The organism is Candidatus Pelagibacter sp. HIMB1506 (genome assembly GCF_052047935.1).
Taxonomy (GTDB): Bacteria; Pseudomonadota; Alphaproteobacteria; order Pelagibacterales; family Pelagibacteraceae; genus Pelagibacter.
This window is the reverse complement of sequence record NZ_JBNAIS010000001.1, coordinates 1,439,828-1,492,500: the sequence shown is the minus strand read 5'-3', so window position 1 is coordinate 1,492,500 and position 52,673 is coordinate 1,439,828. Positions and strand designations below refer to the sequence as shown.

At 28.5% G+C, this 52,673-nt stretch carries 47 protein-coding genes, 1 rRNA gene and 1 riboswitch (1 of these 49 cut by a window edge); of the genes, 20 read left to right on the top strand and 28 right to left on the bottom strand.

The features are described from left to right. Positions 1 to 584 (bottom strand): 16S ribosomal RNA (locus ACTTA8_RS07960); it reaches 891 nt to the left of the window's first position. Between the two features lie 337 nt (positions 585 to 921). Here ACTTA8_RS07960 and ACTTA8_RS07955 point away from each other — a divergent pair. Next, positions 922 to 2,214 carry a peptidoglycan DD-metalloendopeptidase family protein gene (locus tag ACTTA8_RS07955; RefSeq protein ID WP_440655380.1) on the top strand — a complete coding sequence of 431 codons (1,293 nt, stop codon included), beginning with the start codon at positions 922 to 924 and terminating at the stop codon, positions 2,212 to 2,214. Here the strand turns inward: ACTTA8_RS07955 and ACTTA8_RS07950 are convergent. Genes ACTTA8_RS07950 through ACTTA8_RS07930 form a run of 5 tightly spaced genes read right to left on the bottom strand, consistent with a single transcriptional unit; the run spans position 2,211 to position 6,892 of the window. After that, entirely contained in the window at positions 2,211 to 2,651 is a 441-nt protein-coding gene (locus tag ACTTA8_RS07950) for a DUF4167 domain-containing protein (protein WP_440655378.1), read from the bottom strand. The genes ACTTA8_RS07955 and ACTTA8_RS07950 overlap by 4 nt on opposite strands. A gap of 11 nt (positions 2,652 to 2,662) precedes the next feature. Then, on the bottom strand, positions 2,663 to 3,505 hold the full coding sequence (gene prmC / locus ACTTA8_RS07945) for a peptide chain release factor N(5)-glutamine methyltransferase (protein WP_440655376.1): 843 nt from the start codon (positions 3,503 to 3,505) through the stop codon (positions 2,663 to 2,665). After that, a complete protein-coding gene (gene prfA / locus ACTTA8_RS07940) occupies positions 3,506 to 4,579 on the bottom strand; it encodes a peptide chain release factor 1 (protein WP_440647153.1) in 1,074 nt (357 codons plus the stop codon). Positions 4,580 to 4,581: 2 nt separating this feature from the next. Next, positions 4,582 to 5,676: a flavodoxin-dependent (E)-4-hydroxy-3-methylbut-2-enyl-diphosphate synthase gene (gene ispG, locus ACTTA8_RS07935; RefSeq protein WP_440655374.1), complete on the bottom strand. Its 1,095-nt coding sequence runs from the start codon at positions 5,674 to 5,676 to the stop codon at positions 4,582 to 4,584. Between the two features lie 4 nt (positions 5,677 to 5,680). Then, the gene (locus ACTTA8_RS07930; RefSeq protein WP_440655372.1) at positions 5,681 to 6,892 is read right to left on the bottom strand and encodes an aspartate kinase; all 1,212 of its coding nucleotides are present in this window, start codon (positions 6,890 to 6,892) and stop codon (positions 5,681 to 5,683) included. 76 nt (positions 6,893 to 6,968) lie between these two features. On the opposite strand from ACTTA8_RS07930, the gene ubiG reads away from it, so the two are divergent. Then, complete coding sequence (gene ubiG, locus ACTTA8_RS07925) at positions 6,969 to 7,691, top strand: bifunctional 2-polyprenyl-6-hydroxyphenol methylase/3-demethylubiquinol 3-O-methyltransferase UbiG (RefSeq protein WP_440655370.1); 723 nt, start codon at positions 6,969 to 6,971, stop codon at positions 7,689 to 7,691. Here ubiG and ACTTA8_RS07920 read toward each other — a convergent pair. Both ACTTA8_RS07920 and argJ read right to left on the bottom strand, forming a co-directional pair. Further along, on the bottom strand, positions 7,688 to 8,116 hold the full coding sequence (locus ACTTA8_RS07920) for a DUF1178 family protein (protein WP_440655368.1): 429 nt from the start codon (positions 8,114 to 8,116) through the stop codon (positions 7,688 to 7,690). The genes ubiG and ACTTA8_RS07920 overlap by 4 nt on opposite strands. A gap of 39 nt (positions 8,117 to 8,155) precedes the next feature. Then, positions 8,156 to 9,457: a bifunctional glutamate N-acetyltransferase/amino-acid acetyltransferase ArgJ gene (gene argJ / locus ACTTA8_RS07915; protein ID WP_440655366.1), complete on the bottom strand. Its 1,302-nt coding sequence runs from the start codon at positions 9,455 to 9,457 to the stop codon at positions 8,156 to 8,158. Positions 9,458 to 9,522: 65 nt separating this feature from the next. Here argJ and secA point away from each other — a divergent pair, with 65 nt between their 5' ends. Continuing rightward, complete coding sequence (secA, locus tag ACTTA8_RS07910; RefSeq protein ID WP_440655364.1) at positions 9,523 to 12,057, top strand: preprotein translocase subunit SecA; 2,535 nt, start codon at positions 9,523 to 9,525, stop codon at positions 12,055 to 12,057. A gap of 3 nt (positions 12,058 to 12,060) precedes the next feature. Here the strand turns inward: secA and ACTTA8_RS07905 are convergent, their stop codons facing one another. Continuing rightward, entirely contained in the window at positions 12,061 to 13,155 is a 1,095-nt protein-coding gene (locus tag ACTTA8_RS07905; protein ID WP_440655362.1) for an acetyl-CoA carboxylase carboxyltransferase subunit alpha, read from the bottom strand. Positions 13,156 to 13,259: 104 nt separating this feature from the next. Next, positions 13,260 to 13,347: riboswitch (glycine riboswitch) on the top strand. A gap of 79 nt (positions 13,348 to 13,426) precedes the next feature. Between ACTTA8_RS07905 and ACTTA8_RS07900 the strand changes: the two genes are divergently transcribed. Beyond that, entirely contained in the window at positions 13,427 to 15,601 is a 2,175-nt protein-coding gene (locus ACTTA8_RS07900; protein WP_440655360.1) for a malate synthase G, read from the top strand. On the opposite strand, the gene recR is transcribed toward ACTTA8_RS07900, so the two are convergent. The 5 genes from recR to kdsB form a co-directional block, all read right to left on the bottom strand. Beyond that, complete coding sequence (recR, locus tag ACTTA8_RS07895; RefSeq protein ID WP_440655358.1) at positions 15,576 to 16,187, bottom strand: recombination mediator RecR; 612 nt, start codon at positions 16,185 to 16,187, stop codon at positions 15,576 to 15,578. The genes ACTTA8_RS07900 and recR overlap by 26 nt on opposite strands. Before the next feature lie 3 nt (positions 16,188 to 16,190). Continuing rightward, positions 16,191 to 16,508 (bottom strand): YbaB/EbfC family nucleoid-associated protein, encoded by a 318-nt coding sequence (locus ACTTA8_RS07890; protein ID WP_440653501.1) that lies wholly within the window; start codon positions 16,506 to 16,508, stop codon positions 16,191 to 16,193. Continuing rightward, a complete protein-coding gene (gene dnaX / locus ACTTA8_RS07885; RefSeq protein ID WP_440655356.1) occupies positions 16,501 to 18,150 on the bottom strand; it encodes a DNA polymerase III subunit gamma/tau in 1,650 nt (549 codons plus the stop codon). Before dnaX ends, ACTTA8_RS07890 begins: the two co-directional genes overlap by 8 nt. Before the next feature lie 138 nt (positions 18,151 to 18,288). Beyond that, complete coding sequence (locus tag ACTTA8_RS07880) at positions 18,289 to 19,125, bottom strand: prephenate dehydratase domain-containing protein (protein WP_440655354.1); 837 nt, start codon at positions 19,123 to 19,125, stop codon at positions 18,289 to 18,291. Next, a complete protein-coding gene (gene kdsB, locus ACTTA8_RS07875) occupies positions 19,125 to 19,856 on the bottom strand; it encodes a 3-deoxy-manno-octulosonate cytidylyltransferase (RefSeq protein WP_440655353.1) in 732 nt (243 codons plus the stop codon). The genes ACTTA8_RS07880 and kdsB overlap by 1 nt, the downstream gene beginning before the upstream one ends. A 93-nt stretch (positions 19,857 to 19,949) precedes the next feature. Between kdsB and ACTTA8_RS07870 the strand changes: the two genes are divergently transcribed. After that, positions 19,950 to 20,489, top strand: a complete 540-nt coding sequence (locus ACTTA8_RS07870) for a c-type cytochrome (protein WP_440655351.1) — start codon at positions 19,950 to 19,952, stop codon at positions 20,487 to 20,489. Here ACTTA8_RS07870 and argF read toward each other — a convergent pair. Both argF and ACTTA8_RS07860 read right to left on the bottom strand, forming a co-directional pair. After that, positions 20,481 to 21,410 (bottom strand): ornithine carbamoyltransferase, encoded by a 930-nt coding sequence (argF, locus tag ACTTA8_RS07865; protein ID WP_440655349.1) that lies wholly within the window; start codon positions 21,408 to 21,410, stop codon positions 20,481 to 20,483. The genes ACTTA8_RS07870 and argF overlap by 9 nt on opposite strands. Positions 21,411 to 21,412: 2 nt before the next feature. Continuing rightward, entirely contained in the window at positions 21,413 to 22,579 is a 1,167-nt protein-coding gene (locus tag ACTTA8_RS07860) for an aspartate aminotransferase family protein (RefSeq protein ID WP_440655347.1), read from the bottom strand. A gap of 170 nt (positions 22,580 to 22,749) precedes the next feature. Here ACTTA8_RS07860 and ACTTA8_RS07855 point away from each other — a divergent pair, with 170 nt between their 5' ends. After that, the gene (locus ACTTA8_RS07855) at positions 22,750 to 23,244 is read left to right on the top strand and encodes a GcrA family cell cycle regulator (protein ID WP_440655345.1); all 495 of its coding nucleotides are present in this window, start codon (positions 22,750 to 22,752) and stop codon (positions 23,242 to 23,244) included. 3 nt (positions 23,245 to 23,247) lie between these two features. On the opposite strand, the gene ACTTA8_RS07850 is transcribed toward ACTTA8_RS07855, so the two are convergent. After that, positions 23,248 to 24,231: a complex I NDUFA9 subunit family protein gene (locus tag ACTTA8_RS07850; RefSeq protein ID WP_440655343.1), complete on the bottom strand. Its 984-nt coding sequence runs from the start codon at positions 24,229 to 24,231 to the stop codon at positions 23,248 to 23,250. A 16-nt stretch (positions 24,232 to 24,247) separates the two neighbouring features. Between ACTTA8_RS07850 and ACTTA8_RS07845 the strand changes: the two genes are divergently transcribed. Genes ACTTA8_RS07845 through ACTTA8_RS07780 form a run of 14 tightly spaced genes read left to right on the top strand, consistent with a single transcriptional unit; the run spans position 24,248 to position 36,617 of the window. Next, positions 24,248 to 24,859, top strand: a complete 612-nt coding sequence (locus tag ACTTA8_RS07845) for a ribonuclease D (RefSeq protein ID WP_440655341.1) — start codon at positions 24,248 to 24,250, stop codon at positions 24,857 to 24,859. After that, complete coding sequence (locus tag ACTTA8_RS07840) at positions 24,859 to 25,827, top strand: KpsF/GutQ family sugar-phosphate isomerase (RefSeq protein ID WP_440655339.1); 969 nt, start codon at positions 24,859 to 24,861, stop codon at positions 25,825 to 25,827. The genes ACTTA8_RS07845 and ACTTA8_RS07840 overlap by 1 nt, the downstream gene beginning before the upstream one ends. Continuing rightward, the gene (lptC, locus tag ACTTA8_RS07835) at positions 25,828 to 26,397 is read left to right on the top strand and encodes an LPS export ABC transporter periplasmic protein LptC (RefSeq protein WP_440655337.1); all 570 of its coding nucleotides are present in this window, start codon (positions 25,828 to 25,830) and stop codon (positions 26,395 to 26,397) included. It abuts the gene before it with no gap. Position 26,398: 1 nt separating this feature from the next. Further along, positions 26,399 to 27,175 carry an ATP-binding cassette domain-containing protein gene (locus ACTTA8_RS07830; RefSeq protein WP_440655336.1) on the top strand — a complete coding sequence of 259 codons (777 nt, stop codon included), beginning with the start codon at positions 26,399 to 26,401 and terminating at the stop codon, positions 27,173 to 27,175. Between the two features lie 5 nt (positions 27,176 to 27,180). Next, positions 27,181 to 28,500: a 3-phosphoshikimate 1-carboxyvinyltransferase gene (aroA, locus tag ACTTA8_RS07825; RefSeq protein WP_440655335.1), complete on the top strand. Its 1,320-nt coding sequence runs from the start codon at positions 27,181 to 27,183 to the stop codon at positions 28,498 to 28,500. Beyond that, a complete protein-coding gene (gene cmk / locus ACTTA8_RS07820; RefSeq protein ID WP_440655333.1) occupies positions 28,497 to 29,153 on the top strand; it encodes a (d)CMP kinase in 657 nt (218 codons plus the stop codon). Before aroA ends, cmk begins: the two co-directional genes overlap by 4 nt. After that, on the top strand, positions 29,153 to 30,883 hold the full coding sequence (locus ACTTA8_RS07815) for a S1 RNA-binding domain-containing protein (RefSeq protein WP_440655332.1): 1,731 nt from the start codon (positions 29,153 to 29,155) through the stop codon (positions 30,881 to 30,883). The genes cmk and ACTTA8_RS07815 overlap by 1 nt, the downstream gene beginning before the upstream one ends. Positions 30,884 to 30,899: 16 nt before the next feature. Next, the gene (locus ACTTA8_RS07810; protein WP_440655330.1) at positions 30,900 to 31,190 is read left to right on the top strand and encodes an HU family DNA-binding protein; all 291 of its coding nucleotides are present in this window, start codon (positions 30,900 to 30,902) and stop codon (positions 31,188 to 31,190) included. Continuing rightward, the gene (gene pyrF / locus ACTTA8_RS07805; RefSeq protein ID WP_440655329.1) at positions 31,180 to 31,848 is read left to right on the top strand and encodes an orotidine-5'-phosphate decarboxylase; all 669 of its coding nucleotides are present in this window, start codon (positions 31,180 to 31,182) and stop codon (positions 31,846 to 31,848) included. Before ACTTA8_RS07810 ends, pyrF begins: the two co-directional genes overlap by 11 nt. Before the next feature lie 5 nt (positions 31,849 to 31,853). Continuing rightward, positions 31,854 to 32,471 carry a phosphoribosylanthranilate isomerase gene (locus ACTTA8_RS07800; RefSeq protein WP_440655328.1) on the top strand — a complete coding sequence of 206 codons (618 nt, stop codon included), beginning with the start codon at positions 31,854 to 31,856 and terminating at the stop codon, positions 32,469 to 32,471. 7 nt (positions 32,472 to 32,478) lie between these two features. Beyond that, positions 32,479 to 33,681, top strand: a complete 1,203-nt coding sequence (gene trpB, locus ACTTA8_RS07795) for a tryptophan synthase subunit beta (RefSeq protein ID WP_440655327.1) — start codon at positions 32,479 to 32,481, stop codon at positions 33,679 to 33,681. Beyond that, complete coding sequence (gene trpA / locus ACTTA8_RS07790; RefSeq protein ID WP_440655326.1) at positions 33,665 to 34,468, top strand: tryptophan synthase subunit alpha; 804 nt, start codon at positions 33,665 to 33,667, stop codon at positions 34,466 to 34,468. The genes trpB and trpA overlap by 17 nt, the downstream gene beginning before the upstream one ends. A gap of 3 nt (positions 34,469 to 34,471) precedes the next feature. Beyond that, entirely contained in the window at positions 34,472 to 35,401 is a 930-nt protein-coding gene (locus tag ACTTA8_RS07785) for an acetyl-CoA carboxylase carboxyltransferase subunit beta (RefSeq protein WP_440655325.1), read from the top strand. Beyond that, on the top strand, positions 35,355 to 36,617 hold the full coding sequence (locus tag ACTTA8_RS07780; protein ID WP_440655324.1) for a bifunctional folylpolyglutamate synthase/dihydrofolate synthase: 1,263 nt from the start codon (positions 35,355 to 35,357) through the stop codon (positions 36,615 to 36,617). Before ACTTA8_RS07785 ends, ACTTA8_RS07780 begins: the two co-directional genes overlap by 47 nt. Here the strand turns inward: ACTTA8_RS07780 and ACTTA8_RS07775 are convergent. The 11 genes from ACTTA8_RS07775 to ACTTA8_RS07725 form a co-directional block, all read right to left on the bottom strand. Beyond that, complete coding sequence (locus ACTTA8_RS07775; protein ID WP_440655322.1) at positions 36,614 to 36,931, bottom strand: thioredoxin family protein; 318 nt, start codon at positions 36,929 to 36,931, stop codon at positions 36,614 to 36,616. The genes ACTTA8_RS07780 and ACTTA8_RS07775 overlap by 4 nt on opposite strands. 100 nt (positions 36,932 to 37,031) lie before the next feature. Next, positions 37,032 to 37,499 carry a hypothetical protein gene (locus ACTTA8_RS07770; RefSeq protein ID WP_440655320.1) on the bottom strand — a complete coding sequence of 156 codons (468 nt, stop codon included), beginning with the start codon at positions 37,497 to 37,499 and terminating at the stop codon, positions 37,032 to 37,034. A 6-nt stretch (positions 37,500 to 37,505) separates the two neighbouring features. Next, positions 37,506 to 40,697, bottom strand: coding sequence for a hypothetical protein (locus tag ACTTA8_RS07765; RefSeq protein WP_440655319.1), 3,192 nt, complete (start codon positions 40,695 to 40,697; stop codon positions 37,506 to 37,508). 4 nt (positions 40,698 to 40,701) lie between these two features. After that, positions 40,702 to 41,832: a M48 family metallopeptidase gene (locus ACTTA8_RS07760; RefSeq protein ID WP_440655318.1), complete on the bottom strand. Its 1,131-nt coding sequence runs from the start codon at positions 41,830 to 41,832 to the stop codon at positions 40,702 to 40,704. Continuing rightward, positions 41,832 to 44,111, bottom strand: coding sequence for a PDZ domain-containing protein (locus ACTTA8_RS07755; RefSeq protein ID WP_440655317.1), 2,280 nt, complete (start codon positions 44,109 to 44,111; stop codon positions 41,832 to 41,834). Before ACTTA8_RS07755 ends, ACTTA8_RS07760 begins: the two co-directional genes overlap by 1 nt. Then, positions 44,112 to 45,662, bottom strand: a complete 1,551-nt coding sequence (locus ACTTA8_RS07750; RefSeq protein ID WP_440655316.1) for an Hsp70 family protein — start codon at positions 45,660 to 45,662, stop codon at positions 44,112 to 44,114. Then, positions 45,659 to 46,276, bottom strand: coding sequence for a nucleotide exchange factor GrpE (gene grpE, locus ACTTA8_RS07745; protein WP_440655314.1), 618 nt, complete (start codon positions 46,274 to 46,276; stop codon positions 45,659 to 45,661). Before grpE ends, ACTTA8_RS07750 begins: the two co-directional genes overlap by 4 nt. Positions 46,277 to 46,289: 13 nt before the next feature. Beyond that, positions 46,290 to 49,658 (bottom strand): TM0106 family RecB-like putative nuclease, encoded by a 3,369-nt coding sequence (locus ACTTA8_RS07740; RefSeq protein ID WP_440655312.1) that lies wholly within the window; start codon positions 49,656 to 49,658, stop codon positions 46,290 to 46,292. Beyond that, entirely contained in the window at positions 49,658 to 50,713 is a 1,056-nt protein-coding gene (locus ACTTA8_RS07735; RefSeq protein WP_440655310.1) for a DNA recombination protein RmuC, read from the bottom strand. Before ACTTA8_RS07735 ends, ACTTA8_RS07740 begins: the two co-directional genes overlap by 1 nt. Before the next feature lie 18 nt (positions 50,714 to 50,731). After that, positions 50,732 to 51,124 carry a hypothetical protein gene (locus tag ACTTA8_RS07730; RefSeq protein WP_440655308.1) on the bottom strand — a complete coding sequence of 131 codons (393 nt, stop codon included), beginning with the start codon at positions 51,122 to 51,124 and terminating at the stop codon, positions 50,732 to 50,734. A 5-nt stretch (positions 51,125 to 51,129) separates the two neighbouring features. After that, positions 51,130 to 52,581 carry an exonuclease domain-containing protein gene (locus tag ACTTA8_RS07725; RefSeq protein WP_440655307.1) on the bottom strand — a complete coding sequence of 484 codons (1,452 nt, stop codon included), beginning with the start codon at positions 52,579 to 52,581 and terminating at the stop codon, positions 51,130 to 51,132. Positions 52,582 to 52,673: the final 92 nt, after the last annotated feature.

The following is a 52,673-nucleotide window of genomic DNA, read 5'->3' as shown; positions in this document are numbered from 1 at the left end:
TTAATGGCAGTTCCAGAGTTAAGCTCTGGGATTTCACCACTAACTTTTTCAACCACCTACGAACTCTTTAAGCCCAGTAATTCCGAACTACGCTAGGTCCCTTCGTATTACCGCGGCTGCTGGCACGAAGTTAGCCGGACCTTCTTATTCGGGTACAGTCATTTTCTTCCCCGACGAAAGAGCTTTACAACCCAAAGGCCTTCTTCACTCACGCGGCATCGCTGCATCAGAGTTTCCTCCATTGTGCAAGATTCCCCACTGCTGCCTCCCGTAGGAGTTTGGGCCGTGTCTCAGTCCCAATGTGGCTGATCATCCTCTCAAATCAGCTATTGATCACAGTCTTGGTAGGCCATTACCCCACCAACAAACTAATCAAGTGCAGGCTCATCCAATGGTGCATAAAGCTTTCTCCGTAAAGACTTATCCGGTATTAGCACAAGTTTCCTCGTGTTATTCCAGGCCAAAGGGTAGATACCTACATGTTACTCACCCGTCTGCCACTAAGTATTGCTACTTCGTTCGACTTGCATGTGTTAGGCGTGCCGCCAGCGTACGTTCTGAGCCATGATCAAACTCTCAAGTTTAAAAACGGCGCACACTAGCTTCCATATAAATTCTAAGAATAAAATTTATATGTGATTGAAGTGTGTACGACAAATTTTTGGTAACCTTAACCGTCCACACTTCTCTTCTTAAATTTTAACTTTTAAAATAGCTAATTGAGCAAAAAAGGCTCAATAATCCTCACTAATTTATTGTATTAACAATAATTTTATTGAGAAAGTTCAGTGCTTATAGGCTAAAAATAATGGAAATCAAGCATTTAAGAATAAATTTTAAAATAAAAACATCACATTTTAAGGGCTTTTTTTTGATTTTTATCGATAGCTAAACTAATAATTGTGTTTGCTTTAGTATAAAATGTTAAAAACCCTAATAAATAAGATTAAAAAAAACTTTGAAATTTTTGGCTTAGTTTTATTGATTCTTTTTACTGCTATCTCAACGAGTTATTTTAATTCAACAAAAAAAGTTAGTTCAAAAGTCTATAATAATTTTATTGATAACGTTTACTTTAAAAAAACACTTATTCATATAGTTGAAAATCTTGAGCCAAAATACAAAAAAGTAAAACATAAAATAAAATCTGGTGAAACATTTGATAAAATTTTAGAAAATTATCAAATATCAAAAAAAGAAATATTAGAAATAAAAAATGCTTTAAAAAAAAAAGTTAACCTTAATAAATTGAATACTAAACAAATTATTGAGTTCAGCTTAGATAAAACCAATAATCAAATTGATGAATTTACTTTTCAAATAACAAACAAACAAAAAATATTTTTAGTAAGAGATAATTCTAGCAATACTTTTGATGATAAAATTATATCAATTAAATTGAATAAAGAAATTGTATACAAAGAAAACTTAATTTTACAAAGTCTATATAAAGCTGCAACAGATGAAAAAATACCTGCAAATATTATAATTGAATTCGCTAGGATATATGGGTTTCAAGTGGATTTTCAAAGAGATGTAAGAAAAAAAGATAAATTCCAAATTATGTATGAAGTTTTCCTTAACAATAAAAATAAAATTATTGAAACAGGAGAAATACTTTTTGCTAATTTAAAATTAAGTGGTCAAGATAATAGTCTTTATTATTTTGATAAAGAAGGAAATGAAGGACATTATGATAAAAATGGTAAGAGTGTTAATAAAGCTTTAATGAAAACTCCAATTAATGGAGCAAGACTTTCATCTCCTTTTGGTATGAGAAAACATCCTATAGATGGATACAATAAAATGCATAAAGGTACCGATTTTGCTGCACCAACAGGAACACCTATAATGGCATCTGGTGACGGTGTTGTAAAAAAAGCTGGATGGTGTGGTGGAGGAGGAAACTGTGTAAAAATAAGACATAACTCAACTTATCAAACGGTATATGCTCACATGTCAAAGTTTGCTCGTGGTATTAAAGCAGGAGTAAGAGTAAAACAAGGTCAAACAATAGGTTACGTTGGTTCTACTGGTAAGTCTACAGGACCTCATTTGCATTACGAAGTAATTGTAAATGGAAAAAAAGTTAATTCTCAAAAATTAAAACTTCCTTCAGGTAAAATTTTGAAGGGTAAAGAAAGAAAACTATTTGAAACAAATAAAATTAAACTGGATGTTCTTAAATCAGAAAAAATTATAGGTTTAAATTAATTAGGCTCTGCTGGTGTTTCAGCTTGAATATCTAATTTAGAATTGTCTTTTAAATTTTTTTCAGAAACATCAACATTTTCTGATGGCTTATTTGTTTCTTTTCCACTTTCATCAGATTTCTCCTCTAAATTTCTTTCTTTTTTGAAGCTCTCTCTTTCATTTAGTATTCTCGTAAAATGATCAGCGTGCTGAAGGTAATTTTCAGAAAGAATTTTGTCACCATTTGATAAAGCTTCTCTTGCTAAATCATTGTATTTTTCGATCAATTTTGGTGCATTATGATTGTTTCTTCCTGGAGACTTTCTTTTGAAATTATCGCCATTAGAAAAATTCGAACTAAATTTCTGCCTGTCACTATTAGATTTAAAATTTCTATCATTTCTTCTAAAATTATTTCTTCTATTGTTGTTATTGCTGTTATTCCTAAATGTTACCATGATTTAAATAATTATATTTTTGTGCTGATTATGCATCTATCATTATAAGCAAGATCTTTTAGAGCACTATTTATATAAAAACCCTCTTTATTTAATAATTTAATTACTTTATTTTTTTGGTCAAAACCAATCTCTAAAATAAATTTACCATTTTTTTTAATCAGTTCAGATGATTTTTTAATAACTTTTCTGATTTCTGATAAACCATCTAATCCACCATCTAGTGCTATTTTTGGTTCAAACCTAGCAACTCCTTTATCCAAATATTTTATAATATGTTTTTTAATATAAGGAGGATTAGAAACAATTAAATCATATTTGCCTAAATTAAATTTGTCAACATTAGATTTAAATAATTTAAGTCTAGTATGAACTTTTAAACTAGTTGCATTCATAATGGCTATTTTTAAACAATTTTTGCTTATATCTACTCCTGTTCCATAAAAATCTTTTCTCTCTTTTAATATAGACAAAAGTATACATCCAGATCCTATGCCAATATCTAAAATACTAAGTTTACTTTTATTTTTTGTTAAATTTAAAATATTTTCAACAATTAGCTCAGTATCAGGACGAGGTATTAAAGTATCTTCTGTTACAAAAAATTCTGAATTCCAAAATAACTTTTTATTAGTTAAATACGAAACAGGCTTACCTTTTGATCTTCCATTAATTAGTTTTTGAAAAAAATTTAAATTTATTTCTTCTATTTTTTCCTGAGAATTAAGTATTAAGTATTTTTTATCTTTATTAATTGCTTTTGACATTAAAATTTCTGAATCCAAATAAGGATTTAAACAAAATTTATCTTTCAAAATTTGAGCACCTTGAGTTATTGCTGATTGAATATTCATTTATTTTAAATTACTTAAACTTTCTTCTTGCGCTTGTAGTGTAAGTGACTCTATCATTTCATCAAAGGCTTCGCCTTCAAGAAATTCCTCTAATTTGTGCAAAGTTAAATTTATTCTGTGATCTGTAACTCTACCCTGTGGAAAATTATAAGTTCTAATTCTTTCTGATCTATCTCCAGTACCAATTTTAGTTTTTCTATCTTGTGATCTTTCTTGGTCAATTCTTGATCTTTCAAGTTCATATAATCTTGCTCTTAAAATTTTCATTCCTTTTGCTTTATTTTTGTGCTGTGATTTTTCATCTTGTTGAGAAACTGATAAACCAGTGGGTATATGAGTTATTCTAACAGCGCTATCTGTTGTGTTAACTGATTGTCCGCCTGGACCACCTGCTCGAAAAACGTCAATTCTTAAGTCAGAGTCATTTATTTTTAAATCAACTTCCTCAGCTTCAGGTAATACAGCAACAGTGGCCGCAGATGTATGTACTCTTCCTTGTGTTTCAGTATCTGGTACTCTTTGAACTCTATGTACACCACTCTCATATTTTAATGTTGAATATATATTTGTACCTTTAATAGATGCAATTACCTCTTTTAAACCCCCAGCATCACTTCTTGAAATAGAAATAAGTTCTAATGACCACTTTTTTTTATGACTTACTTTTTCATACATTTTGAAAAGGTCTGAAGCAAATAAACTTGCCTCTAGTCCACCAGTTCCAGCTCTTATTTCTATAATTGCATTTTTTTTATCTGCTTCATCTTTTGGTAGTAGAAATAATTTTAATTTTTTTTCGTTGATCTCATGTTGAGATTTCAAATCAACAAGCTCTAACTCAGCCATATTTTTTAATTCTTTATCTGATGAGTTGTCCTCTAATATTTTCTCTAATTCTTGTTTTTCATTTTCGAACGATAAATATTTTTTAGCATTTAAAATTATTTCATTAACATCCGAATATTCTTTTGACTTTTCAGCAAATACTTTATTATCTAAACTACCTGATGATAGATCTTTTTCTAGTGTAGAATGTTTTGTGATTAATTCTTCAATAGTCTTTGTTGGTATCATTGTTAATTTTCTAATTCAGAGGCTTTTTTTTCAACCTCTGTTACGACTTTATCAACTATGTCATTAGTTAAAACTTTTTCACTTTGTACCCCAGATAAATAAAGCATATTATTACCTTTTCCACCTCCGGTTATACCAATATCAGTTAAAGCAGCCTCACCGGGTCCATTTACAACACAGCCAATTATAGATAGGGTAATTGGGGTTTTTATGTGAGATAATTTTTCCTCTAAAATTTTAACTGTATCAATCACTTGAAATGCTTGCCTTGCACAAGATGGGCAAGAAATTATTTTAACTCCTCTATTTCGTAATCCTAAAGATTTAAGGATTTCATTCCCAATCTTAACCTCTTTCACAGGATCATCTGACAAAGAAACTCTTAAGGTGTCACCTATTCCGTCTAAGAGCAATGAACCTAGTCCTATTGAAGACTTAACACTTCCTGATACGAAACTTCCTGCCTCAGTTATTCCAAGATGAAGAGGATAATCAGTAGCATTCGAAAGCTGTCTGTAAGCTGCAATCGACAAAAATACATCAGATGACTTTACGCTTAACTTGAAATTAAAAAAATCTTGATCCTCTAATATTTTAATGTTTCTTTTTGCACTCTCTACTAATGCCTCAGGGCATGGCTCTTTATACTTTTCTAGAATATCTTTTTCTAGAGAACCTGCATTAACTCCTATTCGAATTGAACAATCATTACTTTTTGCTGCACTTAAAACCTCATAGATTTTATTTTTATCGCCAATATTTCCAGGATTTATTCTTAAACACTTCGCTCCATTTTCTGCAGCTTCTATAGCCCTTTTATAATGAAAATGAATGTCTGCAATTACAGGTATTTGAACATTTTTTGTAATTTCTTTTAAGGCTTTTGAAGAGTCTTCATCTGGGCAGGAAACTCTTACCAGATCAGCACCCTCTTCATGAATTTTATTTATTTGTTTTATGGTAGCTGAAATATCTGTGGTCAAAGTATTAGTCATTGATTGAACTGATATTGGATTGTCTCCACCAACTTTAACACTACCAACTTTAATTACTTTAGTTTTTTTTCGATTTATATTTCTAAATGGTCTTACATTCATAAGTTTAATCTAGTTTAAATTCTTTATGAAGAGCGGCTATTGCTTTTTTTACATTTTTTGATGAAACTAATACTGAAATTTTAATTTCAGATGTTGATATAACTAAAATATTTATTTTTTTTGAAGCTAAAGCTTGAAACATCCTGTAAGTAATTCCAGGTGTAGTAATCATCCCAACTCCAATTATAGAAACTTTGGAAAGATTTTTATCAAAAGAAAGTTTTTTATAAGATATCGATTTATTTTGCTTAATTAATTTCTCGGTTTTTTTCAAATCATCAGATTTAATTGTAAAAGTTAAGTCAGTATCTTTTCCATTTTGAGAAATATTTTGTACAACCATATCAACGTTAATTAAATTTCTTGATAGTGGTCTAAAAACTGAAGCAGCAACACCAGGTCTATCTTTAACTCCCACAATTGTGATCTTTGCATCATTTTTAGTTGAAGATATCCCAGTAATTATTTGATCACTAAACGCTTTTTTAGAACCTGTTATTAATGTACCTGGTTTATTAACAAATGAAGACTTAACTTTAATATCAATGTTATTTAACTTTGCATCTTGAACCGATGTTGGTTGCATCACTTTTGATCCTAAAGATGCCATTTCTAGCATTTCATCATAAAATATTTTTTTAATTTTCTTTGCTTTGTTATGTTGTCTTGGATCAGTTGTATAAACACCATCAACATCTGTATAAATAACACATTCATCAGCTTTAATAAATTTTGCTAACATTATTGCAGTGGCATCAGAACCACTTCTTCCTATCGTGGTAATTCTATTTTCATTATTAATTCCTTGAAAACCTGTGATAATAGGGATCCCACCTTGTTTCACATAATTATTTAATTCTTTTGTAACTATTTTATTTATTCTTGCTCCAGAATAAGGTCCATCAGTAATTATTGGTAATTGCCAAGAAACCCATGACCTAGATTTAAAACCATCATGAGTAAGTCTTCCTGCAATTAAAGCACATGAAACCTGTTCTCCAGTTGAGACAAGTGCATCATATTCAGATCTACTAAAATTATTACTAATTTGCTTGGATTTTTTTACAAGCTCATTGGTAACTCCACTCATTGCTGACGAAATCACTAAAACTCTATTTTTTTTCTTTTTATAAGCAGCTATAATTTTGCATACTTTTTTTATCCTATCGATACTACCAACAGAAGTTCCGCCAAATTTTAGTACAACAGTTTTCATGATCAGTTGAATTAATATAATTTAATTATAAATTGATAAAGTACATCTTAATTGTTATGTCAATTAATTATATATTATGAACAGTATTAATAAAAAAGAAATAGAAAAATTTTCAAATATGGCGGCCGAATGGTGGGATCCAGAAGGAAAATTTAAACCTCTTCATAAATTTAATCCTATAAGAATAAAATATATTAAAGAAAATATAATTAAGGAATTTCAACTTAAAAATAAAAAATATCCTCTTTCTGGAATAAATGTCCTTGATATTGGATGTGGAGGTGGATTGTTATCTGAACCCATGTGTAGATTAGGCGCTAATGTTACAGCAATCGATGCTTCAAATAAAAATATTGCCATAGCAAACTTACATGCAAAAAAAAATAATCTTAAAATAAACTATATATGTTCATCGCCCGAAAAACTAAAAACTACAAAAAAATTTGATGTAATTTTGAACATGGAGATTGTTGAACATGTTGAGGATGTTGATTTTTTTTTAAAATCATGTGCAAACCTTTTAAAAAAAAATGGATTAATGTTTGTTGCAACCATAAATAAAACATTAAAATCTTATATATTTGCAATTGTCGGTGCAGAATATGTTTTAAGATGGCTTCCTATTGGCACCCATGAATGGGAAAAGTTTGTTAAGCCTGAGGAGTTAAAAAGTATACTAATCAAAAACAATCTTAATCTCAAAAAAATAGATGGAATGAACTTTAACATTCTGAAGGATGAATGGAATGTTTCAAAAGATCTATCAGTAAATTATATTGCAGAATTTAAGAAAAACTAATTTTCTTTTTCATCAATCCAAGGCATTAATTGTGTATCTATGCCCTCTTCTTTGAGCTCTTTAACGTCTTTCTGAGAGGCTTTGCCATATATCCCTTTTGTAGGTTTATTACTATTGTAATGAATTGATCTAGCTTCATATGCAAAATTATCCCCAACGTATTTAAAATTATCTTTTATAAACTTTTGATAATTTTTAATTGTTTTTTTAATTTTTTTATACCTCTTAGTATCAAATTTTTCTTCATTTTTAGCTTTTCTACTTATTAGCTGAGGAGCCATTAATGTTTTTTCAACTTTTTCAGAGTTACAGTTGTGACAGATTAAAAGTTTTTTCTTTTTTAATTTTTCATATTCTGATGAAGAAGAGAACCAACTATCAAACTTTAATTCACAGTCGTTACACAAAAGTTTGTATTTAATCATAGTATAGAATTAGTTATCAAAATTTATATTTCAATATGTTCAACTTCTATAATCAGCATTAATCTCAATATAATTTTTTGTATAGTCCATAGTAAAAGCAGTAAAGCTTTTGTTACCAGTAAACAAATCTACAGTGACATCTATATTTTCACCTTTCATATATTCCGCTACTAATTTTTCATCGTAGTTCTTATATAATTTTCCATCCTGAATTATTTGATAGTTTCCAAATTTCAAACCTAATTTATTTAAATTTATTTTTGGTCCTGCTTTTCCTATTGCCATCACTATTCGTCCCCAGTTTGGATCTTCACCTGCAATAGCTGTTTTTACCAAAGCTGAATTTGCTATTGAGAAAGCAATTGTCTTTGCATCTTGTTCACTTTTGCTTTTATTAATATTTATAGTGACAAATTTTGATGCTCCTTCTCCATCAGAAACTACTCTTTTGGCTAAATTTAACAAAACATTGTTTAATGCTCTGTCGAATTTTTTTAGTTTTATGTCATTAATACTTTTAATATTTGAATTGTTTGCTTTATTTGTTGCAAAAATACTAACCATATCATTTGTGCTTGTATCACCATCACATGAGATAGCGTTAAAAGTATTTGTAATATTTTTTTTTAATAATTTACTTAAAATATCATTCGATAAGTTGGCATCAGTAAATATGTATGCCAAGGTGGTTCCCATATTTGGAAATATCATACCTGAACCTTTGGCTACACCATAAATTTTTACCTCTTTATCTCCAATTTTACATTGTTCCATCGCAAGTTTTGGTTTTGTATCAGTGGTCATTATTCCTAAAGCTGCTTTCATCCAAAGAAATTTGTTTTGTGTATAGTTAATTTTTTTAATCAAGTTTGGAATTTGATCTATTATCTTTTCACGTGGAAAGGTTTCACCTATTGTACCTGTGCATCCAAAAATAATTTCCTTTGAAGTAATTTTTTTTGGATAATCTTCATCTTCAACTTGTTTTTTTGATAATTGCTCAGAAGTTAAATCAGCAATTTTTGCAAGACTTTCGTAACCTTGTTCGCCCGTGAAAGCATTTGCATTTCTAGTATTTACAATAAGAGAATAAATTTTTTTTGATTTTTGATTTATATTCCATTTAATATTTTCTGAGATAATTTTTGACTGTGTATAGACAGAGGCATGATTTGCACCATCTCTAAAGTAAAACATTACTAAATCATCTCTTTTAGTTTTGTATAAATCTGCACTTAGAGCTGAAATAGATAAGCCATCTATATGATCAAGGTCCTGGAAATCCATCATTCTGGTATTTTTTGATTTCGAGTTTAAAAAATTTGTTAAATTAATACCCATGATATTTAAAATAATTGTTTAATACATATATTAAACAATATATTTAAAGAATAAATCAAATAGTCATGTTTAACCCACTTAACCTAATTACAAAATTTATCAAATCTAGTAATCAAAAAGAACTAGATAGAATTGGAAAAATAGTAGAAAAAATAAATTCATACGAGGAACAATTCATAAAATTAAACGATACAGACTTTCCAAAAAAAACAGTTGAATTTAAAAATCAATTAAAAAATGGAAAAAGTTTAGACGAGATTCTACCTGAAGCATTTGCATTAGTAAGGGAAGCTGCAAAAAGAACAAGACAAGAAAGACATTTTGATGTTCAACTTATCGGGGGAGTAGTTCTCCACGAAGGTAAAATTGCTGAAATGAGAACGGGTGAGGGAAAAACACTAACTATTGCCTTAGCGGCTTATTTAAATGCGCTTTCTGAAAATGGAGTTCATATAGTAACAGTTAACGATTATTTAGCAAAAAGAGACTCGATGGAAATGGGTATAATATATAATTTTCTAGGTCTTACTTCTGGATTTATAAATAATGACCAAGATGATCTGGAAAGAAAGAAAAACTACAATTGTGACATTACTTATGCAACCAACAGTGAATTAGGATTTGATTATCTAAGAGACAACATGAAGTTTTCTCAAAAAGAGATGGTTCAAAGATCTCATGCATTTTCAATTGTAGATGAAATAGATTCCTGTTTAATTGATGAAGCAAGAACTCCACTTATAATTTCTGGAGCTGCGGAAGATAAAACTGCTCAATATCTAGCAATAGATAAACTTGTTAAAATTTTAAATAATAAAGATTTTGAAATAGATGAGAAAGAAAAAAGTATACTTTTAACAAACGAGGGTATTAATAATGTTGAAAAACTTTTTTCTAATTCAGGTATCCTAAAAAATGATAATTTTTATGACCCAGAAAACCTTCATTTAGTTCACCACGTAAATCAAGCACTTCGTGCAAACCATTTATTTGAAAAAGGAAAAGATTACATAGTAAAAGATGGAATTCTTAAAATCATAGACGAGTTGACTGGTAGAATTTTAGAGGGAAGAAGATTTGGAGATGGACTTCATCAGGCTCTTGAAGCTAAAGAAAAAATTCAGATACAAGCTGAAAATCAAACTTTAGCATCTATTACCTATCAAAATTATTTTAAACTATACAATAAAATATCAGGTTGTACCGGTACTGCAGTAACAGAGTCTGAGGAATTTTTTGAGATATATAATCTTTCAGTAGTTGTAATCCCAACAAATAAAGAAATGATCCGAAAGGACTATAATGATTTAATCTTTAGAACTGAAAAAGAAAAAAATGATGCAATAATTAATAAGATCATTGAAAAACATGAAATTGGTCAACCAATTTTAGTTTTCACATCTAGTATCAACAAGTCTGAAGTTTATTCTAAATTATTAAATGAAAAAAATATTAAACACGTAGTTTTAAATGCAAAGAACCATGAAAATGAAGCTGAAATTATTGCAAATGCAGGAAAAGAAAAATCTTTGATAATTACAACCAGTATTTCTGGTAGAGGTGTTGACATCCAGCTTGGTGGAAAAAAAGGATCAATTCCTGATGATCAGTTAAAAATAGATAAAGAAAAAATTAAATCTCTAGGTGGTTTATTTGTAATTGGTACAGAAAGAATGGAGTCTAGAAGAGTGGACAATCAGGCAAGAGGAAGAGCTGGACGACAAGGAGATGAGGGTAGTTCTGTATTTTATGTAAGTTTAGAAGATGATTTGATGAGAATTTTTGGCTCAGAATCTATGAATAATATGCTTGAAAAACTTGGTTTAAAAGATGGTGAAAGTATTGATCACCCTTGGATCAACAAAGCATTAGAAAGAGCTCAGCAGAAAGTTGAAGCCAGAAATTTTGATATCAGAAAAACACTTATCAAATTTGACAATGTTTTAAATGACCAAAGACATGTTGTGTTTTCTCAAAGAAAAAATGCAATGAATAGTGAAAATATTTTTGATTATTCCGACGAATTTTTAAAAGAAATATCAGAAGATTTGATAAAATTAAAAATTCAAAACCTATCTAATCCAAAAAGTAATGAATTTAACAATAAAGTTAGGCAAATTGTTGGGAAAAGTTTTAATGATACTGAACTTGAAAGTTTGATTTCTGCAAAAGATAATGAACTGAAAGAGCAAATATCCTCAAAATTTAATGAGACACGTAATGAAAGAATTAAAGTTCTAAACGAGCAACATGCAAAAGAAATTGAAAAAAGAATATTTTTGCAAACAATAGATTTGAATTGGAAATCACATATACAATATTTAGAACAACTTAGACAAGTGATTGGATTAAGATCTTACGGTCAAAGAGATCCTTTAGTTGAATATAAAAAAGAAGCTTTTGATTTATTTTCAAATTTATTAGAAAAACTAAAATTAGACTACGTTACAATTTTAATGAATTTAAAAGTTATAACAGAAGAAAGATCTTCCAATGAGGAAAGAGTAAATCCAAAACCACAAGCCAAAAAAATGGGAAGAAATGAACCTTGCTTCTGTGGATCAGGCAAGAAGTTTAAACATTGCCATGGAGCTTTGTAATTCTTAAAAAAGAAAAAATAAAGAAGCTAAAAATAATAAACCTACACCAATACCAAATAATAATTTTTTTGATTTGAAAATGTTATCAAAACTATTTTTCTTAATGGTCAAATTACTTAAATCTTCTACATTGCTCATAAAACCATCATTTCTTCCAATTTTTAAAAATTTATTTTTTCTTTCATTCATTATATCTTCTGACGTCATTTCTTTGTATTGATCTAAATTTGTAGAAATAGATTTTCTAACGTTATCAAGCATCAGGTCTCTATCCCTGTGAGCACCACCTAAAGGTTCTGGGATTATTTCATCAATAACTTTTAATTTTAATAAATCTTTTGCGGAAAGCTTCATTGCTTTTGCTGCATCAAGCATTTTTTTTGGATCTCTCCATAATATAGTTGCACAGCCTTCAGGAGATATAACTGAATAAATAGCATTTTCTAGCATGATAACTTTGTTAGACGATGCTAATGCAATCGCACCACCTGATCCACCTTCACCTATAATTATTGCAATAGTTGGAACCTTTAGTTCCATGCAACATTCAATTGATTTTGCTATTGCCTCAGCTTGACCTCTTTCCTCTGCACCAACACCAGGATAAGCGCCTGGCGTGTCTATAAAAGAGATAATTGGAATTTTAAATTTATTTGCTAAATTCATTAAACGAATAGTTTTTCTATAACCCTCAGGTCGCATCATCCCAAAATTTCTTTGAATTCTGCTATCCAAATCTTCACCCTTTTCTTGACCGATAACTAAAACTGACTGACCATTAAATTTTGCAAAACCAGTAAGTACAGATTTATCTTCACCATAATAACGATCTCCAGATAGAGAAATAAAATCTTCGAATAAATTATCTATGAAAAATTTAGACTTTGGTCTGTCTTCATGTCTTGCAACCATGGTGGTTTGCCACGGATCTAGGTTTGAATATATATCATTTAATTTTTGATCTAACTCAACTTGTGTTTTTGAAATTTTTTGGGTATCCACTTCTGATAATCCCTCTTGATTGTAGGGATCTTTTAATTTTTCCAATTCTGTCTCTAAATCTTTAATCTCAGTTTCAAAATTAAGATAATTTTTCATAATAAGGTTATAGCGGATGGTTAATTCATAAAAAAGGCAATAAAATGATATTTAATTTAAAGTGTAATTGTTATTAATTGACTCTTTTCTAGAAGAAGATACATATTTTGCTATCGGGAGAGACTAATAGATTTAGCACCGAAGGAGCAACCACCCCGGAAACTCTCAGGTAAAAAGGACCGATAGTTGCATAACACTCTGGAAAGAGAATTAATTCCGCCGAAGGAGCAAAACTCTCAGGCAAAAATACAGATGGGGTAATTTAGGTGATATGCAAGAAAAATATATAAATATAAATACTTTAAAAGTATCTGAAAAACTTTCTCAATTTATTAGCGACGAGCTATTAAAAGAAACAGATCTATCTGTTGATAATTTTTGGTCAGGGTTCGAGAAAACAGTCAATGAATTAGCACCTAAAAATAAAGAATTAATAAAATTTAGAGAAGACTTACAAAAACAAATAGACAATTGGCATATAAAAAATAAGGGAAATGAATTTAATTTGTCAGATTATAAAAAATTTCTAACAGAAATTGGTTATTTGAAAGAAGAAGGTGACGATTTTGAAATATCAACCCAAAATGTTGATGAGGAAATAACAAGTATTGCTGGGCCTCAACTTGTTGTACCAGTCATGAATGCGAGATACGCATTAAATGCAGCTAATGCTAGATGGATGAGCTTATACGATAGTCTGTATGGAACAGATGTAATTGAACAATCAGAAGATAGCGTATCTGAAAGATACGACCCGTTGAGAGGTGAGATGGTAATAAAATATGGAAGAGATTTTTTAGATAAATATTTTCCATTAGCAGGATTGAGTTGGCAAAAAATTACAAGTTTTGCGGTTAAGTATGGAAAATTTAAAGCTTTAAAAGGTGCTGATATATATGATTTGGTAGATGAGAATAAGTTTATTGGTCATAGGGGTGAAGCTGACAACCCGTCTGCTATAATTTTAAAAAATAACAATTTACATATAGAAATTTTAAAAGATTCAAGAGCTTTTGCGGCTCAACAAGATCATGCTGGGATTAGTGACATAATTTTAGAATCTGCGGTGTCAACTATATGCGATAACGAAGATAGTGTAGCTGCTGTAGATGCAGAAGATAAAATTGTTTGTTACAGAAATTGGCTAGGTCTAATGAAAGGTGATCTAAAATCAAAGTTTGAAAAAGAAGGAAAATTATTTGAAAGAAAACTTAATCCTAATAGAAGCTATATTTCAAAAGATGGAAAAGGTTTAAAGCTTCATGGAAGAAGTTTACTGCTAGTTAGAAATGTTGGTCACTTAATGACTAATCCATCAATAATTTTAAAAGATGGTAGTGAAGTTCCAGAAGGAATAATGGATGCATTCATTACTACAGCCGCTGCCCTTCATGATATTAAGAAAAAAACCAATTCAAGAACTGGTTCTATTTATATTGTGAAACCAAAAATGCATGGACCAGATGAAACTACATTTACTGATTTGCTTTTCTCAAAAGTTGAAGAAGTTTTAGGTTTGCCAAAATACACCTGCAAGATTGGAATAATGGATGAAGAAAGAAGAACTTCAGCTAATTTAAAAGAGTGCATTAGATCGTTAAAAAATAGAGTTTTCTTTATAAATACAGGTTTTCTAGACAGAACTGGTGATGAAATGCACACCTCTATGGAAGCTGGTCCGATGATTAAAAAAGGTGACATGAAAACTTCAAAATGGATTACAGCCTATGAAAATAACAATGTTGATATTGGTTTAAAATGTGGATTTTCTGGAAAAGCTCAAATTGGAAAAGGAATGTGGGCAATGCCTGATAAAATGAAAGATATGATGGAGCAAAAAACTGGACATTTAAAAGCAGGTGCAAATTGTGCATGGGTTCCATCTCCAACTGCTGCGGCTTTGCATTCGCTACATTATCATGAAATAAATATTTTTGATGAACAACAAAAAATTAAAAATAGAGAAGAAGCAAAGCTTGATGATCTTTTAACAATACCTACTGCTGATAGACCAAATTGGTCTGTGGATGAAATTAATAAAGAAATTTCTAACTCAGCTCAAACTTTATTAGGTTATGTGGTCAGATGGATCGACCAAGGAGTTGGGTGCTCCAAAGTACCAGATATAAATAACGTGGGTTTGATGGAAGATAGAGCTACACTTAGAATTTCATCTCAACATATTGCAAATTGGATACATCACGGAATTACAACAAAAATTCAAGTTGTAGAAATTCTTAAAGACATGGCTAAAATTGTAGATGATCAAAATAAAAATAACTCTAATTACGTAAGAATGAGTGATAACTTTGAAAATTCAATTGCATTTCAAACTGCTTGTGATTTGGTGTTTAAAGGAAAAGAACAACCATCTGGTTATACTGAACCTTTGCTGCATTTAAATAGACTTACTAAAAAGTCTAATCTGAATCAGAAACTAAGTTAGACCGATTTTTAAAAGCAGAAAATAAAGTCCCGTCGTCTAAACTTTCAATTTCACCACCAACAGGTAACCCTTGTGCAAGTTTTGTAATTTTTACATTAGAATTTTTTAGACTATCTTGAATGTAATAAGCAGTAGTTTGACCTTCAACAGTTGCACTTGTGGCCAATATAACTTCTTCAATTTTATCTCGATTAACTCTCTCAACCAACGCGTTTACAAGTAAATCTTCTTTTCTTTGACCTACTGATGAAATGGTGCCTCCCAGAATATGAAAATACCCTTGATAAATATTTGAATTTTCAATCGACCATTGGTCAGCAATATCTTCCACAACACAAATCTTTGAATATTTATTTCTTGTAGTTTCACAATTTATACATCCAGTTGAAATTGATTTAAGTGAACCACAAGAATTACATCTAGTTACATTTTTATAAACTTGAGCCAATGTATTTGCCATTGGTTTTACTAATTCATCGCGGTTATTAATAAGTTTTAAAACAATTCTTTTTGCAGATTTTGGTCCTAAACCTGGAAGCTTTGAAATTAATTTTATTAATTCCTCAATCTCGTTAATATTTTGCATCTGCTATAGTGGCCACTTAAAACCAGGTATTCCAAATCCACCTGTAGCTTTTGATATCTCTTCTGATGTTTTCGACTTTAATTGTGATTTGGCGTTATTATGTGCAGCTACAATTAAATCTTCTATTATTGATTTGTCTTCTTTCATTATTTCATCTGATAGTTTAATTGATTGCATTTCACCTTCTCCATCCAAGACGATTTTTGCTGAATTTGAGCCAGAAATACCCTCTACTCTAATCTCTTTAATTTTTTGCTGACTCTCTTTCATTTTTGCTTCAAGTTCTTTTGCTTTGTCTAATATTTTATTAAAATCAGTCATTATTTTTATCCTCCTTAATTATCGATTTAACATCTACCAGTTCTGCATCAGGAAAATTTTCCATAAAGTTTTTATAAATTTCAGTTTGTTTAGCTTTTTCAATTAATATTTTTTTTTCATTTTCTTTCTTTTCTCTAATTGAAAGATCTCCTTTTGATTTACTAAGTGTGATAATCCATCTTTCTTTTGTCCATTCAAAAAGCTTTGTGGAAAGATCTTTTACAAAATCTTTATCTAGGCTGTCATTAAATGAAATCTCAATCCTATTTTTTTCAAATTTGACCAAATTGACATTTTTCTCTAATTCAAATTTAAGTTTTAATTCTCTTTTACTTGTGCAAGTAGCAATTAATTCATCAAAAGAATTAATTTGAGTTTTAATTTCTGCTTTAACTTCAGTTTGTATTTCAGGATTCTTTTTTTCTTCTTGAGAAATATTTTTTATTTGATCAATAATTTTAGCCTCTGTTTTTATTTCAATTTTGCTAGTTGAATTTTCTTCTGTAGGTCTAGTGTCTATTTCTTTAGTTTGTTTTACAGAACTTAAGTGCATTAATCTAATCAAAAACATCTCAATTGATAAATTTTGATTTGATACAATATCTAATTCTTCTAACGACTTGATAGAAAATTGCCAAAATAAAATTAATACTTCTGGTTGGATTTGATTAGAAATGTTTTTTATTTTATTAAATTCTTCATCATTAAGAGAAAAATTTGTGCTTTCTAAAGTTAGAGAATTTATATTTTTAAAGTAGTATAACAGCTCTAAAAAATCATTTAAAAATATTTTTGGTTCAACTCCTTGATCATATATTTTTCTGTAAATTTTTATTACCTTTTCTTCTTCTCCTCTCAATATTAATTCAAATAAATCAATTAATTGTGATTTATCAAAATAACCAAAAATCTTCTGAGCAGAATTTAAATCTAGTTCTTTATCATTATCTAAACTCAATAATGCTCTATCTAATAGAGATAATGCATCTCTTACTGAGCCTTCAGATATTTTTACAATTAATTTTAGAGCGTCATCAGTAACTTTCCCGTTTTCTTTATCTTTAATTTTTTTTATAAATTCTAATAATTCTGATGATTTGATTCTTGATAAATCAAACCTTTGGCATCTGGATACTATCGTTACAGGAATTTTTTTAATATCTGTTGTTGCAAATATAAATTTTAAGTATGAGGGGGGCTCTTCTAATGTTTTTAATAAACCAGCAAAAGCTTGTTTGCTCAACATATGCACTTCGTCAATTATAAAAATTTTATATTTTGCTGATGTTGGAGCATATCTTGAAAATTCTATAAGCTCACGTATGTTATCAATTCCGGTGTGACTGGCTGCATCTATTTCCATTACATCAATATGGCTTGAACTAATTATAGACTCACAATTCTCACAGAAATTATCTTTACATAATTCATCGATACCATTTTTACAATTAAGAGCTTTTGCTACAATTCTTGCGGTTGTAGTTTTTCCAATCCCTCTAATTCCAGTAAACAAATATGCATTAGGTACTTTGTCAGCTTTTATTGAATTTATAATTGTTTCAGCAACAACTTCTTGACCAATAAGATCATCAAATATTTGAGGTCTATATTTAAGAGCTAGTACTTTTGAATTGTTATTCATAAATTTTTTAAGGAGACTAGAACCTGAATAACTGTCTCTACGACTGCTTCCGTTAAGATCTGGTCGGGTTCAAGCAGCATCCACCTCTAGCCTCCAAATCTATTATAGCAGTTAAAATTTCTAATCTACAAGAAAAGATTATTGTTTTTTTTGTCTCAAACTATCGGCTTCAAAAACACCCAGGACGTGAAAATCCTCACAATGTAAGCCTAGTTCCTCAAGAGATTTTTGAACCTTTGGATCTTCAATATGTCCATCTAAATCACATAAGAAAAAATAAGAATCGAAAGAATTTTTTTCAGGATAACTTTGAAGCTTAGTAAGATTTACTCCATTGATAGCAAATCCTCCAAGAGATTGATAAAGAGCTGCAGGTTTACTTTTTAGTTTAAATAAAAATGAAGTTATATATTTTTTATTTCCAAATTCAGGTTGAGATATATTTTTTCCCATAACAAGAAATCGAGTTAAATTTCCACTCTCGTTTTCTATATTTTTTTTAATTACATCAAGATTATAAATTTCAGCACTTAGAGATGATGCTATTGCCGCTTGTTTTTTGTCTTTTGTTTTAGAAATCATCTCAGCTGACCCAGCTGTGTCGGCTCTAATATGTTCAGCAATATTATTTTCTTTTATGAAATTTGAACATTGCGACAAACCCTGTGCATGAGAATAAACTTCTTTTATATCAGACAGTTTAGCTCCCTGTTGGCCTAATAAATTATGTTCAATTTTTTGAAAGTGCTCTTGGTAAATATTCAACCTGTGTTTAAAGATCAAATATTCAATTCCTATATTTCCTGTAATTCTATTAGACTCTGGAATTATTATTCTACAATCAGATTCTTCTGAAGCTTTATTAAAACAATCATCAAAAGTTTTACAAGGTAAAATTTCAGCATCAGGGTCGATTGATAATGCTGCTAAATGAGAATAAGCTCCAAATGTTCCTTGAAAATATATTTTACCCATCAGGACTTATATTCCATAATTTTTTTCAAGGCTAGATAATCTTCCTCTGTATCAACTCCTATAGGGGCTTTGCTTGCTAGAGCAACATTTATTTTGATATTATTGTCTAGAGCTCGAAGTTGTTCTAATTTATTTTCAATTTCATTTTTTGATTGTGGTAATTCAACAAAGTTTTTAAGAATTTGTGATGAATAACAGTAAATTCCAATATGGTGATAAATATTTGAGGTATCTTCAGATTTCCTTAAAAATATTTTTGCTTTAGAAAACGGGTCATCTTCTAAATTATTTTCAGTAATAACTTTAACTATATTTTCGTTTGTTAAATCTAATTTATCTTCAACTTTAGCAGCCAGAGTTCCTATTTTTGCTTTATGATTTATCATCATTTGGTTCAGATTTACAATATCCTGAATATTTATTGCTGGTTCATCACCCTGAAGATTCATTATAAAATCAACATTATCTAAGTTAAGTTTTTGATAAGCTTCATATATTCGGTCTGTACCAGTTTTATGTTTATTGCTTGTTAAAATCGCATTTCCTCCATTATTTTTTACATCATCGACAATCTCTTGGTCCTCTGCAGCAACAATTACCTCTCCAATATTTGCTTCTTTTGCCCTATTAAATACATGTGAAATAATTGAAATATCATTGATTTTTAATAATGGTTTTCCTGGAAGCCTAGTTGCGGATAATCTAGAGGGTATTATTATAAGAGTTTTCATCAATCACTAATTAAAATAGAGGCAAATTTGTACATTAAATTTTAGTCAAATTTTAATTTATCATGTTATACGTTCAAAATTAAATTTATAAAAATGGATTCTTTTGAAATTAACAAAATTGTAGCTGCAGTTCTAATGGTAGCACTCCTTGTTATTGGTATAGGAAAATTATCTGATGTAATTTTTCATGTAGAAAAACCAGAAACTCCAGGTTACACGGTGGAAGTTGAACAAGTATCTACTGCATCATCTTCTACAACAACTGCTGCAGAAGAAAAAGTCGACATTGCTGCATTAATGGCTATGGGAGATATAGCAAGTGGAGAAAAAATTTTTAAAAAGTGTGCAGCCTGTCACTCAATAATTAAGGGTGGGAAAAATGCTATAGGTCCAGCTTTATATAATGTCGTTGGAAGAAAAGTTGGAGCAGTTGAAGATTATAAATATTCAAAAGCATTAGCTGCTTATGAAAAAGAATGGACATTTGAAGAGCTAAATGGATTTCTAAAAAAACCTGCAAAATATATTAAAGGTACAAAAATGGCTTATGCAGGGTTAAGAAAAGAAGCAGATAGAGCTTCGGTAATTAAGTATCTAAATGAAAATTCAGATAGCCCCGTTCCACTACCTTAATTTTCCAAAACAATACAATAGTATACTTTTTTGAACATGAACTCTGTTAAGAGCCTGTAACCATACATGAGATTTTTTTCCTAAGAAAATATCTTCAGAAACTTCATTCCCTCTAGGCAGACAATGTAAAAAAATACAATTCTTATTTGCAAAACTCATTAATTTTTTATTAATTTTAAATTTTTTAAATGCCTGAATTTTTTTCTTTTTGTTTACTTTGTCATTTAACGAAATAACTTTATCAGCAAAAATTACATCAGCTTCTTTAGCAGCTTTTTTTGGGTCATTATAAATATAAATTTTTCTCTTATTTTTTTTCACCCAACTTCTTACTTCTTTTCCTGGTTCAAAATTTTTTGGACAACCAATGCTTAATTTGAAAGAAAATTTAACTGAAGCAGCAATTAAACTATCCAAAACATTATTTGAATCACCAATCCAGCAAATATTTAATTTGGAAATAGGTTTTTTTGTAATCTCTTCAACTGTAAAAACATCTGAAAGTACTTGAGTTGGATGAGAGGACGGGCTCAAACCATTAATCACTGGAATAGACAAATATTTTTTAAAATCCTCAATTTTTTTGTCACTATCTGTTCTCAACATAAATCCATCACCATAAGTTGATAAAACCTTTGCTGTATCAGATATACTTTCACCACCTTGTCCTAAATGAAGTTCATTGGATCTAAGTGTTACAGTACCTCCTCCAAGCTGTTTAATTGCTAAATAAAAGCTCATTCTTGTTCTTAAGCTTGGTTTTTCAAACATTTGGATCAAAATTTTACCTTTTAATGGAGCACCTTTATCTGTCTCTAATGTGTTAAGTTTTTTTCTAGAACTTTTTCTTTTTTTTGCATCAGTAATTATTTTTCTTAAATCTTTACTAGGAATATCTTTTAAATTTATAAAATGATTCATAACTATTTAAATTGGCTGCAAACTTTATTTATAATTTTTAAAGCTTCATCAAGTTCACTTTTTTTGACATTAAGAGGTGGTAAAACTCTGACGACATTTTCTGCAGCACGAATAGTTAATAATTTATTTTCCATTAATTTTTTAATAAAACCTGTCTGATCTTGATGTAGCTGTATTCCAATTAAAAAACCTCTTCCTCTTATTTGTTTAATAATACTAGGATATTTTTCCTTAATTTTGTTCAAGTTTGATAAGAAATATTTAGATAATTTTTTTACATTATTTAAAAACTTTTTGTTTGAAACTATATCCATTACTTTATTTCCAACCGACATAGCTAGCGGATTGCCCCCAAATGTAGATCCGTGAGTGCCAGGTATCATGCCTGTTGCTACTTTTCTATTCATAAGAACTGCTCCTATAGGAAATCCACCTCCAATTCCTTTCGCTATTGGGACTATGTCTGGTCTTACTTTAGATTTTTCAAATGCAAAAAAGTCTCCTGATCTACCTATTCCACACTGAACTTCATCCAGAATTAAAAGAATTTTTTTCTTATCACACAATTTTCTAAGCTCTCTTAAACAAAAGTCTGGAATGACTTTGATTCCTCCCTCTCCCATTATCGTTTCAACCATTATAGCCGCAGTATCTTTTGAGATTTTCTTTTCTAATGCTTTGTGGTCTCCAAAAGTAAAGTGATCAAATCCCTTTACTTTAGGGCCAAATCCTTCGGTCATTTTCTTTGATCCACTCGCATAAATTGCAGCTAATGTTCTTCCATGAAATGAATTTTTAATGCATAAAATTCTATTTTTATTTGGTTTACCTATTGAGAAAAAATATCTTCTAGCAACTTTAATAGCTGCCTCTGTTGCTTCTGCTCCACTATTTTGAAACATTACATAATCAGCAAATGTTTTTTTACATAACTTTTTAGCTAAATTTTCTCCTTCTGGTATTTGAAAAGCATTTGATACATGCCAAAGTTTTTTAGATTGTTTATTGATTGTTTTTACTAAACCTGGATGAGCATGACCTAAAGAATTAACCGCAATACCCATAACAAAATCAAGATATTTTTTTCCATCAGTAGAGTAAAGATAGCTTCCCTTACCATACTTAAATGAAATTTTTTTTCTGTTATAATTTTTTGCTAAATTGCTCATAAATTAAATTTGTTTTTATAAATTTTATTTCATAGATACAAGTTATGATTGAAAACTTGAGTAAATCTAGGCTAGGCTTTTATTGTTGATAACTCTAATTTTTTGATTGTTTCAATTAAATTAATAACAGTATATTGTCGTTTTATAAATAAATAACACAACATATAGATATGAGCTGGACCGAAGAGAAAGTTTCAAAATTAAAAGAATTATGGGGCAAAGGTAATACTGCTAGCCAAATAGCAGAGATTATAGGTGGCATAAGTCGTAATGCTGTGATTGGTAAAGCTCATAGATTAAATCTTTCAGCAAAAATCAAAACTAGAGCTGCTACTTCTAATAAAAATTTCGAAAATTCAATTGAGCAGAATAACGTTCAATCAAAAAGAGGTCGTAAAAGTAAATTTAAATCTTTAATAATCGAAAAAGATTTTGAACCAGAAAACCCTAAACAGTTAGAAGAGTTAGACGAAAGTTCATGTAAATGGCCAATAGGTCATCCAGATGAAAAAGAATTTTATTTTTGTGGCAGATCTTCTTTAAAAGACTTCTCTTATTGTAAGCTTCATTTGCTATATGCTTATCAACCAAAAGGTAAAAAAGAAGAAGTTACAGAAAAAGAGGAAGTTCCGGAGTTTATTGAAAAGAAAATTCAGTCTGCTTAAATTTTAACTCGTTTTAATATCTATATTATCTGAATTATATTTTTCTGTGGAAAATTGACCGCCTTCCCTCCACATATAACAATATTTTTTAACTTCTTCATCGAAATATCTCAAACTTGGTACGCCTATATCTGAATTTGATTTATATTTTCCAGATAAAACATTATCATACTTTAGAAGTTTTAATTGATCTCTGGTCAAAAGTGGTTTTGGCATTATTTCAAAAAATCTCGCTGACATTTGTGCTATTGGTAATGGCATTGGTATTAACAATCTTTTCTTTCCAATTAAATTTAATAATTTTTCTAAAATTTCTTTAAATGAAATTATTTCTGGACCAACACATTCAATTATTTTGGAATTAACATTATTTGAAATTACGTTTAAAATAACATCGGTCAGGTCTGAACAATGAATTGGAGCAAACTTAGTTTTGCCTTCATAATAGAGTGGGAATATTGGCAATCTATTTAGAAGAGTCATAAATTGAGTTGTTAGCTGATCATCTTGAGAAAATACAATTGAAGGTCTTAAAATTGTAGCCAATGGAAAATTTTTTAAAATTCTTTCCTCTCCCTCTAATTTACTTTTAGCATAGTCAGAGTCTGTAGCCTCATTTACTCCAAGTGCTGACAGATGAATAAAATGTTTAAGCTTGTATTCTTTTGAAAGTTTAGCCAACAATGAAGGGAAAATAGTGTGAATATTTTTAAATGTATTTCCTTTTTTTGACTCAAACAAAATACCAACTAAATTGATACAAATATCTGCTTTTTCAAAGAGCTTTCTAAGTTTTTGTTCCTCAAAAATATTAGATTCAACAATATCTATATAACCTGCATTCGCTTGGGTTTTAATGATATAGCTTTTTTGATGAATGTTTCTTGTTACAACAGTTACTTGGTAATTATTTTTTGTTAGCTTCCTAAGTAAATTTTTACCAATTTGACCACTCCCACCAAAAATTAGACAATTTTTTGCTTTCATATATATATGTTTAGAAATGAGTAATAATATTCAACTTCACAAAAATGATCTACCAGATGATTTAAATTTAGGCAATATAATTGCCGTTGATGGTGAATTTATGGGTCTAAATGTCAGACGTGATCCATTATGCTTAATACAAATATCTTCTGGTAACTCAGATGCTCATATAGTGCAGTTTGATAGAAAAAAATATCATGCTCCTAATTTAGTAAAAGTACTAAATGACGAAAAAATCACTAAAATTTTTCACTATGGACGTGCAGATATGGCACATATAAAATATTATCTAAAAACTGATGTAAATAATATTCTTGATACAAAAATTTGTAGTAAATTAGCTAGAAGTTATTCTGATAATCATTCACTTAAAACATTAATTAAAGAGTTTATAAATATTGATATTAGCAAACAATTTCAAAGTTCTGATTTTGGTGGAGAATTATCTACAGCTCAGTTAAAATATTGTGCGAATGATGTTCTTTATCTTCATAAAATACATGATGAGTTGATGAAAATATTAGATAGAGAAAATAGAACTCAACTTTATAAAAATTGTTTAAAATTTTTAAAAACAAGAGTTGATCTTGATTTAGCATTATTTAAAGAAGATATTTGGTCTCATTAATGAACAAAAATCAATTTAAATCTATTGCAAAAAATGTAATTGACTTAGAGATAAAAGCACTTCAAATCTTAAAAAAAAATATTAATAAATCATTTAATGATGCAGTTATTCAAATTGCAAAATGTCAAGCTAAAGTAATACTTTGTGGAGTAGGCAAGAGTGGTTTAATAGCATCTAAAATTGCTGCAACACTTGCTTCAGTGGGGACGCCATCATTTAGTCTTGCTGCTAGTGAGGCATCTCATGGTGATCTTGGTATGATTTCAAGAAAAGATATTTTAATATTAATTAGTAATTCAGGAGAAACAACAGAACTTAAAAATATAATAAAATTTGCAAAAAGAAATAAAATTTTATTAATAGGAATTGTTTCAAAAAAAGAATCTATTCTTTATAGATCTTCTGATATTAAATTGTTTATTCCTAAAGCTAAAGAAGCTGAAGGTATAGTTCCAACTGCAAGTACAACTTCGCAACTAGCTTTGGGAGACTCATTGGCAATTGCTTCAATGAAATATAAAAAATTTGGCAAAGTTGATTTTAAAAAACTTCACCCTGCAGGAAGTTTGGGAGCTCAACTAAAAACGGTTGAGGATATAATGTTAGTAGGAAAAAAAATTCCTTTTGTCAAATATAACTTAAAAATGAAGAATGCACTAAATATATTAAGTGATAAAGGTTTAGGATTTCTTTTGGTTACAAATAAAAAAAATAAAACAATTGGTATCATAACAGACGGTCAAATAAGAAGATATAATGAAAAAAAATCAGACTTACTTCTTAAACAGGCAAAAGATATTATGACTAAAAATCCTATTTGTGTTGAGAAAGATACATTAGCCGCAAAAGCTTTGTCAATAATGAATAGTAAAAAAATCACATCTTTATGTGTTTTTGAAAAAAAAAATAAATTTAAAATTATAGGTGTCGTTCATATACACAATATTTTACAAACCAGTATTGTCTAAATGTATAAAAAAAAAATTTTAATTTTATTATCAATATTTTTTTTTTTAATCACTATTATAATTTGTTTAAAATTATATAGAAACACTGATTTATCAAAGAAAAACGCAGATGAGCAAATTAGTGAAAAATCTAACTCTAATACTATCTTTAATGTTGAATATTACGCAAAGGATGCTGAAAATAATGAATTTATTATAAAAGCTAAAGAAGGAGAAATTGATTTAAATGATAGTAGTATAATTTTTTTAAAAAACGTAAATGCTGTTATTAAATTAAATGAAAAAGAAAAGATTTTAATTTCAGCCGATTTTGGAAAATATAATAATAATAATTTTGATACTATTTTTTCAAAAAATGTATTAATAAATTATTCAGAAAAAAAAATTAAAAGTGAATATTTAGACTTTTCAATTCTAAGAAATTCAATGATAATATCAAAAAATGTAATATATACTGATGCTGAAAATATTTTAAAAACAGATGTAGTAGAAATAAATATGAAAAGTAAAGACTTTAAATTTTTTATGTTTGATAAACAAAAAAAAGTTCAATTAATAAATAAAAATTGACATGGGGATTATCAAGCCATTTAGAATAAAATCTTTTAAAAATAAAAATCCAATAATAGAATTTAAAAATATATCTATTTCCTTTGGAAACCGAACAGTACTCGATAACGTAAATTTTATAATAAACGAAAAAACTATTCATGGGTTACTAGGACCAAATGGTGCTGGAAAATCAACTATGTATCATTTAATAACAGGTTTACTTGAACCTAAGCATGGTAAAATTTTGATTAATAATCAAGATGTAACCAATTTGCCTGTTTATTTACGTACAAGGGAATTTGGGATTTCATTCGTACCCCAATACGGGGGCACATTTTCTGATTTAACACTAGATGACAATCTTAAAGCTATAAGTGAGATAGTAATAAATAACAAAAACTTAAGATTAGAGAGAATAAATTATTTAATATCAAAACTAGAGTTACAGAACATCAGAAACGTCAAATCAAAAAATCTTTCTGGTGGTGAGAGAAAAAAATTGACAATTGCTTTATCTCTATTAAGCAAACCAAAAATATTATTGCTTGATGAACCTTTCTCAGCTTTGGACGTTTTAACTATAAAAATGTTACAAGAATTAATAATAAACCTTCAACAAGAGAATAATATCACTATTTGCATCTGTGATCATCTCGCATCCTCACTTCTTCAAATCTCTGACACTGCAATGATACTAAGTAATGGAAAAATTGTAGCGCAAAATTCTCCATCAAACTTAATTAAAGATATACATGCTCAGAATGCATATTTTGGTAATAATTTTAAAATTAATTAATTTAAATGTTGAATGAACTAATTATTAATAAAAAAATTAACAAATTTAAAAAAATAATTAATGTTAATGGAGATAAAAGCATTAGTATTCGATGGGTTTTGTTTTCTTCTTTAGCAAATGGTGTTTCAACTTCAAAAAACTTATTATTATCTGAAGATGTTTTGGCTGCAATTAATGCTATTAAAAATTTGGGTATAAAAGTAATTTATAAAAAAAATGAATGCAAAATTTTTGGTAAAGGTTTAGGTGGATATAATTATAAAAAAAACATAACTATTAATGCACAAAATTCTGGTACTCTTGGCAGACTAATTCTTGGGTTATTAATTAATAGTCCATATTCAATAAAACTAACAGGAGATAAAAGTTTATCAAATAGGGATTTCAAACGAGTCACCGATCCATTAAAAAATTTTGGTGCTAAATTTAAATTAAGAAAAGGTAAATATTTACCTTTGACTATAATTGGGAATGCGAAACTAAAAGCAATTAAATACATAGAAAATAGAGGCTCAGCTCAATGCAAAAGTTCAGTGATGTTTGGCGGAATGAGATCAAATGGAACTACCTACATAAAGGCAAAAAAATCAAGAAATCATACCGAGCTACTAAGTAAATATTTAAAACTACCAATTAGCATAAAAAAACATAAAAATTATGATGAAATCAAAATCAATAAAGTAAAAAAAATAAATCCAATTAATTACAATATCCCCTCTGATATAAGCTCAAGTGCATTTTTCATTGTTTTAACTGCACTTTCAAATAACTCAGAATTAATTATCAAAAATGTAAATGTTAACCCTTCAAGGATAGGCATTATCACTATTTTAAGAAAAATGGGAATTTCTATAAAATTAGAAAATACAAAAATATACAAAGGAGAAAAAATATCTAATATTAAAATAAAAAGTTCGAAAATGATTAAGTCAATTAATTGTCCTACTAAACTTAATAGTGCAGCAATAGATGAATTTTTAATTATTTTTTTGGTTGCAGCTAAAGCAAAAGGGGTTTCATATTTTAAAAATTTATCAGAATTAAATCAAAAAGAAAGTCCAAGACTTAAATGGGGTCAATACATTTTAAACGAAATGGGCATCAAAACAATATGTACAAATGATTCAATTAAAATATTTGGCAATCCAGATTTAAAAATAAATAAAAAAATAATAATTAAAAACTATTTAAAAGATCATAGAGTATTCATGACAAGTGTTATCGCAGCATTGTCATTTGGTGGAAAATGGGTACTTCATGATAAAAATTCTATAAATACGTCATTCCCAGACTTTTTAAAAATTATTAATAATCTAAAAAAATGATTAAAAGAAATAATATAATCAAAATTGCGATTGACTCTCCCGCAGCAGCAGGTGCTGGCACTATAGCAAAAGCAATAGCCAAACATTATAAATTACTTAAAGTTGACACAGGTAAAGCATATCGCTTAATTGCTTTTTATAAGCTGAAGAACTCAAAAAAATTTAATTATAAATTTGTTAAAAATAAAATTAAAAATTTAAAAATTGGAGACCTTAACAAAAAAGCTTTATTATCCGATAAAGTAGGAACAGAAGCCTCAATAATTGCAAAAAATAAAAATATAAGAAAACTTATTCATTCATTTCAGGTAAATTGCGCTTACAATCCACCAAAAAAATACAAAGGATCTATCCTTGATGGTCGTGATATTACTTACAATATTGTTCCGGACGCAGACTTTAAATTTTTTATAACCGCCAACGTTAAAACTAGAGCTCTAAGAAGATACAAAGAACTAAAGAAATTAAATAATCAATTAACTTATAAAGAAGTTTTAAAAAGCATTAAAAATAGGGATAAAAATGACTATAATCGTAAAATTTCTCCTCTTAAAAAAACAAAAGATTCTATATTGATTAACACGACAAAGTTATCTAAAAGAGCCTGTTTTTTAAAAATAAAAAAAATAATAGATAGGAAAATTAATATTTAATGGAAATTTACAAAGACTTAACAAGTCCAGCATCTCAAGAATTTGAAAAATTACTCAACAGCCAACTTTCAAAAGTTCAAATAGAAGAAGGTAAAATTATTGAAGGAAAAATAAACAAAATTACGGAGAAATTTGTATTTTTATTTGTTGAAGGTCTAAAGTCAGAACCAGTTCTAGATATAAACGAATTAAAGAGCATGGGCCTCTCTGAAAAAATTAAGGTTGGAGAAACTATATCTGTATTATTAGAAAAAATAGAAGATAAACATGGAGAAGTTTTAGTTTCTGCTAGTAAAGCTCAGAAGATAAAAGGATGGGAAAAGTTGATAGAAGCTCATGAGAAAAATGAACCTGTGATGGGAAAGATTGTTTCCAAGTGTAAGGGTGGAGCAATTGTTGAACACATAGATACTGGTTCACTCATGTTTTTACCTGGATCACAAATCAGCGATAAACCTCTAAAAGATATTAGTCATTTGATGAACGAACCACAGAAGTTTGCTCTAATTAAACTTGACCGTATCAGAGGGAACGCATGTGTTTCTAGAAGAGAAATAATTTCATCTTTTAAGAAAGAGGATAAAGCTAAATTAGTAGCTAAATATAAAGTAGGTGATATAATTAAGAATGCGGTTGTTAAAGGTTTTTCAAATTTTGGATGCTTTTTTTCAGTAAACGGTGAACTAGATGTATTAACACATCTTCAGGAATTGAGTTACACTAGAATTGACCACCCCTCTGACATTTTAGAAATTGGAGAGAAAAGAGATCTAAAAGTAATTTCAGTTGATGAAGATAAGCTCCAAGTTGGTTGCTCGATAAAGCAATTGTACCCAGATCCATTTGATAATATTGATAACTATAAATTAAATACACAATACATTGTTAAGATAGAAAAAATTTCTGATTTTGGCGCGTTTTGCTCTCTCGAAGAGGGATTAATTACTTTATTGCATAATTCTGAAATATCCTGGTCAAAGAAAAACAACTCTGCAAAAAAAATGCTTAAAGTTGGACAAGAAATTCCATGTGTCATAACTGAAATTGATAAAGATAAACGAAGAGTAGCGATCAGTCATAGATTAACTCAAGAGAATCCTTTTGAAACTTTTGAGAAAAAATACCCTGTTAATACTATTGTTGAAGGCGAAGTTGTAAATAAAAATGAATATTCCTTGTTCTTAAAAATTGAAGATTTAGAAATTGACGGATTTTTACATTGTAATGATTTAACATATTTAAATAATGGTGAAGAAGAACTAGCTAAATATAAAAAAGGCGATAAACTTAAAGTTAAAATTCTAGAAATCAAATCATCTGAACAAAAAATCAGGGTTGGTCTAAGACAAACTCAACCAGATCCATTTGATTTCTTTAAAGACAAAGAAAAAGGAAGCACAATTACAGTAAAAATAGTTAAGACAGATAATAAAGGATTGACTGTGAGACCTGAAGGTTGTGAAATGGATTTCCAAATTAAAAAATCAGAAATTGCACTAAATGCTGCAGATGCTAGACCGTCAAGATGGACAGGTGGAGAAAAAGTAGACGTTGGTATTAGAGAAATTCAACTGGACAAGAGAAAAGTTACCTTAAGTATTAAATATTTAGAGGAGCAACAAAGAGATATTGCTCTTAAAACTTATGGAAGTGAATCAAGTGGAAAGAACTTGCCATTTAGCAATCTTTCTGAGTCACTTAAAAAGAAATCTGAAGAAGAGAAAGAATAATTGAAGAAGATTTAAATTGGCTATTGTAAAATCAAAGCTTTTAAAACAACTTTCAAAAAACTACCCAAATTTCCTGAAAAAAGACCTAGAGAAATTTACCAATATTATTTTAACTGAAATAAAAAGAGCCCTTCGAAGAGGCGACGGGGTTGAATTAAGAAATTTTGGGACATTTAGAGTTAAAACTCAGAGAGCATCCATTAGAAGAAATCCAAAAACTTCTGAAAAAGTCGCAGTTCCTGAAAAGAAAGTAATATCTTGGAAGATGAGTAAAGATATGTTTAAAAAGATTAATAATGAAGAGTAAAATATTCATAGCGTGTGACTCAACCTCTGTCTCTAAAGTAAAAAAAATAATAAAAGATACGCAAACACCTAGATTACAAATTGGTTATAAGTTTGGATTAGAGTTTTTAAACTCAAAGAATGGAAGAAAATTTGTATCAAAATTAAAAAATCAAATTACATTTGGAGATTTTAAATTTGCAGATATACCAAATACTTGTTCCTCGGCAGTAAAAGCAATTAAAGATCTTCAACTAAATTATTGCACCATCCATATCAGTTCTGGTTTGGAAGCATTAAAAGCAGCTAAGAAAGTTTCTGGAAAAACTAAAATAATTGGTGTTTCAATTTTAACTTCGCTTGATAACAAAGCTTTAAAAGAAATAGGTTACAATAAAGATGTAAAAAAACTAGTTCTTCATCAAGCAAAACTTGCTCAAAAAGCAAAATTAGATGCTATTGTTTGTAGTGCTCAAGAAGTAAAAATTATAAGAAGAGTTTTTAATAAAGAAATTATTACTCCAGGAATTAGATTTAATTCTGAAAAAGGAGATCAAAAAAGAGTTCTAACACCTAAAAAAGCATTTAAAAATGGAAGTGATTGGTTGGTAATTGGAAGACCTATTACTAAAGGAAATATCAAAAACAATGTTAAAAAATTAATTGATCATTTAAATTAATGGTCATGGGATGTAAAATCTGTGGGATCTCAGATACAAAAACTTTAACTTACATCGTTAACCACTCCTACCCACCACAATTCATAGGATTTATAGTTAATTGGAAAGCAAGCTCACGATATGTAGATTTTAATCAATTAAAAGAATTATTAAATATAAACAAAAAACAAAGTAAGTATGTAGCTGTTCTTGTAAAACCTGATGGAGTTATTTTAGAAAAAATCAAAGATTTACCATTCGATTATTATCAAATTTATGATTGTGGCTTTGATGAAATCAAACAAATAAAAGAAAAGTATAACAAAAAAATAATTACTGCTCTTACTATTGAAAACAAAGAAGATGTAAAAAAATATAAAGTTTATGAAACTATATCTGAGATGATTTTGTTTGATAGTAAAGGATATGAAAAATCCATGAGTTTTAATCATGATTTGCTCAATGAAGTAGATGGCAGCATAAAAAAAATGATTGCAGGAAATATAAAAATAGAAGATGTTACCAACTTTAAAAATAAACACTACATATTGGACGTATCAGGCAGTTTGGAAAGCTCAAAAGGAGTAAAAGACATAAATAAAATTGATAAGTTTCTAAATACAGTCCATAATATTAATTCTTAAAAAAGAGATGACAAAAAATTCATTAAAAACAGGACCAGATGAACTAGGATATTATGGTGCAGGAACTTCTGCTATGGGGGGAATGGCAGTAGGAGAAACTTTGATGCCTGCTTTACATGAACTAAATCAAGGATTTGAACAAGCAATCAAGGATAAAGAATTTTTAGATGAATTTGCGTATTATTGTAAACACTACATAGGAAGACCATCTCCTTTATATTTTGCAGAAAATCTTACAAAAGAATTAGGTGGTGCTCGTATATTATTTAAACAAGAACATTTAAATCATACTGGAAGTCATAAGATCACAAACAGTTTGTTTCAGGTATTACTTGCAAAAAGAATGGGTAAAAAAAGTTTAATTTGCGAGAGTGGTGCTGGACAGCACTATAGTGCAACCGCCGCAGTGGCTGCTAAGTTTGGTATGCCTTTAATTGGGGTAATGGGAGAAGTGGATATAGCAAGGGTAAATCAAAATATAATAAAAGCAAAACACTATGGTGCAAAATTAAAAGCAGTGTCAGGAACTTTGAAGGAAGCTATTACAGATGCAATTAAAACTTGGACTACCAATCCTGACTTTGCATATATTTGTGGTTCTGTAGTTTCTGCACATCCATTCCCAAAAATTGTTGCATTTGCTCAAAGTATTATTGGAAGAGAAATAAGAGAACAATCGCTTGAACAAGAGGGAAAATTACCAGACATGATTGTTGGGTGTGTTGGTGGAGGAAGTAATTTTGCAGGAGCGATTTATGATTTTTTAGATGAACCCAGCATTTCTAAGATTGGTGTTGAAGCAAGTGAAACCGCTGCACTCTCAAACGGAACACCTGGAATTATGCAGGGAATGAAAACATATATGTTACAAACAGATGATGGTGCAAAATCTCTAGGTGGAATGAGTTTAGGAGCAGGTATAACTTATTTTTCGGTTGGTCCACTGCACTCTTATTTAAAAGATCAACAAGCAGTCACTTATTCATCGGCTACTGATCAAGAAATGCTTGAAGCATATAAAATTATAGCAAGAACTGAAGGAATTTGTTCTGCATTAGAACCAATGGCAGCTGCAGCAGAAGTAATCTTTAGACAAGCAAAAGATAAACCTAAAGATTATACAATTTGCTTATCCTTATGTGGCCGTGGTGAAAAGGATTTAGATACTATCCAAGAACATATTGGTAAAGATTTTGAGCGAACGATTTAAAAAAATATTCGAGAAAAATAATCCAAAAACAAAACTAGTTTCTTATTTTGTTGGATGCTACCCTACTCCTGATCAAAGTTTTGAACTAATAAAACAAGCAATAGATAATGGTGTTTCTATATTAGAAATTGGCTATTGCACCTCTGAAGCTTCTGCTGAAGGACCAGTTATTAAAGCTGCTCACGACCATGTTTTAAAAAGTGGGTACACTTTAAATGATACAATTAAATTGGTTGAAAAAATTAGAGATTATAACAAAGATGTAGGGATCCTTTTAATGGGCTACATTGCTAACCTTTATAAATACCCAATCAATAAATTTGTAGAAGATATAAAAAAAGCTGGTGCAGATGCTGTACTAGTTGTTGATGCACCACATGAATTAAAAGAGGAAAATGAATTGAGAGACGCTCTAAATGATAATGGATTATCATTAATAAAATTAGCGGCACCCACAACAGATCAAAAAAGACTTGAGGATATAGTTAAAATCGCATCTGGTTTTATTTACCAAGTAAATGTGAGTGGTGTTACAGGAGTAAAATCTGCGAATGAAACCGATGTTGCAAACTTTGTTAAAAGAATCAAAAGCTTAACAAAAATTCCTGTTTGCTCTGGGTTTGGCATTAAAAGTCCTGAAGATGCTAAAAAAGTGGCTAATAGTGGTTGTAATGGAGTTATTGTTGGTTCAACATTTGTAAAATATATTCAAGATAATATGAATGCCCCAGATTTAACACAAAGTTTTGGGAAACAAGTTCAAAGTTTTTCAGAGGTATTAAAATAAAGAATGAATTGGTTAACAAAATTAATTAAAGCAGGTGAAAAAATTAAAACTGCCATACGTGAACGAGCTACTAAAGAAGATATTGCAAAAAGTGATTGGACTTCTTGTTGCCGCGGACCCATCCAAAAGAAAGATCTTGAAGCGAATTTATGGGTTTGTCCTGACTGTAATAAACATCATAGAATTAAACCTAAGCAAAGATTTGATATTTTATTTGGAAAAAATAACTATAAAGTTTTTAAAACACCTATTCCAAAAGATGATCCTCTGGGATTTGTAGACAGCAAAAGTTATAAAGATAGATTGAAAAGTGCTCGAAAAAAAACAGGTTTGGAATGTAGTATGGTTGTAGCAGAAGGATCTATCAATCAGATAAAAATTACTGCCGTAGCATCAGACTTTGATTTTATGGGTGCAAGTATTGGTGCTGCAGAAGGTGAAGCTTTTTTATGGGCAGCTCAACATGCTATAGAAAATAATCAACCGCTACTGATGGTTGCCAGTGGAGGTGGTATGAAAATGCAAGAGTCACTAATTTCCTTAAGTCAAATGACTAGGACTACTCTTGCTATCAATGAAGTCAAAGCTGCAGGACTACCTTATATTGTTTTAATGGCAGACCCCGTTGCAGGTGGTATCACTGCAAGTTACGCGATGTTAGGTGATTTACATATTGCAGAACCAGGTTGTTTAATTGCATTCGCGGGTGCAAGAGTAATTCAAGGAACAGTTAAAGAGGAGCTACCCGTTGGATTTCAAAAAAGTGAGTACGTTCAGAAGACAGGATTTGTCGATTTGATAGTGGAACGTAAAGATCTTTCATCAAAAATAGGAACTTTATTATCAATATTGTTAAAGAAAAATTCTGATATAAGTTCTGAAGAAAATGAGACTTCAGAAAATACTCAGCAATTTTCAAAAGTTGCATCCTAAAGAAATCGATTTATCACTCGATCGAATTAAAAATCTTTGTAATAAGTTAGGCAATCCGCAAGATAAAATAAAAGCAATTTCGTTTATTGGAACTAACGCAAAGAACTCAACTCTTTCTGGAATATATTCTATTTTAAAAGAGGCTGAATTTAAGTGTAATGTTTATACCAGCCCTCATATACAAAAAATTAATGAACGTTTTGTATATAATAATCAGCAATTAAATGATGATGAATTGGCAGAACTATTTGAAGATGTTCAGAAAATCAATAATAACGACCCGATTACTTTTTTTGAAATTCTAACTGCTTGTTTCTTTTACAAAGCATCACAATATCCTGACAACATAAACCTTATAGAATCTGGTTTATTTTATAGGCTAGATTCAACTAACGTATTAAAATCAAATTTAGCAAGCGTTGTCACAGCTATAAGTGAGGACCATCTTGATTGGCTCCCAGAAAATGATCGCACAATAGAGAGAATTATATTTGAAAAAACCTCATCTCTTTTAAATTCAAACATTATTGTTGCCAAACAGAGAGATGCAAAAACTATGCAATGTATAAAAAAAACTATCTCTAAAAATAAATCTAATAAGTATTTCTTTAATGAAGATTTTAGTTTCACAAATGAAGAAAATGGTAATTGGTATTACGAGGATAAATTTGGTGGATTGAAATTACCAATACCTAACATTTTAGGTCAGTTTCAATTGGAAAATATTTCTACAGCAATTGCTACACTACGAATACTGGATATTGGAATAAAAGATGATCATATCAAAAACAGTATTACTAAAATAGAAAGTATTGCAAGACTTCAAGAAATCAAATCTGGAAAATTAAAAGATTTAGTTAAAAATAATAAGCTGATTGTAGATGGTTCCCACAACGTACATGGTGCACAAGTACTTAATGAATATCTTCAAACTTTAAACTGCAACAAACATATCATCCTTGGAATGATGGCAAACAAAGAACATGAAAAATACATCAGTTATTTTAAAGATATATCTTCAATCACAACAATTGATATTCCAAATCAAAATTCAATTAGTGGAAAAGAATTAAAAAATAAATTCAAAAACTATCCTAATGTTCAATACCAAGAAAGTATTAAGGAAGCTATTAAATCGATACCATTAAAAGAAAATGATATTTTATTAATAACTGGTTCTTTATATCTTGCAGGTGAAGTACTTAATTTAAATTAGAGATTTTCCTCTATCCATTCTCGCATGTGACTCTCGGGAACGCCCCCAACCTTCCTTGAAATTTCTACACCTTTTTTATAAAGAATTACAGTTGGCACCCCGCGAATTCCAGCTGCAGAACCTGTATTGATGGCATCTTGCTCTATGTCACCATAATACATTGTGACTTTTTCTTTATATTCTTCGGACAATTTATCCATCACTGGCTTTAAAGCCTTACATGGCCCGCACCACGCCGCAGAAAATTGTATTATAGAGGCATCCTCTTGTTTAATTTTATTTTCAAAATCCTCATCTTTAAAATCTATTAACATTTTTCTTTCCTTATTTATAATTATTGGAGTTATATTGATTTAATATTTATTTATTGAAGCTTTGTTTTTCAACTATTAACTTTATCTTTTTATGTTTAATTTATAATAATTTACTAAGTCTTGAAGACCTTTTTTCACTTAATACTCTTCTGACGAGTTTTCTATTACAAGGAATACCCAAAACTTCTGCAACTTTATCAGCAATGGAAGATTTTGATTCTTTCTTATGTTCTGCATTATCAAATATTTCTAAAATTTTTCTTTCTTTCTTTTCGACGTTTTCTTTTCCAAGTACATTATTATTATTCAATGACATAGTTTTTTTTATCTCTTCTAATTTGGACTTGGTAGGTACTTTATATATTGTTGGAACTGAACCAGCAGGTCCCTCTCTTTTTGTTTTGGCTATTTTAATATTGTGATTAAAAGCAAATCTAGGGAGATTATCTTTCCTTACTGATATTTTTTTTCTTGTTAAAAATTCACTAAATTTATCTGTATTTAAATAATTTTTGGGTCTTTCTTTAAATGTCTTAAGTTCTGACCAATTTATTTTTTTATAATTCATTACATTTTAATTTTTTCTCTTTTTTACAATTGTTTCTTTTTTATTCCTTATTTCATTCTCTTTTTTTTGTAGCATTAAAAATCTTTCCTCCAAGCTTAACCACTCATCACCATAATCATCAGAATTAATATATTCAAATCTAGACCAATTTTTTGAATAATTACTGTCTTCTTCGCAATTATAATCATAATCGTAATCATAGTCTTTACGATTTTCAAAATTTTCATTTTTAAAATTAATTCTTGCATCTTTAAAATCATTAAAATTTATAGTTTCAAAATTCCATCTTAACTCTTTTAATTTCTTTAAATTATATATCTCTTTAAAATTCATAGTTCTAAACTTAATTGCAGAAGACCACATATAAGTATCAAGTTCTTCTAAATTTTTAAGTTTTATGAATTTTTTAATATCTAAGTTTTGCTCAAGAATATTTTTTTTATAAGTAAAATTTTCCCAATCAAAAGTTTTATTATTTATTACAATTCCAAACTTCAAAGTAAGTTTTTTGAGTTTTAAAAATCTATTACAAATATTATTTATAATATCTTGTATTATATGTTGTTTATTGATCTCAACATTCATTTCTAAATTAAGTTCCTCAATATTGTAACTAATATGATTTAGAAAATCTGCACTTCCACTATATCGGGTTGATAAAAAATAACCCCAAAGATCTTCCATAGCTGGAATACTACCAATAGATAGTTCAATTTTTTTGAGTAATTTTGAATTTTTTAAAAAAGAAAAAGTATTTTCATTTATTATAGGACAATAAGCTGACTCTCCCTCGTCAGGATTCATCTCTTTAGTGATTTGAAAAATATCAAATTTTAAACTTTCTATACTTGGTAATTCTTTTATTTTATTTAAATCTTTTGATTTAACAAAAAAAATTTTTATTTCTTTTAATTTTTTAAGTTCATGAATATCTGAAAAATCTACATCAACGTTGTGCCATCTATCAGGTTCTGAGTACCTGTCTATTCCAACTTTCTTTATCAATTTTGGAGTATATTCCTTATATAAAGATCTTAATTCTAAACTTTCTATATTGGGTATGTTTGAAAATTTTTCAATCTTGCTATTATTGTAACCACCATTTTCCAAAATTACATTATATGCGTTATAGACAAAATTCAGTTCAATTTTTTTTAGCTTTGGAAAGTATGGAAAAGAAATTTTTCTTTGATCAATTAAACCATCAATTTGGAGTTCTTGTAAATTTTCCAAAAAAACTAAATTATCTAACTGATCTATTAAAATATATTTTCCATAGAATGGATATTTTCCTTCTAATTTAATTTTTTTAATTTTGTTTAAATTTTTAAGTAAACTGAATTCTTGATCAAAGTTGTCTGGTTTTTTTAAACTATCATGAAATTTATTTTGATTATTTTTAAAATCAAATTGATCGCTACTTTCAATTTTATTTATAATACTTAGACTTTTATTAAATAAAAATTCTTCTTTATTTTTAATTTTATTGAATTTTTTTAAGGATTTATCCTTAACTTTAATTTCACTCTCCAAAATTTCACTTATGATCTCTATTGGAGGATGATGTGAATAAATAATATTTTCAATATTTAAATTTTTACTAACTAGATGTTTAATAAAATCTTTTTTAACTACTAAGCACAATTCATTCTCTGAATTACTAAAATATCCTGAATTTAATGAATAATATGTGTCCCAATAAAGTTTACCAAATTCATATTTTTTTTCCAATGAATCACTATTTTCAAATTCAAATTCATATAACGAATCTCTATAGTTATCATCAGCATAAAAAATATCTAATTCTTTGAATTTATTTGAGCTGTTAAAAATTAAATTATCTACTACCAGTAAGTTCCTGATTTTAGAAAATATAAAATTTTCGTAAAAAGAATTAATTTGATTATCTTTTAAATTAAAAAAATTAATTTTTATTCCATTTTGTTCTTTGAGCTTATTAATAGATCTTATTAAATAAATTAGATGCGTTTTGGGCCAATCCAATTTTTCTAGTAAAACAGGCTCTTGTTTAAAGAAAATAATTTTAATATTTTTATTTTTTTTAGTTAATTCATGAATTAATAAAATAAGAAAATTAAAATTTAATGATGTTATGTCTGATTTTTCTATTTTTGAAAAATCAAATATGATTGAATTTATTTCATTCAAATTATCAAATAGCTTTTTTAATAATTTAATTTTTTCTTTTCCAGATGCAGAACTATAAAAACCCCTAAATAAAGAATTTGAATCTGAAAAAATAATAGTTCTGATATTACTATTAAAAATTTTATTAACTTTATTTTTATTTTTAATTTTCCATGGATTGGAACCATATGCAGTTTCATATAAATGCTGGGTGTTAATTGAGACACACAAACTCTCATCATTATTTTTTATAAATTCTTGATATTTATCTATATTATTTGGATAATAAGATATTAATTTAGTGTTAGATGAATTCCAATTTAAATCTAATATGTTTGCGCTATCAAATAATGATCCTACTTTTTTATAATTAATATTATTAATTTTAATTAGAGAATTAATTATTTTTTTATTATTTATAAAATGATCTATTCTAGGCATAAAACTAATTGACTTATTATTCTGATCAATTTCTATAGTTTTTAATTTTTTAAATTTAGGTAATTTTGATGATGATATTTCCCAATACAGTAATTTATTAAATTTTTTTTTATCGGCATAATCAAAACTATTAATTAAATTATCAAAACTGAGATAGTTATTAAAAATTAATTTTTCTAAATTAATAAAAATTTTTTCAGAGTCTTGTATTTCAAATATCGAATTATTTTTGTTTTTATATGTCTCTTTCAGAAAATTATTAAAATCAAAATCTGGCTCTTTATGGTTAGGAAAATCAATTTGAAATATTTTATTTGTTATTTTAATATTTGTTAATTTTTCTTTAGGCTTTTTGTTAAAATAACAATAATAATTATAAGTAATTTTTTCTAATTTTTTTAAATTTGATAAAGCTTTGTAAAATCTTTGAAAATCAATAAAACTATCTTTTATTGATATTGATCTTAAATTTTCAAGTTTAGAAATTAAACTCCATTCGTCATCAATATTCCCATAAATAATCTCAAGATTTTTTATTTTTTTATTTTTTTTTAATTTTGAGAATGTATTTTTATCTAATGATCCAGATATGCTTAAAAATTCACCCATATAGTTAAATTTTGAGTTTTTTCTTTAACATACTCAATTCACTTTGAACTAATTTTTTGTCACTTTCAGCTACAAATTTTATTTTTTGCAACTCATTGAATAATTTTTCTCGATCTGCCATTAACAAATTTGCTGCTTCACTTAATGCATTATTTATTTTACCATCTATTGATTTAGGTTTTGAAATTTTAAGAAGAGATAAAATACTTGCTGTATTTTTTTCGCCAAAGTTTTTTTCAAAAATTTTTTGCTCTTTTTTAGTAAATTTATTGTCTGCTATAAAAATTTTTAAACTACACCACATTAATGCATTGCTAAAAATTTCTTTGGTAGAAATATCTAATTCGTTTCCAATTACTTTCTTAATGCTTTCATTAATTTTTTGGTCTACTGTTTTTAAATCGTAAACACCTTTTTTATTTGTCTCAAAATATTCATGATACTCATGACTCATCGAAAACCACACTAGAGCTTGCATTCTATTTAAAAAAGAAGGATGAGTGCTATACATTTGATTTTGATCACCTTTTATTTGTTTTAATTCTCTTAATTGATCTAAATAAGATGAAAAATTAAATGTTAAATGCTTATCACCAAGTCCACTAGCAATTTTAAGCATTGCTTTCAATGAATTTTCAATATCACCCGAACCTAAAAATCCAGCTCGGTCTGCTGAAATCTCTGAAGCTCTTGATAAGTGTAATAATTTTAATAATTCCATTTTGCTTTTTGCTTGATTTGGAGATGGATAAATATTGTGCTGATAGTAATGATGTGAAATTTCGTGACCCAAGACATAACTTAATTCATTAATATTCAGTAACTCAATCATTCTGGAAGTAATAATTATTTCTGCTGAATCACTTTCTGGCATCATCGCACATGATGCTTGCGTTTGATTATGGTTCGCAGTAACAAAAAAATTAAAATTATTTTTTAATTCTAAATTTTTAAAAACAGACTGGATACAATTATCAATTTTTGGAAAAATTTCTGGTGTAACTTTAACAGAAGTTGATAACAATGATTTTAATATTGGATTATTGTAATTTAAACTTTTCTTATCCAAGGAAATCTTAGTATCTAACTCTCTTAAGTTATCATATCTATATCTAAATCTGTCTAAAAAATTCATTAACAACTGTACTGCTTTCTCAAATTAGCAATTAAATTAACCATCTCTTTAGCTCTAACTCTTTTGTCTTTATTGCTGTTGTTTGTTTGTGAATTCCATCTTGAATACTCTTGTCTTAAATTCTTACACTTTGTTTTGTTGTCCATATCTTTTGACAGCCCAAATATACTTTCATCAGCTTTATCCCCAAAATCCACAAATTTTAATGATGCCGTTTCTATTTTTTTTAACTCCAAATACTTTGATTGATTTAATTCTAATTTTTCAGCTACATCATCTAAAAACTTATTTTCTGCAGCGGTTAGTGTTTTGTCATCAGTAGCTATATTTAATAATAAATTAATAATTTCATATCGCTCATCAATTTTTGAAAAATTTTTTATTTCTTTAAGAAATAATTGTGGATCAATAGCCGTATCCTTTGATTTTTCATAAATCATTCTCAAATTTAAAGTTTGGTTAATACCACCTTCTAAACTTTGATCTCCTCTAAAAGCAATATTATCCTTTACTAATTGTATTGATTTTTGAGGGTCATTATTGATGCTAGCAATTGAAAAACCTAATGGGATTATTAATGAGTCTAATTTTTGTCTGTTAACTCCTAAATAACCAGCTTGCTTATATTCTGCCTCGATTTCAGCTGTGTCATACCCCAATATTTCAGGATATAAACCGTACTCATCAAATGGATTTCCATATAAATCTAATTTGAAATGTTCAGGACGGTAATTGATTGAACTTCCATTTAAAGGCCTTCCTTCTGTTTCATGAAACTTTAAATCTTTTTTACATATAAAAGATCTAAAAGCTAATTTTCTTTTACCTGCTTTAGGAAAATTCATTACTGAATAGGGAAAGGCTATTTTTTGTGGCGTCTCTTCATAAGGATCTAATATTTTTGTTTGAACCAAAATTGAAGATCCCTCACTCCAATCAAAATTGTTTGATTTAATTACATGACAATTGTCCCTTAAATAATTTTCTAATCTAGGGTTGTCTTCATAATCATCCGACTCATAGTAAATATCCTCATATTCTTTTTGATTTAGATCTGTTACATCAAATACATATATTTTTAAATATACTGTCTCTTCTCCAAAACTATATGAGTAAGTACTTGGAAAACTATCGTAATGAACTACAAAACAATCCTTTCCTGATACTTTCTCTTTTTTAACAAATGATGAGATAAATAATTTTTCATCATCTCTTACTTCAATTTCTTCTTGAAGATCCATTGCTGCAATTTGATTACTTAAATCTCTTGATATTATGTAGTCCTCAGAATTTTCGAGTTCCTTTATATAAAAATCAGCTTTAGGTTTATTTAAGAGACTTTGAATTGCCTTTTTTCTAGCTAAATTAAAATCATAAATATTTATTAATTTTATTTCTAAAACCTGTTTTTTTGATTTTCTTAAGACTTCTAACTCTATTCTTTGAGTTGGTTCAAAATTTTCATGTATTTCTTTATATAATTGATCTCCAGATAAAATCTTTGATTTTGATTTAATTCCATTTACCTTTGAAATCAAATTTAAAATAATATCACCTTTTTTAACAACATCATCTGCCGAGGAACACTTGCTAACATCACTCACTTTAAGAGATTTGTCTTTAGATTTTTTATAAAGGATCCCTAATTCAATGGATCTTAATCTATAATTGTACAAAGAAGTTGTTTTGATTTTTATTATTAACTTTTTATGTTTTCTTATTACACCAACAACAATTTCCTCTCCCCATAAAACTTTTTTAATTTCTTTATCATACTCTTCTCTTGTGTTTACTAATACAAAATTAATTGAATAAATTAAATCTTCAGCTTTTAATTTTTTGTAACTATCTGATTTTTTTTGTACTGAAAAAATTTTTAATTCCTCCCCTTTTAAAGGGTAAGCTTTCATTCTTATACCAAGTTTGACTGGTTGTTTTTGTTTTGGTTTTTCAAATTCTTCTAAAGATACTGTTCTAATTGCTCTATTAAGTTCTTGATTTCTTCTCTTAACTCTAACTATAATTATTTCATTAGGTTTTAATTTTTTTTGAGTATTTTCATACTCTTTAAGAGTATTAATATTTTTTTCATTTATTTTTAAAATTAAATCATTTTCTTTTAACACATTGTAAGAAGGGCCAGCTTCATCAACTCCTGTAATTATTGGTTTTAATTTTTTATTTTTAGCGTCATTAGGATCTGGGAGAAATATTCCCAAAATAGCTATACTGTCCTTATTTTTTTTAAATTTTTTAGTTAAATTTTTAATTATTTTCACTTACTCAATAACTATGTGTTCGATAGCTTCGTATTGTTTTCTTAAATCTTCAGCTGACTCGGGTCTTAAAGAAATTTCATATTTTTTATCTGAACTAACATCCTTAAAAGTACAATGCATTACTCCGCTGGTATCATATTTGTATGTGATTTCTATCTCCCTACCTTTAGGTTTTTTATCAGGAAATTCTAAATCACCTTGATGAATTAAATTTACAAACTCACGATTAGACTCTCTTCCTTCACTTTGAGTAATAGAACAATCAATTGCATGTTGATCATCATATATTGTGTAAACTGTTGTGGTTTCTTCAGCAGGCAACTTAGTGTCTCTTTCAATTACGACAAGGTTCTCCGTTATTTTTCTATTAAGCACTGGGTCATCTCTTTGAACCAAAGTTCCCATATAAAAATTACAAACATCTTTTAGCTGAACTTTTCCTATTGCCTTTTTTTGAGCTGTATTAAGAGTATCCTTTGATTTCAATCCTGCATAAACAGCAGCACCTGCTGCAACAGCTTCATCAACATTAACTCCTTTTAAAGGAGGTTTGCCCATAACTTTTTCAATAGTTTTTGAAATGATTGGTATTCTGGTAGAACCACCTACAAGCAATGTGTGGTTAATTTCATTAACTTCATGTCCAGAGCCATCAATACACTCTTCCAACAGCATCTTTAATTTTTCAATGTGCATTTGGATCGATTGTTCAAACTCTGATCTTGTAATTTCTATTTTCTTTGGTCCTTCAGATCCTTCAACAACTTCGGCATGCTTATTTTTTACAGATAAACTTCTTTTTATTCTTTCAGCAATTTCTAAATACTGCAACTTACCTTCAGTTAAATCTAAGTTTTTTCCAGTTTCATTTTTATATTTTTCATCAATTAAGTTTAAAATTTCTTGATCAAAGTCTTTACCACCTAGCCACTTATCTCCCCTTGAAGTAATTACATCAACTTTTTGATCCACAACATCACAAAGTGTTACATCAAAAGTACCTCCACCAAGATCAAATACTAAAATCTTTCCAGTTATCTTTTCTACATTTGGTAAACTTGCATAATAACAAGCAGCAGCAGTAGGTTCATTGATCAATTCAATCACTTCTATACCTGCCATTTTTGCTGCATCTAAGGTTGCAACTCTCGCTTTTTCTGCAAACAACGCTGGTACTGTTATTACAGCTTTTTGAACATCTGAAGTATAACCTTTTAATTTATTTAATATGAATGAACTTACTTGAGCAGGAGTGTAACTATTATTATCATCAGCATCTTCTTTTTCTATCCACTCCCCTTTTTCAACAGAGTACACAACATCATTTTCCATTTGTCTTTTTGTTTCAGAAATTACATTTTTAGGAGTTGCTGCCAAAGCATCCAAAGCTTTATCGCCCACTATCACTTTTTCTCCACTAACATAAACCGTGCTCGCAGTAATTTTTCTATTTTCATCAGTTGATGATAAAACTTCAGGATTTCCAAGGTCGTCTAGCTGAGCAATTGCTGAATAAGTTGTGCCTAAATCTATACCTATTATTTTAGTCATTTATGATCCAACTCAAATATTTCTACCTCAGCGTTTTTTATATAATTAAACTTATCATCTTTTATTAAAATACGATAGCCAGGCTTTAACACTCTTGAAATTAGATTTACTTTACTTGCATCATTAGTTTTTTGTGTTTTTCTAGACGGTGTGCATCCTGTAACTTCCATAATATTATCATTTAAATTTGGTTCAAACTTTTCTATGCCTGTTGAAGATATTGCTATTTCAAGCTTATCTTGGATGGCAATAAGATAATTTTTAGTTTTTTCATCTAAATGATTATTATCTAAATTAAATTTTTCTATAAAATCTATAATTCCAATCAGACTAGTAAATAAACCTTTCTGTTTAGTATTTGTATTTGCTTCTTTATATGATTCTAATTCTTCAGATTTATTTGAGATGACTTTGTTATATGTTTCTAACAAATTATTATTTGAGGAAATTTGTTCTTTTATTTCTTTTAACTCCTTATCTAAACTTTCTATTTCTTGATTTATATCCTCAGATAAATCGAAATTTTCATTTCGATTTTTATTAGCAAACCATAGTTGCACTATTAGAATTATAACTATGAAAACTAATGCAGATATCAATATTGTAGTGTTCATATTATTTATATATTCAATCAGTATTAACTTGATATTTCAATAATTTTTGAAAATTATTTATCATTTTAAATTCTTCATAAGTTTTTGGAGGAGACTCAAGTAATTTAGGATTAAAAAGAATTATACTCAAACACTGTGCTCTTGAAATAGCTACATTTAATCTATTTCTATTGAAAAAAAATGATTTATCCCTTGGTAAACTTTCAAGGTCAGAACTTGTCATAGATATAATTGTAACAGGAGCTTGTTGGCCCTGGAACCGATCTATAGTCCCACAACGTGTACCCGCTGGTAATCTAGCTAATAAAAAATTAACCTGAGCATTATAAGGACTTACAATCAAAAAATCTTCTATTGATAAGGGTCGAACTTTGTTATTTATATCAGTAAATTTTTTACCAATTAATTTTTTAATTATTTCATCTATTTTTTTAAATTCTTGTTCACTAGTTTGAGTACAATCTTCGTGATTCATCAAAATTGTGTGAATCCCTTCATTTTTAATAAAAAAATTATTTGGTAAATCAATTTTTCTTTTTTGATTTTCAGGATTAGTTAGAAGTTTGTTTTCATAAAAATTTTCTGAAACAAATGAATTAATATTTGGATGCATCCTATAAGTCCTGTTCAAAAAAATTCCTCTATTGTCTTCAATAGTATCTTTTCCCTGAAGCAAATAATCTAAAACTGAATTATTAGATAAACCAGGATGAGACCCTTGAGTTGGTTGTCCTAATTGTAATTGATCTCCTACAAGAATAATATTTTTAGCAACTCCACCTAATGCGATTAAATCTGCAATTGATATTTGACCTGCTTCATCAATAAAAAGATAATCAATTTTGGTTCTATAATACCATTGGCTCAAATGATATTTGGTTCCAGCAAAGAGCAAAGTATTTCTCTCCTTTAAGGCATCTATGTAATGTTTTTCGTTTTTATCTGTTTTAATAAGATTGCCTTTGTAATACGTATCATCATTATCAGGGTTACCCATTTTTAATCCCTTGAATAAAAAGCCTTGATTTTCTGCAAGTTTTTCTACTCGTTCTAATAAGTTATGGATCACTTTATGGGAGTTTGCTGTTACAGCTATTCTTTTATTCTTTTTTAAAAGTTCAATAATAGCATTTGAAGATTGCAGCGTCTTCCCTGTACCTGGTGGACCCTGCAAAAAAAGGTAGCTCGAATTTAACCTAGCAATTACATCTGGTATTTCTTTATCAAACTCTTCAGAAGTAATTATTTTTTCTCCAGGTTTGATGCCTTTGATATTTGGAATATCTCGATTAAGAAAACTTTTTAAAGCTTCATAACCTTTTTTATTTTCTAAAATATTTTCACAAAAATTATAGATATTTTGGTTTAAATTTTCAAAACGAGATTGTTCCATTACCTTCTCACCTATAGACAATGTTCTTGGCAACTGTTTTTGCTCCTTGGAAATACCTTTTCTTAATACAAGAGTTCTATTGATTTGATCTAATTCTTGAATTGTTCCTGCATAGTCTGCGCGATCTGGGTCATTATTGTTTGCTATAATTACACCTCTTCCTTTTTTTAATTTGTACTCTTGTTCAGGAAATAGATATTTGTAACAAAAAGACCTTTTATCTTGTACTTGGGAAACCAATTTCATGTTACCTATACATTCTCGATCATCAATTAATTCCTCATCTGACAAATCTTTTCTGTCAAAGAATTGTCTCCATTGAGGTTTTTGCTCACGATTATAAAAGCCAATTACATCTGAGAGTAGTTTTACAATTGGATTATCTGATAATTTAGATGCATTAAATCTTTTCTGATAATCTAATAAATTTTCTTCAAAGGGTCTTAATTCCATTTGTTCCTTCTCAGGAACAAACCACTTTGTATCTGCTGGTTTAATTTTTAATAACCAATTTCTTAATTTAAATGTACTTACACAATCTTGTTTATTATATTCTTCAATCTCGTCTAACAAATTTTGTTTTTTTGTCTCTATCCATTGAATATAATACTCTTCTGAAATATCACCTTTTTTAATATCTCCAGATCTTTTAAAATCATAATATTTTTCAACTTCTTTAATTGAATAACTTTTTTCAGAAACATAAATTGCTTGTTTAACAACTCTAAACAAATCAACAAATCTTCCGAGATTAAGATAATGATCATAATCTACACCATGAACTTTATGTAGAGACGTTAATCTCTCAAGAGCTTTGATTTCATAAGAAGCGTAATGATAAATTTTAGCTTTTGGATACTTCTTAAAATGAGCTTTGGTGAAATTAAAAAAGTCAATTACACTTTGTTTTTCTTCTTGTTTGTTATGAGCCCAAAAAGGTTTAAAAATCTTTTCTTCATTTTCTTCATAATAAATCCCGAATAAATACTCTAATCTACCTGGGAACACATAGTCTTGGACGGATTCTATGTCAAAAAACAAATCACATTCTGAAGGTTTTGGTAATAAGTTAAATCCCTTATTTAATATTAAATTTTCTTCAATAACTTTAAATATTGGATAACCTTTTTCTTCAGCTTCAATTTGTAATTTGGCCTGATTTATTCTTTTTATTTTAATTTCATCTCTTAAACCCTCTATCTTTGTTTTAGGGTTTAGTTTTGCCAATTCATCAAAATTATAAATACCAGCATTATTTAATTTTTTTATATCCTTTCTATTGTTTAATAATACTTGATTTAAGTGCCTTTTATTAATCCATTCATTATCACAAATTTCTTTCCAATCACAAAAAGTGCAGTTACTACATTTTTCTGGTTTAGTTTTGCCTAAACCATTTTTTATGAAAATTTCGTAAGATTTTTTATGTAATAAAAAAGTATCATATACTTCTTTAAGTTTAATCAATTCTTTACTTTTATCTTTCAATAAAATGTAAAAATTATCTGCAAGTGTTCCTTGGGCCTCTTTAAGTAAAAAAGAATATAAGCAAACTTGATAAATGTGATCTCCTTTTACTTTTGAACTATTTTTAGTATCAATAATCTCATAGCTATAATTTCCTAAGTTGGATTGAACATTTTTATTTATTTCCAAAAAATCTAACTCACCACTCCAGTTTCCAGATTGGAGCCAACCACCATAAATTAATTCATATCCATCTTCTAAAGCCTTGATGGTCTCCTCTATTTTTTCTTCTTTTGATAAATTTTTTAAAATTTTAATATTTTTTACTTTTTTATATTTTTTACTTAATTCTTTAAAATATTGTACCTCATGAATTAAACCTTTTTCTAAACGTAAGTTATCTGCAACTGTTCTTCCAGCTCTTTTTAGATTTAATTTTTTTTCATTAAATTCATTTGTGATTATATGCTTACAATTAATAAATCTTGTAAGCATTGTTGCTGAATAAAAATTTTTATTCACTATTTTATTTTTTTAATCTCTTCGTTATTATTTTCTATTTCAAGATCTTCTTTAATATTTTCCGGAATATTTTTTTTGGGGATTAATCCACCAACTTTATTTAAGTTATCTACTTTGCTTAAAAAACTACCCCTGCCATCCTTAATTTTTCTCATAACATCTTCTACGCCGCTAGATGTTTTTTGAATACTGTCCCTTGCTACTTTAGCACTTTCATAAATTTCAACACTTTGTGAGCTAATTTTATTTGCAAGTTCTATTATTTTTTGGGTATTTCTAGATTGTTTTTCTGCCTTCCAATAATATTCAACAGTTTTTAAGGTAAAGTACAACATAGATGGTCCAACTAGAGTTATTTTCTTTTGGATTGCATAGTCCATCATTTTTCTACTTGAATTCCCTAGAGAAGATATAGCAGCTTCATTTGGGCAGAACATTATGACTGCATCCAAAGAATTTATTCCATCTAAATTTTGATAATTTTTCTTTGCTAAAGAGTCGATATGATTTTTTATAGATTGTTTATGACGATTAAGAGCATCCTCTTTTTTTTGAAGATCATCTGTATTCACATATTCATCCCAAGCAGTTAAATTAACTTTAGAGTCTATGATAACGTCTCTTTTACCAGGAAAATGAACAATAAAATCTGGTATCAATCTCTCACCTTCTTCTGTTTTATAGAATTGATGTTTTTCAAACTCTTGGCCTTCTGTGAACTGTAGCTTGGTTAATATATGTTCTAAAACCATCTCTCCCCAAGCCCCTTGTTTTTGAGATGAGCCTGCTACTAATGTATTTTTCATTTCGTTAGCAATTTTTTCAAAGTTTTCACCTGAAGTGGTAAAGTTCTCTAATTTTTCTGTAAGCGTTCCTTGATATTCATCATTATCTTTTTTGATATCTTTGATTGCTTTATCAATATCTTGAAGATTGCTCTCAAAAGTACTTAGGTCTTGTTCCTTTTTTTTAAATATATAAGGGTAAATTCCAAAAACAATTAAGCCTCCAAAAAGCAAACCTAAAAAAAATTGAAAATTAAAAAACTCAAGCATTCTTATTGTCCTTTCATATTAATGTATTGTTTCATTTTCATCTTGTGGTTTGTTTGCCCCCTCAACCTTATCATTGACTGAAGCCCCATCCCAGTCTTTATACTCTTTTATCCATTCGTCATAATTTTCTAATATTTGCTTAGATGCATACCTGTAGTAATAACGATAAAGTGGAAAACTTATTTGAGCAATCATCATTTGTAAAACTCTATATATAAAAAGGTAAAAACAATAACCAACACTCAAAAAGCTTTTTTTAGAGGCTTTGTAATAAACATCTACAAGTTCTTTTGCCAAAGCATCCATTCTCTTAAACTCATCATCCTCAGTTTGAATTTTTTTATTCTCTTTAGATTTATTAACAAAATTCAAAATATTATTTTTTTTATCTTTATCTTTTTTATCAGACATAAATTCTAAGCGTCCTGGTATTTTGATTCTAGATTCATTACATAATCGTTAATGCCATCTAAAAATTTAAGTTTTTCGTCTACAGTTTTAAATGAAAACATTTTGTTATCATCTTCTCTAAGGTTGTCACAATCGACATAGAAATCATTAACAGTTGTCCACTTCTCTTTGTTAGTGCTCAATATTCTTTCGGCAATTTTACGTTTAATTTTCTTGTACATATCTTTTGGTAAAATATCAGGAGCTTCATTAAACAAAATTCTGCTACCAAAATAAGAATATCTTTGATCTTCAAATTTATCCAATAATGCTAATTTATTTTTCCAATCTGCCTCATGCCATTTTGTAAATAAAAATTTATCTTTAGGTGAAGCGAATCCAGTATAAATAGTTTCTTCAGGTTCTGGGTCTTCTTGAGATTGAGTTTGCATTTTTTCTTCTGCATTTTCTCGAAGAATATTACAAACATCATTTGCAAATTTTTCATTATTTTTTATTAATTCGGCTCTTTTCCTTAATAGCTCAGGATCTAATTTATTATATGGATCAACTTTCATTGCATAACTAGCGTCTAAAATAATAGGCGCTTTATTAGAACGCACCGTTCTTAAAAATTTTGGTGACTCTTTCATTTTTGCTTTTAATTCATTATATGAAAGACTGAAAAGTTTCTCACAATCAAAACGTAAATCAACCACCTGTGCCCACTTATATATTGGATGAATAAAATTTTTTGGATGAAGTGGTGCCGTTAAAAATAATCTTGATCGACCATAGAAATATTCTGTAACTGTAAATAAATTTTCAGATTTCATAATATTTTCTACAGTTTGTTTGCTTGCTGTTTTTAAATATTCATTCCATAAATTTGGCTGTTTTTGCCTAATTAATCCTAAAACATTACAGGTGTTTTCTGTATCCACCAATGCTGAATGGCTATCTTGTGCATCAAATCCATTGAGTCTTGCAAGAGATTCGAGCTTCATTGAAACATTGCCTTTTTCATTTAATTCGCTGTTCAATATTTTGTCATCAACAGCAAAGGCAGCTCTAACTACGTTAAGAGCATCATGCCTTACATTATTTTGCGTATTTTCAATGTAGGGATCTTTTAATGATTTAAAAAATTCTTTTCTTATGACTTCGCTGTCAAAGTTTATTCCTGAATATGCTAAAAATGTTGTTGGCTGATCTTTGGACCAAAATTTAAAAAGTTTTTCTATTTGGTTAATGAGCTGATAATGAGAAAGATTAGATTTCGTCAATAAATCAACATTTGTACGGTTAATACAAAGGGCAGTTGCGGTTGGAACGCGGTCATCTGGTAATCTGCATCTAGCCTGAAATCTTTGTTCTTCTTTAAAATTGCTGTCTAAAAGAATACATCCGATTTCTAATATACTACACCAATCTGTAGCACTATGATCAGTTTCCAGGTCCCATACAATATACTTCATATTATTCTCCTTAATTGAAGTACTTGTAAGAATTTAAATTAATGAAATTTTAATAAAAAACATTAACCAAGCATCTAAACAAGTAGCTTCGT

Excerpts from the sequence above, each read along its gene's own strand:
- trpB (WP_440655327.1), top strand. The coding sequence starts at position 32,479 with ATGACAAAAAATTCATTAAAAACAGGACCAGATGAACTAGGATATTAT.
- prfA (WP_440647153.1), bottom strand. The coding sequence starts at position 4,579 with ATGATACCAACAAAGACTATTGAAGAATTAATCACAAAACATTCTACA.
- ACTTA8_RS07770 (WP_440655320.1), bottom strand. The coding sequence starts at position 37,499 with ATGAATTATAAAAAAATAAATTGGTCAGAACTTAAGACATTTAAAGAA.
- ACTTA8_RS07845 (WP_440655341.1), top strand. The coding sequence starts at position 24,248 with ATGAGTAATAATATTCAACTTCACAAAAATGATCTACCAGATGATTTA.
- kdsB (WP_440655353.1), bottom strand. The coding sequence starts at position 19,856 with ATGAAAACTCTTATAATAATACCCTCTAGATTATCCGCAACTAGGCTT.
- ACTTA8_RS07840 (WP_440655339.1), top strand. The coding sequence starts at position 24,859 with ATGAACAAAAATCAATTTAAATCTATTGCAAAAAATGTAATTGACTTA.
- ACTTA8_RS07800 (WP_440655328.1), top strand. The coding sequence starts at position 31,854 with ATGGGATGTAAAATCTGTGGGATCTCAGATACAAAAACTTTAACTTAC.
- pyrF (WP_440655329.1), top strand. The coding sequence starts at position 31,180 with ATGAAGAGTAAAATATTCATAGCGTGTGACTCAACCTCTGTCTCTAAA.
- argF (WP_440655349.1), bottom strand. The coding sequence starts at position 21,410 with ATGAATCATTTTATAAATTTAAAAGATATTCCTAGTAAAGATTTAAGA.
- lptC (WP_440655337.1), top strand. The coding sequence starts at position 25,828 with ATGTATAAAAAAAAAATTTTAATTTTATTATCAATATTTTTTTTTTTA.
- ACTTA8_RS07855 (WP_440655345.1), top strand. The coding sequence starts at position 22,750 with ATGAGCTGGACCGAAGAGAAAGTTTCAAAATTAAAAGAATTATGGGGC.
- argJ (WP_440655366.1), bottom strand. The coding sequence starts at position 9,457 with ATGGGTATTAATTTAACAAATTTTTTAAACTCGAAATCAAAAAATACC.
- grpE (WP_440655314.1), bottom strand. The coding sequence starts at position 46,276 with ATGAACACTACAATATTGATATCTGCATTAGTTTTCATAGTTATAATT.
- ACTTA8_RS07765 (WP_440655319.1), bottom strand. The coding sequence starts at position 40,697 with ATGGGTGAATTTTTAAGCATATCTGGATCATTAGATAAAAATACATTC.
- ACTTA8_RS07730 (WP_440655308.1), bottom strand. The coding sequence starts at position 51,124 with ATGTCTGATAAAAAAGATAAAGATAAAAAAAATAATATTTTGAATTTT.
- cmk (WP_440655333.1), top strand. The coding sequence starts at position 28,497 with ATGATTAAAAGAAATAATATAATCAAAATTGCGATTGACTCTCCCGCA.
- ACTTA8_RS07905 (WP_440655362.1), bottom strand. The coding sequence starts at position 13,155 with ATGAAAAATTATCTTAATTTTGAAACTGAGATTAAAGATTTAGAGACA.
- ispG (WP_440655374.1), bottom strand. The coding sequence starts at position 5,676 with ATGAATGTAAGACCATTTAGAAATATAAATCGAAAAAAAACTAAAGTA.
- ubiG (WP_440655370.1), top strand. The coding sequence starts at position 6,969 with ATGAACAGTATTAATAAAAAAGAAATAGAAAAATTTTCAAATATGGCG.
- recR (WP_440655358.1), bottom strand. The coding sequence starts at position 16,187 with ATGCAAAATATTAACGAGATTGAGGAATTAATAAAATTAATTTCAAAG.
- ACTTA8_RS07850 (WP_440655343.1), bottom strand. The coding sequence starts at position 24,231 with ATGAAAGCAAAAAATTGTCTAATTTTTGGTGGGAGTGGTCAAATTGGT.
- ACTTA8_RS07950 (WP_440655378.1), bottom strand. The coding sequence starts at position 2,651 with ATGGTAACATTTAGGAATAACAGCAATAACAACAATAGAAGAAATAAT.
- ACTTA8_RS07880 (WP_440655354.1), bottom strand. The coding sequence starts at position 19,125 with ATGGGTAAAATATATTTTCAAGGAACATTTGGAGCTTATTCTCATTTA.
- ACTTA8_RS07955 (WP_440655380.1), top strand. The coding sequence starts at position 922 with ATGTTAAAAACCCTAATAAATAAGATTAAAAAAAACTTTGAAATTTTT.
- ACTTA8_RS07780 (WP_440655324.1), top strand. The coding sequence starts at position 35,355 with ATGAGACTTCAGAAAATACTCAGCAATTTTCAAAAGTTGCATCCTAAA.
- ACTTA8_RS07830 (WP_440655336.1), top strand. The coding sequence starts at position 26,399 with ATGGGGATTATCAAGCCATTTAGAATAAAATCTTTTAAAAATAAAAAT.
- ACTTA8_RS07890 (WP_440653501.1), bottom strand. The coding sequence starts at position 16,508 with ATGACTGATTTTAATAAAATATTAGACAAAGCAAAAGAACTTGAAGCA.
- ACTTA8_RS07760 (WP_440655318.1), bottom strand. The coding sequence starts at position 41,832 with ATGAATTTTTTAGACAGATTTAGATATAGATATGATAACTTAAGAGAG.
- ACTTA8_RS07775 (WP_440655322.1), bottom strand. The coding sequence starts at position 36,931 with ATGTTAATAGATTTTAAAGATGAGGATTTTGAAAATAAAATTAAACAA.
- prmC (WP_440655376.1), bottom strand. The coding sequence starts at position 3,505 with ATGAATATTCAATCAGCAATAACTCAAGGTGCTCAAATTTTGAAAGAT.
- ACTTA8_RS07930 (WP_440655372.1), bottom strand. The coding sequence starts at position 6,892 with ATGAAAACTGTTGTACTAAAATTTGGCGGAACTTCTGTTGGTAGTATC.
- ACTTA8_RS07920 (WP_440655368.1), bottom strand. The coding sequence starts at position 8,116 with ATGATTAAATACAAACTTTTGTGTAACGACTGTGAATTAAAGTTTGAT.
- ACTTA8_RS07785 (WP_440655325.1), top strand. The coding sequence starts at position 34,472 with ATGAATTGGTTAACAAAATTAATTAAAGCAGGTGAAAAAATTAAAACT.
- dnaX (WP_440655356.1), bottom strand. The coding sequence starts at position 18,150 with ATGAATAACAATTCAAAAGTACTAGCTCTTAAATATAGACCTCAAATA.
- ACTTA8_RS07815 (WP_440655332.1), top strand. The coding sequence starts at position 29,153 with ATGGAAATTTACAAAGACTTAACAAGTCCAGCATCTCAAGAATTTGAA.
- ACTTA8_RS07735 (WP_440655310.1), bottom strand. The coding sequence starts at position 50,713 with ATGCTTGAGTTTTTTAATTTTCAATTTTTTTTAGGTTTGCTTTTTGGA.
- secA (WP_440655364.1), top strand. The coding sequence starts at position 9,523 with ATGTTTAACCCACTTAACCTAATTACAAAATTTATCAAATCTAGTAAT.
- ACTTA8_RS07750 (WP_440655316.1), bottom strand. The coding sequence starts at position 45,662 with ATGACTAAAATAATAGGTATAGATTTAGGCACAACTTATTCAGCAATT.
- aroA (WP_440655335.1), top strand. The coding sequence starts at position 27,181 with ATGTTGAATGAACTAATTATTAATAAAAAAATTAACAAATTTAAAAAA.
- ACTTA8_RS07870 (WP_440655351.1), top strand. The coding sequence starts at position 19,950 with ATGGATTCTTTTGAAATTAACAAAATTGTAGCTGCAGTTCTAATGGTA.
- ACTTA8_RS07900 (WP_440655360.1), top strand. The coding sequence starts at position 13,427 with ATGCAAGAAAAATATATAAATATAAATACTTTAAAAGTATCTGAAAAA.
- ACTTA8_RS07725 (WP_440655307.1), bottom strand. The coding sequence starts at position 52,581 with ATGAAGTATATTGTATGGGACCTGGAAACTGATCATAGTGCTACAGAT.
- ACTTA8_RS07860 (WP_440655347.1), bottom strand. The coding sequence starts at position 22,579 with ATGAGCAATTTAGCAAAAAATTATAACAGAAAAAAAATTTCATTTAAG.